Below are 57,671 nucleotides of genomic sequence, written 5' to 3'. Positions count from 1 at the left end.
GGACAGAAAAAACCTGAAAAAGCGAAGCGTTCGCCTTTATCACCGGATTTTCCCTTTATAGAAGGAAATCAAAAAAATCTGGGGATAACAGCGATTGGAAGGTTGTTCTGTCATCAAAGTGCTCGTATAAATATTTAGTTCAATTTATCTTAGATCAAAGGATGTCCTATATGAATCTATTCCATTAACATTCGCCTTATGTTCAATTGTTATCCTCTCACTTGTTCGGCACCTGGTGGTCGATCCGTGAAATACTCTCGTTCAATCCAGGACTGCCAGTCTGCCGAATCTTCAGGCATAATCCACTCCGGATACCGACTATGCTTTGCACGTTCAAAACCTTTGCCACCCAGTACAAAACGGATATGAGGAAACTCGTCCTGAATGCGGCCAATCAACTGGTCACAGGCTTCTACAAGCCCAGGGCTCGTAATCGATAGGCAGACCAGTTTGATTTTCTGCTCACGGAGAATTGGAAATACCCCTTCTTCCGGCGTATTGGCTCCGAGATACAGGACTTCCGCTCCATTTTTGCGCATAAATAAAGAGAACAACAATAAACCAACCTGATGATGCTCCCCTTCCGGACAGAGAGCAAGTACTTTGGGCAGATGCGGATAGATCGGGAACAGATGGAAAAACTGATAGAAGCGCTGTGAGATCAACTGAGTCATAAAATGCTCCTGCGCCACGGTTGCACGGCCCGCTTCCCATGCGTCTCCAACCCGAACCAGGATCGGTACGAGCACATGATAGAACATGCTGTCATATCCGTACATCGTAAAACCAAAGTCAATCAATCCATTGGCACGCTCGCCCTGAAAATGATAGAGGGAGTCATAGATCTGATCAGCCATCTGTGCAAAAGCCTCTTCCATCACAGGAACCGGAGGAACCATAGGTCCAGGTGAAGCAGGCTCAGGACTATTCGCCTTCCGAACCTTCAACATGCGTACAGCCTCGGAAATATTGGTCTGATGCTGATCGATCTGCTCCTTCAGCCAGCGCAAGTCTGCCACATTCTCTTCCGTGTACATGCGATAACCCGAATCTGTCCGCTCAGGGGTAACTGCATCATATCGATTTTCCCAAGCCCGGAGCGTGACCGCCTGAATGCCCAGCATGGCAGCGACTTGTTTGATGGAATACACGTGATTACCTACTTTCTTTCCATAAACGTTCTACAAAAATAATACGTTCATTATACACAACGGCCCTACGGCTGTCGATTCATCTGTAACCAATTCGCAGTATTCAACTGTAACAAACCATCAGGATTCTCACATAACATCCTAATCCTGTCTCCTGCGTCAACTGCGCTACACCTGTGGTAATAAACGTCAGCAAGCATAGAAAGACAGAAAGGGGGCGTCCAACCTTGTTCTCACTGAACCGTTATACCTCTGACCGCAAGTCTTCCCGCGGCAAATTCCCATACATACGTATAGCAATTGCACTACTTATCCTCTGGCTCATTGCCGTGATGCTCTACCAGACCTATAAACCGCTACCACCAGGCATCTCCTATGAAAGCCCGGAATATCGAGTGGAAAATGTGGAGTTCCTGCATGATCTCACGTATCCCACTCCTGATGGACAGATGCAGCATGAACAGCAGATTTTCCAGCGGATGCTTCAGGTAGTTGAGGATGCCGAGCAATTTGTTCTGGTGGATATGTTTCTGTTCAACAACTATCAACACAAAGGACAGAACTTTCCACCTGTCAGTCAGGAGTTTACCGATGCACTTATTGCCAAAAAAATGCAGCATCCCGATATGGACATCTGGTTCATTACGGATGAAGTGAACACCAACTATAACTCAGCTCCCAATCCGCTATTGGAACAGATGAAACAGGCCGATATTCATGTCGTCATCACAGATGTTGATCCACTGCGTGATTCTACCCCGGTGTATTCTGCTGTCTGGCGTACGTTTTTCCAGTGGTTTGGTCAGTCCGGGAAAGGCTGGGTTCCCAACCTGATGGCGACAGATGGCCCGGATGTTACACTGCGTTCCTATCTGAAATTGCTGAACGTAAAGGCCAATCACCGCAAGGTTGTTCTCAGCGAAAAAACCGCCATTGTATCATCAGGCAACATTCATGACCCTAGCGCGTACCACTCTAACATTGGTTTTGAGGTTACCGGCCCAATCATTGGGGACATCCTTCAATCGGAGCAAGCTGTTGTGGACATATCCGGAGGAGGTCAGCTCCCCGGCTATACTGAAACGTCCAAGGCCTCCCCATCCGGGAAATCGAGTGATGATGATGGGTCTATTCGTCTTCGTTATGTGACCGAAGGCAAAGTCAATGATGCCTTGCTGAATGAGTTAAGCCAGGTTGGGAAAGGGGATACCATTTGGATGGGGATGTTCTACATCGCCTCACCAAAAGTATTGGAAGCTCTACTGGATGCCTCGGAGCGGGGAACCGATATCCGGCTTGTGCTTGACCCTAACGAAAACGCCTTTGGTCAGGAGAAGATTGGCATCCCCAATCGTCCTGTAGCAGCCGAATTACATGATAAATCGAACGGCAAAATCCAGATTCGTTGGTATAACACCACCAAAGAGCAGTACCATACCAAGATGATGTATATTGCGAAGGCTAGCGGAGATCATATCGTGCTCGGTGGATCAACCAACTTCACTCCCCGGAATCTGAATGACTACAATCTGGAGAACGATGTGTGGATTGCAGCTCCGGCAGACGATCCATTTACGGTAGATGTAGCAAAGTATTTCGAGCGAATTTGGACAAACGAGGATGCCGAATTCACCTTGAATCTGGAAGAGTTTCAGGAGAAAACGACCTTCTTGAAAGGCATTTTGTATAAATTGCAGCTCATTCTCGGCTTTACTACCTTCTAACCGACGCATGTATATTCGATATTCCTTGAACTATGGCTTATCAACATGAATGTTCCGATGACAGAATAACTGGATAGCCATGCTTACTCACCAGATTTTTTGATTGCCTTATATCAAGAACAATCGGGTGATAAGCGCTAAGCCTGTGTTTCCAGCGTTGCTTCTTTCAGAAAGGTAATCTCTCTGTTTTTTTGTAAATGATTTGTTCCGCTCATACAGCAACTCCAGATCACAACATAATCCAATATATCCTTGTGACTAGATACATCCGTCTGCGCTCTTCATGTGCAGCGGGTGTATTTTCTGTTTTCTGTTTTTATGTTTTATGTACTGTCTTGACAGAGGATGTAATGTGTGAAAAGATGTTACCTAACGACCGTTAGGAAGGTGAATATAATGACCGCTTATACCATCCGGGACGCGGCCCTGTTTCATTTTGCCAGAGACGGCTATGAAGGGGCTTCCTTAAGAGCGATAGCTGATGAAGTGGGGATTAAGAAACCCTCGATATACGCGCATTTTAGCTGCAAAGAAGATTTGTTTATGCACACGCTGGGTCATGCTTTTGATGAAGTACGGCGACATACCTTGGAATATTTCCGTGATCACGCCCATATGCCGCTGGAAGAACGTTTGCGGGGGATGATGACGTGGTTTGAGCAGGAGTATCAGGATCATGCCTCTGCCAGGCTGATGCTTCGAAACTGTTATTATCCGCCGCCCGATCTGTACAGCCAAGTGATGGATCTGGTGTATCCATTTCTGGACGGCATGGAGCGTGCATTGTCCAGGCTGTTGCAGCGCGCGATTCGCGAAGGGGATCTTCCACCTATTCCAGCAGAGCAGGCCGCTATTACTTTTATGACCTTTCTCGATGGCATCACGGTTGAGATTATTTACGGAAGCTCACGCAGGTATAAGAGACGGCTCGATGCTTCATGGCCTGTCTTTTGGAATGGCATACACAGCTTGAATGAAAAGGCACGCCCTATCGTGCCAGAAGGAGATTGAACATCATGAACCGCAACTGGTTATATGTTTTTGTAGGAGGCATCATTGAAATTGTCTGGGTTAGCGGACTGAAACATGCCTCGAATGCTTGGGAATGGTCTTTAACGGGACTTGCGATTATTATCAGCTTCGGTCTGATTATTGCTGCTGCCAAAAGACTGCCCGTGGGTACGGTCTACGCCGTGTTTACGGGGATCGGTACAGCCGGTACGGTGTTGACCGAAATGCTGCTTTTTGGTGAGCCGTTCCGTTTGGCTAAAATGCTGTTGATTGGACTGCTGCTCTGCGGTGTCATTGGGCTGAAACTCGTCACGGATCAGCAAGAGAAGCAGGAACCACAGGTTAAAGGAGGTGCCGTCTAATGGCATGGCTCGCGATTGTAGGTGCAGGAATCTGTGAAATTTTTGGGGTCATCGGCATCAACGGGGCTTCCACACGCAAGGGATGGCCTTATATTGTCCTGATGTTGGTATCATTCGTATTCAGCTTTTCGCTGTTATCTTATGCCATGACATCTATTCCTATGGGTACGGCGTACGCGGTATGGACAGGAATTGGTACAGTGGGAAGTACCGTGACGGGCATGTTTCTGTTTGGTGAACGGAAAGAAGCGAAGCGGCTGTTATTTATTGCAATGATTTTGGTTGCAGCAGTAGGATTGAAAATCATTACGTAATGTAAGGATTACCAGCAATATAATGGATATGATATAACATAACATTCAGATAGGCGACTTCACTCAGGGAGTCGTCTTTTTTGTTGGTATGATTGTTGAGGTGCGTTCGTTGAGATCCGTTTGTGTAGATGCGTTTGTGTAGGTGCATTGTGTAGATACAAATTTCAGGCGAAATTTTTAAGTACAATAGGTGATTTTTGAGGGTATAATGTAATCTAAGAAAAACCTTGTCATCAGGCTAATGGGAATGAAGGAGGGTGGTACTTTTTATGAAAAAATGGTTGGTACGTATCGGTGCATATACCGGTTATTCGTTCCTGATTGCACTGGCACTCTTCTATCTCTTCTTCCTGGCAGTGATTATCATGCTCGCTATATACGATTTTCAGGGAGGAACATAAGTAAATGATCCACTTGACTTTTTTCTTTTTCTTTCTCTTTTTCTTTCTCTTACTTCACTTCACTTATCCTCTCTTGTCTTGCTTACTTTCTTGTTTTGCTTGCTTTTGCTTGCTCACTTCCCTTCATTCGATATTCCTTCTTTTTTTCTGTCTTTCCTTTTCCAAAGTAGCACGATTTATGCATTTTATTTCTAACGATCACCAGTAACGCTATTTGGGCTAAATTACAGGGATTATATTTCTAACGATCACAGGAGAGCTTATTTCAGGATTTTGATGCCACAATGGACGTATAGCTTGTGTTTTCAACAAAATAAGGTTTCTGGTGATCGTTAGAATTCCAAAAAGACTTATATTGCTCAAATAAGCTCCGCTGAGATCGTTAGAATACATGTTCGATTTGTTCTCGAGTCGTCCTTAAAGCATTGTTGATGTGTTGATGCGTTGATGTGTTTTTGAAGCGTTCTTGAAGCCCTCTTGTGTGTTGATGTGTTGATGTGTTTTTGAAGCGTTCTTAAGCCCTCTTGCGTGTTGATGTATTTCGTTATGTTTGCACCGCGTGCTTCTCCTGACGTGTGGTGCAATGAGTTTGGCGAATCAAGATGACCCAGCCGTGTGGCCAGGCCTACATACTTGTGGCCTTCTTAAAGCGCTCTTAAAGCGCTCTTAATACGTTCTTAATACGTACTTTATGCGTACTTTATGCGTACTTTATGCGTACTTTATGCGTACTTTATGAGTACTTTATGCGCACTTTATGCGTTCCTGATGCATTCTTGATGCCTTTTCTATGCGTCCTTTATGTATTCTTCCACCCCACCTCCAAAAGTGCAATGTGCAACTTTAAGGCTGGTGTAAGGTATTTTATTTTCTCAATTCTTATCTCAGTTCTTTCTCGATTTATATCACAATTCTTATCCCCGCTCTTCTTCAGCTCTTCTTCAATTCTTATCCCTGCTCTTCTCTCGATTCTTCTCTCAGTTCTTCTTCAATTCTTCTCCAACCTCCAATCTTTCTGAGTTCTTCTCTCGGTTCTTTCTGAGTTCTGTTCTTTCTGAGTTCTTTTTTCAGTGTTTTTCCCCGTTCTCTCCCACATACACCGTGCACATTTGTAATCCTTCATACAATTCGTTTATACTTAGTTTGACCACAAAGTCAATTCAAGAACTTTAGAGTTCCCAGTGAGGTGAACATACCCTTAATGAACCCGATCCATGGGATGAATGAAAAAAGAAAACTGGTCATCACCACAGCGCTCAAGCTGTTTTCGGCCAAGGGCAGCGCAGCAACCTCCATGCAGGAGATTGCCGAATTATGTGGGATGTCCAAAGGCAGCTTATATCTGATGTTCAAATCCAAAGAGGAACTGGAAGCCAGTACATTAGAGTGCTGTGTGTACATTCTTATGGACGAGATGTCCCAGATTGAACATGAAAGCAGCCTGACCTCCAGAGAACGGCTACATAAACAGATTGAGGTGCTGCTAACGCATGTCGCGGAATTGAAGGAATTTTTACGTGTCCAGCTACGCAGCATGATGATGGATGATGAACAACAACGCAAAGAGCACTGCACTCCTCAGCAAAGAGATATTGAGATCCGTACGTTGCATTGGTTCAAAAGCAAACTGGAAGATCTGTACGGCCCCGAGATTGAGCCTTATACGATTGATCTTATCCTGCTGACACATGGACTTTTCCTGTCGTACGTCAAAATCTGGTTTACCGAAATGCCTTCCCTTACGGTCAATAAGATGGCTACACATCTTTTGCAGATGATGGATTATGCAGCACAGGGTTGCCTCCAGCATCGGCCTGAACCTCTGATTCCACTGGATCAGTGGCCTGCCTGGATTGCTGAACCCCAAATGGATACAACCATGTTGCGGCATCCCGTCCATATTCTGAAACAGATGCAAGATATCGCATCAAGCGACCTGCCCAGCGGTCAATCAAAAAACGATGTTCTTGAGACCCTTGCCATACTCAGGCAGGAGATCATGGAATTTACGCCAAGGCGTGCCATCATTCTCGGTATGATGCGCAACCTGGAAGGTGTCACTATTCTTGAACCGATGCACTCCGAGCTTCAGCACATTATGGATACCATGTATAACCGGTTTATCCAGGCTGACTCGTCACACACATAAACAGGAGAAACAGAGAGGAGAAGAAACCAACGTATGAAAGGGATTATTAACTTTTCACTGAACAACAAGTTTGCGATCTGGATTCTGACCATCATCATCTCATTCGCAGGCTTATACAGCGGAATGACGATGAAGCAGGAGACCATCCCGAACATCAATGTACCGTTTCTGAATGTCACGGCGATTGATCCCGGCGCTGCTCCAGAAGGCATTGTAGAAGATGTCACGAAGCCGCTGGAACAGAAGCTACGCAACCTCGAGGGTGTGAAGACTGTCACTTCTACTTCCATGGAGAATGCGGCATCCATCACGCTGGAATTTGACTATGGAACGGACCTGACTAACGCGACCGCTACGGTTCGTGAAGCACTGAACGAGGTGCAATTGCCCGACAGTGTGCAGAAACCAACCATCTCCAAATTCAGCATTAACTCGTTCCCGGTTGTATCCCTCAGTTTGTCTGACAAAGACGGCGGGGATTTGGAAGAACTGACACGACTCGTAGAATCGGATATTAAACCTGCACTAGAAGATATTGATGGTGTAGCTCAGGTTCAAGTGTCCGGTCAGTACGTTAAAGAAGTGCAATTAACGTTTGATCAAGCCAAAATGGCTGAACTCGGACTAAGCGAAGATACGGTGAACGGCATCGTTAAAGGTTCATCCATTCGTGTTCCCCTCGGCCTCTTCGAACTGGATAAATCCCAGAAAGCCGTTGTTGTAGACGGCAACATCATCGGACTTGATGATCTGAAAAATCTGGCAATCCCAGTCGTACCAAGTGGAGCTAGTGCTGGTGCAAACCAAGGCGCTGGTGCAGGTCAGGGTGCTGCTGCACCAGGGGCTTCCCAAGGTACAGGCCCGGGTGCTGGAGCGGCTACAGAACAAGGTTCTGCTACGCCAGGAACTTCACAAGGTGGGGGTGCTCAAGCTGGTCAAGCTAGTGGTCAAACTGCGGATCCATCAGCTCAGGCTGGGCAACAAGGTGCATCTGGTGCTGCTCAAGGTTCCAACCCTGCGGCAGGGCAAGCGGGTAGCGGCAATGCTGCTGCAGCGAACCCATCAGGAACCGCTGGTGCCGCAAATGCGGCTGGTATCCCTACCGTTAAGCTGAGCGATATTGCCAAGATCGAGGTCATCGGTCAAGCTGAGTCCATTTCCCGTACCAACGGCAAGGAATCCATCGGTATTTCCGTAGTGAAATCCAATGATGCCAATACGGTGGATGTGGTTAACTCCGTCAAGAATAAAGCCGAAGAATTGCAAAAGCAATTCAAAAATGCCGAATTGACGATCCTGCTTGACCAAGGTCAACCTATCCAGGATTCCGTCAACACGATGCTGGGCAAAGCTGTATTTGGTGCCTTGTTCGCAATTCTGATAATCTTGCTCTTCCTACGTAACATCCGTTCAACGATTATCTCCATTATCTCGATTCCGCTCTCCTTGCTCATGGCATTGACGGCGCTCAATGTGATGGACATTACCTTGAACATGATGACACTGGGAGCTATGACGGTTGCGATCGGCCGGGTTGTCGATGACTCCATCGTTGTTATCGAGAACATCTATCGTAGGCTAACACTCAAAAATGAGAAGCTCCGCGGCCGGGATTTGGTTCGTGAAGCAACTCGCGAGATGTTTATTCCGATCCTCTCCTCGACGATTGTTACGATTGCAGTATTCTTGCCGCTGGCACTCGTTAGCGGTATGGTCGGAGAGTTGTTCATGCCATTCGCCTTGACGATGGTATTTGCCCTGCTCGCATCCCTGCTGGTTGCGATCACCATTGTTCCAATGCTGGCACACAGCCTGTTCCGCAAAGGAATCAAGAACAAACAAAACCATGAAGAGAAGCCGGGCAAACTGGCTGAAAGCTACAAACGTCTATTGAACTGGACGCTCTCTCATAAAATCATTACCGTTCTTATTGCGGTTCTACTATTGGTCGGCAGCTTGTTCCTGTACCCATTCATTGGCACAAGTTTCCTGCCTGAGCAAAAGGATAAATTCGTTACGATCACATATAGTCCGGAAACAGGATCACTCCGTGAAGATGTAGAAAAAGAAGCACTCGTTGCTGAGAAATGGTTACTGAAACAGCCTGGTTTGGAGAAGATGCAATACTCCATCGGCGGCGGTAGCCCGCTCGCTAGCATGGGTGGAGGCGGCGGTAACTCTGCACTCTTCTACATTCAATACAATAAAGACACCAAAGACTTTACCGATGTGAAGAAACAACTGGTTGAAGGTTTGCAAAAAGAAATGACTAAAGGCACATGGAGTGAACTCGACATGTCTGGCGGGTTCGGCGGCAGCAACTTGAGCCTGTCCATCTACGGCGACAGTGTAGAGCAGTTGAAACCTATAGCCGAAGAAGTCCTGAAACTGGTTCAGGCGGAAAAGGACTCTTTTGAAAAAGCAGATACTACCATCTCCGATACTTACGGTCAGTACACACTCGTTGCCGATCAGGAGAAGCTGAGCAAACTCGGTCTTACGGCGGGTCAACTCGCAATGGCACTGAGCCCTGTACGTGAACGTCCAGTTCTTACGGAAGTCGATATCGACAACAAAACGTACAAAGTCTATGTAGAAACGGACAACAAAACGTTCAGCAGCATCAAGGATATTGAAAATGAAAAGGTCACTTCACCGCTGGGCATCCAAGTTCCAATCAAAGATGTAGCCAAAGTGGAAGAAGGCACTTCACCCAACTCCATTATGCGCATTGATGGCAAAGTGGTTGTACAGGTGACAGCGAACATTCTGGCAGCCGATGTGACCAAAGCTTCACAGAACCTCAAAGCAAACATCGACAAGCTGGACTTGCCGGACGGCGTTGAAGTGAAGTTTGGCGGTACAACCGAACAGATTAATGACACCTTTACACAGCTCGGTCTGGCGATGCTGGCAGCCATTGCAATTGTATACTTTGTGCTCGTTGTAACGTTTGGCGGCGGACTTGCACCATTTGCAATTCTGTTCTCCCTGCCATTCACCGTGATTGGTATCATGGTCGGTTTGTTTATCGCAGGCGGCACTCTCGATGTATCCGCTATGATGGGTGCACTGATGCTGATCGGTATCGTTGTTACCAACGCCATTGTCTTGATCGACCGTGTTATTCATAAGGAAAATGAAGGACTCACGACGCGTGAAGCGCTGCTGGAAGCTGGAGCTACACGTCTGCGTCCAATCCTGATGACCGCTCTCGCAACGATCGGTGCCCTGCTGCCACTGGTAACAGGTCTCGAAGAAAGCGCAGGTATCATCTCAAAAGGACTCGGAATTACCGTTATCGGTGGTCTGATCAGTTCTACATTGCTCACACTGGTCATCGTGCCAATCGTGTACGAGTTCCTGATGAAATTCAAAAAGAAAAAAATCGTCGATTAACTTAATCTATCGTTATCACCACGATTCAGATGTGATCGCGAGCAAAGATTTGCCCTTGACGGGTACTGGAATCCGTWTGATTCCCGTGCCTGATCAAGGGCATTTTTTATCGTATCGATGGTAAAAAGCCGAACATATATCTGCTACCAATCTGATGCCATTTAAGATATATAACAAAAAGATCAATTATTTTTGTTATCTAGACTAAATGAACGTCCGGTTTAATCTCATTCAATCTAAATGCACGTATACTTATCCTTAAAAATCAAGCAAGTGAACACCCTGAATCCAGCATCCTTTGTATCAAATCTACAGGTGAGTCATGGGAAAGGGCGGTGATGGTGTGGGAGAGACTACGCTTCATATCCAAATTAGAGACATGCTGAAACGTCCTGTGTTTCGCAAGGCCGAGTACCTTGCCAGTCAGCGTGCATTGGAGCGTTATGTACGCTGGGTACATATTATGGAGGTTCCTGAGATTGGGGGCTTGCTGAGCGGCGGAGAATTGGTGCTGACAACAGGTATCGGCTGGCCTGAAGGCAAGCCGCATGGTCTGTCTTTTCTGCAACAATTGATTGCCTGTGGTGCCGCAGGGTTATGCATTGAACTCGGGGAACATACACGATCACAGCTTGAGGCGATGAAACAACTGGCGGAGGCGGAGGATTTCCCGCTGATCTGGTTTCATGAACAAGTCCGGTATATTGATATTACACAGGATTTGCATTTTGCCCTGATTCGCAGTCATCAGCGTATGGTCGCGGAACTGGATCAGCTCACCACCTCCTTTCATCAGCTTTTGCTGAATGGGGATGGTGTACAGCCGCTACTGCGTCTGCTGTCACGCAATACCGGGTATGCTGTCGCCTTATATCCGCTGGAAGGTGAAGCGACGGCCATTCCTCATGTCCCACGTGAGCAACTGGAGAAGCGGAGACAACAGTGGTGGGATCAGCGTGAATCGATGGATCACGATACCCGTGACCGTTATACATTGAACCCTGCGGCTGTCGAAGTAACAGACCCCTTTTCCGGGCAGCGATCAATGAATCCAATTAGCATCCCTGTCCAGGCATTGGAGTACACCTTTGCCGACCTCATCCTTTTCCCTCATAAACATACGGACCCTGATCCTTCCATTCCTGCTCTGCCGTACCCATCCGACGAATACGTTTTTCATGCGCTAGAGCGATGTGCCGCTGCCATAGCCCAGGATTGGATGCGTACCCAGTACATGGAGGAAAAACGGCGGTATAAGGAAGATATGTGGGTCATTGACTGGTTAAACGGACATCACTCCGCGAAAGAAATTCATGAATATCTTGCAGCCGTAAATCCGGCCCTCTGTGCAGGACAGGCCACAGTTGTGTTATTCGACAGCACCCCTGCGCAACACGACAGTCTCAGACTGCAAAAGATACTGATTCAGCGTAATATCGTTGCCCGTTCCGTATTTACCCGGGAAGGTTTCACCCTCTATAGCACTGTACTTAATCTCCAGATCATTCTCATTGTCATTGACCCGCAGGCTGCATCTCTGCGTAAATCTAATCTGTGGTCCTGCATTCAGCAACTTCGGCAACACGAGCAGGAGCAAACTCACCAGCTCTTCTCCGGTCTGTATGGTATCGGTCAGAACTATTCGGAATACCCACGCCTGCGAGAGAGTCTTGAATCCGCGAAGGAAACGTTACGTATTCAGAAAGATATCGGAGTAATGGAGCAGCCCTTTTACAGTAATCTCCACTGCTATCGTATCATCGCCAGTATGAAACAGAACGGTAACTTGAATGATTTTATTACGGAATACCTGGGCCCACTGATCCGGTATGATTCGGAGAAGGGAGGTCAACTGCTCCTTACACTGAAACAATACCTGGCGCTCTGCTGCTCCAAACAAGAGACGGCCAGTGCACTGTTTATCGTCAGACAAACGTTGTACCATCGGTTGGACAAAATCGAATCGCTTTTAGGGAAAGACTACCTTCTACCCGAGAAACGGGTTGCTATGGAACTTGCTCTCTATGCCTATGAATACGTGCATGGATCGCTTGTATAATGAGTGCACATCTGTACGTATTAGGGATATTAAGATGGGGAAATGGCAGTTAAGCCATTCCCATCACACAGTAACTATGCACTACGCTGTTCCTTTAACTGACGTATGAGAATGTAACTGAACCATTTTCGGCCCAAGGCTGTCCCCACATACTGCTCCACATCTTCTCCTGGAAGATCAGGGTGTGCCCATATCACATGAGCCCCCTCCAGATGTTCCCGGACCGAACAGATTCGATACCCCTGTGCGACCAATCGCTCAATGCCCAGCTTCTCCCGTTCAAATGCCTCGTGCTCCGACATCAGTCCCGCCCCCCATGAATAGTAGTCACCGGTTGCCTCGACGGAATCGGTGCTCCTGCATCATATTTATTACGTTTTACATATTGTCCCGCTCCTGGAGTACCAACATACTGCCGATTGCGTACCACATACTCCCCACGACAGAACACGGTCACCGGACACCCCTGCACCTGCATGCCTTCGAATGCACTATAATCCACGTTCATATGATGTGTTTCCGCCGAAATCATCCTAGTAACGGAAGGGTCAAAAATAACAATATCCGCATCCGTTCCCACCGCAAGGGTTCCCTTCTGTGGAAATAATCCGAATAATTTGCTGGCCCTGGTTGAGCACAAATCAACCCATTGATTGAGCGATATCCGCCCTTTGGCTACGCCCTCCGAATATAGAATACTTAGCCGATCCTCAATCACAGGCCCCCCGTTAGGAATTTTGCTGAAGTCATCTTTACCCAGATCCTTCTGCCCCTTGAAGTTAAACGAGCAATGATCCGAACCAATCGTCTGCAACTGCCCACTTTGCAGTGCATTCCACAGTGCTTCCTGATGCCCCTTCTCTCTCAGCGGAGGTGACCAAACATATTTGGCACCCTCAAAGTCCGGCTGATCCATTATGGACTGATCCAGCGTCAGATATTGCGGACATGTCTCTCCCCAGATTCGGCATCCCATCTCGCGCATACGCGCGATCTGCTCCACTGCTTCGGCACATGTAACATGCACCACATAAAGCTGCGAATCAGCCAGCGCGGCCAAACGGGCGGCACGTCCCGTTGCTTCTCCCTCCAGCATAGAAGGGCGGGTCAGTGCATGATGAATCGGTGCTGTGTGACCTTCAGCAAGCGCCTGCTTCACAAGCAGGTCAATAACATCTCCATTCTCGGCATGCACCATGACAAGTGCACCGTAGTCTCTCGCTTTTTGTAACGTCTGAAAGAGGATGCCATCATCAGCCTGAAACTGGTTTTTGTATGCCATGAACACTTTGAAGGACGATACGCCCTCCTCTTCAATCATCTGCGGCAGTTCTTCCAGCACCTGCTCGTTCATCTCGCCAATCATCAGGTGAAATCCATAGTCAATGACTGCTTTCCCCTCGGCTTTGCGATGCCATTCTTGTAGGGATTCGGATAAAGGACGACCTTTCTGGGTCAGACAAAAGTCAATGATGGTTGTGGTGCCACCAAAGGCCGCAGCCGTTGTGCCCGTTGCAAAATCATCCGCTGTGACAGTGCCGCCAAACGGCATATCGAGATGTGTATGCGGATCGATACCGCCAGGTATGATATAACAGCCTGTTGCATCAAGTACTTCTGTCTGATCATCAGGGATTAACCCGATGCCGATCTGTGCAATTTTTCCCGCTGTGATCAATAGATCGGCCTCAAAGGTATCCGATGCCGTCACCAAAATACCACCGCGAATCAGTGTACGTGTACTCATGAAATCGCCTCCTTGGCTGATGGATTATGAATGGACTGTAGCAGGGAAATCGCCGACTGACGTTCATTCCAGGTGACCGGCTCCTGTTCCGGTGCAAGCTCAATCATCTCGATCGCACCGTCCACCGGGCAGACGATGGAACACAGATTACAGCCGACACAATCCTCCTCTACCACTTCAAGATAAGCACCTGACGGGTCGGTCAACATATCAATACATTGATGTGATGTATCTTCACAGGCGATATGGCACTTATTGCAATTGATGCATACGTCACGATTGATGCGGGCAACCACCTTGTAATTGAGGTCCAGATTGCCCCAATCCGAGTATCTCGGCACGGTCTGACCGACCAGTTCGGCTACACTCTGAAGTCCTTTTTCATCCAAATAATCGTTCAGCCCTTCGATCATGTCCTCTACAATGCGGAATCCATGGTGCATCGCAGCTGTACATATCTGTACTCCCGTTGCGCCCATCAGCAGAAACTCTGCCGTATCGCGCCAGTCCGATATACCGCCGATACCCGAAATCGGCACACCCACTTCGGGATGACGGGCACACTCCGCTACCATGTTGAGCGCAATGGGTTTGACAGCCGGGCCACAGTATCCACCGTGTGCTCCCTTGCCGCCTACATGCGGCACCGTGTTCCATGAGTCCAGATCAACACCAGCAAGAGAATTAATTGTATTGATGAGTGAGATCGCATCTGCACCACCACGTACAGCCGCGCGGGCTGTTGCCGTAATATCTGTAATGTTGGGTGTCAGCTTTACGATGACCGGTGTGGTAGCCACTTCTTTTACCCACATCGTCTGCAGCTCGACAAGATCAGGCTGTTGGCCTGATGCAGCGCCCATACCTCGCTCTGCCATACCGTGCGGACATCCAAAGTTCAGCTCCAGACCATCGACGCCAACGTCCTCGACCTTTTTGACAATCTCATGCCACTTTTCCCGCTTCGGTTCCACCATTAGAGATGCCACGACGGCGCGGTCAGGGAAACGTTTCTTCGTCTCGGCAATCTCGCGCAGATTGACCTCCAGTGGACGATCGGAGATCAGCTCAATATTGTTAAAGCCTGCCACACGCTGACCGCCAAAATGTACTGCTGCAAAACGTGAGGAGGTGTTAATAATCGGCTCCCCAAGTGTCTTCCACACCGCGCCACCCCAGCCCGCTTCAAACGCACGCTGTACCTGGTACCCGGTATTGGTTGGTGGTGCCGAGGCAAGCCAGAATGGATTAGGTGACCGGATGCCCGCCAGATTAATGGATAAATCAGCCATATCGAACCCTCCTTGATGTGAGTTTGAGATGAATCTACGCTAACTAAAACTAAGATGAACGTAAACAAGGATAGCCCTCTAACGATCTCCACAGCGCTTATTCAACTGAAATTCAGCCTTTGGGAATTCTAACGATCCTTAGGAACGTTATTTTGCTTTTTTTGCCCATTTCCGGCCTGAATCCGCAGGTTTTGGGTGAAATAAGGTTTGTGGTGATCGTTAGAATTTCACATGCCTTGTTTTTGCAGAAATAGGGTGTCTGGTGATCGTTAGCCGATTAGGAGCCAGTATGAAGTCCCGTGGAGATGGGTTTCTGAGAAAGCGTACACACTCCCTTACGCGCTTTCTTCCGAGCGACCAGGCAGCATTTTCATGATCGTGGCAGCAACCAATTTACCCTGTTGTACCGCTGAAACGACCATGGCCTCTCCTTGGCCTTGGCCAAAAATGACGTCTCCTGCCGCGTACACCTGAGGATGAGAGGTACGATACGAATGCGCCTCGACTTCTACCACACCTCCATGATGTTTCAGCTCGAACGCCTCAATGAGTGGCAATAACCGATTTTGTCCAATGGCCCGAATCACCGTGTCACATTCGATAATAAAGGATGAATTTTCCACCGCCACAGGCATCGCACGTCCGCCGCCGGGTGGGGTTACAAGTTCCATTTTCACACATTCCACCGCTCGAACCCTGCCATTCTCGTCTCCAACAATACGCTTCGGCATCGTAAACCAACGAAACTCCACGCCCTCTTGCTTGGCAAACGTGTACTCAAATGCATAGGCCGTCATCTGCTGCTCTCCGCGCCGATACAACATCTGTACTCGCTCTGCACCCAGACGCACGGAACAAGTCGCTGCATCCACTGCCGTATTACCTGCGCCAATCACAGTTACATTCAGACCATGCAGTGCCGGGGGTACACCCTGCTTGGTCGATTCTACAAGTTCAATCGCATCATAGACGCCTTCCAGTGTCTCCCCTTCAATGCCCAGCATCGGGACCGCTCCCATCCCACATGCGAGAATGACAGCCTCATGTTGCTCCAGCAACTCGGGGGCCGCTATATCTACACCAACCCGTACACCGTATCGTATCTTTACCCCCAGTGCCTCCACCTGCTCGACTTCCCACAATGGGATCGACTCCGGAAGACGGAAGGATACGATGCCATAGGTATTCAGTCCGCCGCCTTTCGCCTTGGCTTCATAGATGGTGACGTCATACCCTGCCCGGCCCAATTCACGTGCTGCGGAGAGCCCTGCCGGTCCTGCCCCAACAATAGCGACATTTCTCCCGTTGGCAGGGGCTGCTTGAAACAGCGGTTCATGCTTCTCCCTTGCCCAGTCTGTGGCATAGCGCTGCAGATCACCGATGCGAATCGGTTTGGAGGACTCGTTCAGCACACAGGCCCCCTCACACAACTCTTCTGTAGGGCAGACACGTGCGCAACTCGCGCCAACCGGATTGGCATCCATGATGGTGCGAGCTGACCCTTTGAGATGTCCTGTTGCTATTTTTTTGATAAAAGAAGGAATATTGATATCCGTAGGACATGCCTTAATACATGGGGCATCATAACAATACAGACAGCGGTTGGACTCTTCCATCGCTTCCTTATTGGTCATGACCGGTTTCATCTCGCTAAAACGATTTTCCCAACCGTAATCCGACCATGCTGTTCCAGAACGGTTCATCAATGTCACGCACCTCCCGCGAAAGATTATTGCCGTACCATCCATTGATATGCCAGACACATGCCATGCCTATGCCTCCTGCAACAACGCCGTAAATCCGATCTACAAGCTCACCAGATGTTCATACGTCTCCGGCCTGCGATCCCGGTAAAACTGCCACACATTACGTACCTCACGGATCAACTCCGTATCCATCTCGCCAATGATCACTTCATCCTGATCCCTGCTGCCCATCGCAACCATGCGCCCTCGTGGGTCCACCAGATACGACTGTCCATAAAACTCACCCATGTTCCACGGCACCTCCATGCCCACACGGTTGATTGCCGCTACATAGTATCCGTTGGCTACCGCATGGGCTGGCTGTTCCAGCTTCCATAGATACTCCGAGGTGCCTGCCACTGTAGCCGATGGATTAAAAACAATTTCTGCCCCTGCCAGCCCAAGCAGACGTGCCCCTTCAGGAAAATGTCGATCATAACAGATATACACGCCCACTTTGGCGTAAGCCGTATTGAATACCGGATAACCGAGATTACCAGGTTTGAAATAATACTTTTCCCAAAAGCCGTTCGTGCCCTCTCCCGCCTCGACATGCGGAATATGATGTTTGCGGTATTTGCCCAGATACGTTCCATCCGCATCAATTACTGCCGCCGTATTGTAATAAGAAGCAATGCCCTCCACTTCGTACACGGGTAAAATCAGGACAACTGCAAGCTCCTTCGCCAGCTCTTGAAAACGCCTGGTCGTTGGCCCTTCGGGTACCTGCTCTGCGGATGCATACCATTTGGGCGTTTGTTCTGTGCAAAAGTAAGGCCCGTAAAACACTTCCTGCAGTCCGATGATCTTCGCCCCTCGTGCTGCTGCCTCGCGTACAAGTGTAATATGTTTCTGAATGGCTGCCTCCTTATGCACTTCAACCGGGGCCGACCCTTCAATCTCATGAGAAGCCTGAATCAAACCGATGCTGATTTTCGCCATAACGTTATCCCGCCTCCTTTGGTGGATTACCGGTGCACATCTTGCGAATGGTGCGATAGAGCACCTCCGTACCTAACGCAATATCCCCCAGGGAGGAATATTCACTGGGATGATGACTGATACCGTCCTTGCTGCGGACAAAAATCATGCCATAATCACACACATAAGATAATGCGAGCGCATCATGGAACGGGCCACTCATCAATTCAGGCATCACGATCCCCATCTCTTCCGCGGAAGAGCGAATGATAGACATGATCGACTCGGCACAATAACGCGGTTCACTGTTGGTATCCTCGGTGACGGTATAGGTCAGACCGTATCGGGAGCTGACTTCATCCAGCAATGTCATCAAACGGGCTTCCAGCCGATTACGCCGCTCCATCTCCATATCACGCAAATCCACGGTGAAGCTCACTTCTTCCGGAATAATATTCCTTGAATCCGGAAATACCCTCAGACTTCCTACCGTACCGACAGTGGGCGCTCCCGGATCTTCACGGACCATATCATCAAAGGCCGCAATCACTTTGGCACTGCCCACAAGTGCATCATGACGCATCCCCATCGGCACAGAGCCTGCATGCCCGGCCATCCCTTTCATGGTCACTGTGAGCCAGAGCGGACCCGAGATGCCTGTCACCAGACCGATCCGGGCATCCATAGCCTCAAGTACAGGTCCCTGCTCAATATGTAGCTCCAGATAACTGCCAATGGAACCGGGAGGGTACACCGCTGCTGCGAATTCTGAGGGCGAACACCCGAAGGATGCCAGCGCCTCCCGGCGAGTGACCCCGTTTTTATCCTGGCGTTCCAGCTCCCCCTCCTCCAACTGGTTTGTGATACCGCGGGAACCAAATAAACCTTTGTTAAACCGTGATCCCTCTTCATCGCAAAAAGCAATCACTTCGATCGGCATACGCGGCTGTACGCCTTGTTCGATCAGGCACTGTACGGCCTCCAGCGCACCGAGTACACCGATCGCACCGTCATAACGACCTCCATACGGCTGGGAGTCGATATGTGAACCGACCATCAGAATAGGTCTGGCTGCATCCGTCCCTTCCAGGCGGCCAATCAGATTACCGAAAGCATCCATTCGAGTCACAAGGCCTGCCTTTTCCATCCAGAACCTGACCTGATTGATGCCCTCCATGTCCTCTGGAGTAAGGGCAAGCCTGCATACCCCTGTATCTCCGATCTTGCCGATCTGAGCTAACTGTTCAATACGTTCATCCAGCCTCAGCTGATTAATGGATAACTCGGTTCTGGTCTGCATCCTTCCTCTCCTCCTTGTCACGCGTTAAATCAACTCATGCCTACCTTCATCCAGACTACGAAGTGCAGTAAACAAATGACTTACGATAAGGTCCAGTTCTTCCTCTGTGGTGACAAAGGGCGGCGATAGGGTCAAAATGTTCGCAAAGCCCGGCACCGTGTCTCCGTTCTTGCCGATCAGGATACCTTCCCGTTTACAATGAGCTAGCACCTTCATGACGTTCTCTGTTGTCGCCGGTGAACCGTCCTGTTCAATCATCTCGATGCCGCAGGCGAATCCGAATAGACGGATATCGCCTACGGAAGGAAGCTCAAGTAACGGTGATAATTTCTCTCCAAGTAGCTGACCTAGCTCTGCAGCCCGGCTGACCAGTTGCTCCCTTTCCAAAATCTCCAGATTCGCCAGCGCAACCTGGCAGGATACCGGATTCCCACCAAACGTGTTCACATGGCGAAAGTGGTTATCCGTACCAGGTTCACGAAAAGACTCATACAGGTCGGCTCTTATCGCTGTAGCGGATAACGGGGCGTAGGCACTCGTCATGCCTTTAGCCATTGTGACGATGTCCGGCTGTACACCATAATTCTGGTGACCGAACTTTTGTCCAGAGCGGCCAAAGCCGCAGATCACCTCATCGACAATGAACAGCACGCCATAGCGCTGGCAGATGTCCTGTACCCTGCGCATATAATCCGGCGGAGGAACAATCATACCGCCACCGGTAATCACCGGCTCAATAATTACGGCAGCCACCGTCTCCGGGCCCTCCCATTGAATGACTTCCTCATAGATGGCTGCACATTCAAGATTGCAGCTATCTTTACTTTTTCCAAACGGACAACGGTAACAGTACGGCGGAGGAACATGGGAGAAGCCTACACCGAGCGGCTCGTATTTGATCTTGCGTGCAGCTTGCCCTGTGGCGCCCAGTGCCCCCATAGAGTTACCGTGATAGGCACGGTGAAGAGAGATGAATTTGTGACGTGCGGGATCGCCATTCTGATGGTGGAACTGACGGGCTATTTTGAAAGCCACCTCATTAGCATCCGAACCTGAATTGGAGAAAAAGATTCGATACTCTCCCTCTAGCCATTCATTCAGCTTCTCAGCCAGTAAAATCGCCGGCTCATGGCTCTGTGTCATCGGGATATACGCGAGAGTTTTCATCTGTTCATAGGCACGTTTGGCAATCTCCTCACGTCCATGCCCTACATTGACGCACCATAAGCCCGACATGGCATCAAGGTAACGTTTACCCTCCTGATCCGTAATCCAGCTGCCCTCTCCGCTAATGGCAATCAACGGGTGATCGTTATGCGGTGAGATGTGGTGCCAGACATATTTGCGATCCTTCTCCAGCCATTCTTCCCTCGTACCGCCCAGACGTTGTGATTGCTGATCCACAGAACCCATCCACCGTGCTCCCTTCTCTTATGTGATGCGAGTAGCAACGTTCCAACGTCATGCCCATTCATGTGATGACGTGCATCCAAGAACTCGGTATTATGCGACAACGATTAATTCATCCATGGGTTTATGTTCCATGTCTCAGTCTCTTTCAAGACTCCTATACATCTTCCGTTCTGCCAAACCGCCCAGCCTCCGGGTTTATTTCACGGCCTCTTCATATATACTCTTCTCTAGTGTTTCATCCAGATTGGCTGCTTTCTTGATCAGTCCATATTTCAGTGCAATATCTGCCGTGCGGGTAAACGATTCCTCGACAAAACTTCCCACTTGTTTCTCGGTAAACCCTTCCGGACGAATCAGCTTGGCAATCTCTTCAAGCATCGTCACTTGATGTTCACGAGTCGTACTCCCCTCCGTCACATTATTCATCACGATGTCCACCGTCTCATCCTGATGATCAATGGCGTAGTTCCAGCCTTTCAGGATGGCCCGGGTTACTTTTACCGCCAATTCGTGATTGTTCTCCACCCAGTCCTTCTTGGCAATCAGCGTATCCTCCAGCATGCCGACTCCGGCATCCTCAATGTTGAACACGTTCAGATCCGATTCTTTTGTGCCGCTTTCCAGTACAACGTGATATTCGTTATAAATCGTGGCTGTAGCCACATCCACCTGATCATTGAAAAACTGATCCATCGTAAAGCCCTGCTTCACCAGCTCAATATCCTTTTTCGGATCGAGTCCATTCTTCTCCATAAAAGCAAGCACCTGAAATTGCTGACTTCCAAACCAGGTACTCACCTTCTTGCCCTTCATCTGTGCCGGATCGGTAATGCCTGCGGACTTCTTCGCAATCAGTCGATAACTACTCTTCTGTGAGATCTGGGCAAGAGAAACGAGGGGGAGACCGTTATCCCGGCTGACCAGTAGACTATCTACTCCGGTAATGCCCACATCGGCTGCTCCATTAACGACCTGCTGTTCGATGACGATATCCGGCCCCCCTGGAATAATCTCTGCATCAATACCTTCTTCTGCAAAAAAACCTTGTTCCTTCGCGGCATATATTCCGGCAAACTGTGCTTGCGGTACCCATTTAAGCTGAATCTTCACTTTGGTTAATGCCTGCTCTGCGGTTCCTGAACCACCCGAGCTTACGGCGGCTGGCTGCGCCGCCGGCTCGCTTTTTGCGGAACATGCTGCCAGCACCAGCACCACACACAAGATCAACATCCCTAAACCCGGCTTCAACGTTTTGTACATGTACAGAACAACCCCCTGTTTATATATCGATTTTGTTAACGGTACGAGAAACGGAGAACGAATCTTCTGCTAGAACACAGAGCATTCAGAATTGTATGGAGGGATAATCGAATCCTTATTCATGTGCATTCTTTTTCTGTACATGCCTGCCTACTTCGCTTCCGAGTGCACACGACTCCAGTGAAGCAGGCGCTTTTCAGCCAGAACAACCGTCTCATAGAGTACAATGCCGAGGATTGATGCGATGACGATACAGGACCAGGCCAGCGGCATGTTGGCAAGCCGAATCTGATCAGAGAGCAAGTAACCCAGCCCTTGGGATGCGATAAAAAACTCCCCAACAATCGCGCCGATAATACTGGTCGACATGTTGATTTTCAGACCCGCAAAGAGAGATGGCAGCGCATGGGGCATCCTCAGCTTCCAAAAGAACTGTTTCCTGCTCGCCGCCATGCTACTCAGCAGTTCTTCATACTGCGGCTGAATAGAGGTCAGCCCTTTGAACAGGCTGACGGCCATTGCAGCCATCGTGATGACCGACACGACGGCGATACGGGACCAGATCCCGTCTCCGAACCAGTTGTTCATGATCGGAGCCAGAGCCACAATCGGAACAGCATTAAGTGCAGACAAGACTGTAACGACAGCCCTGCCACTATTCGCGAAAAGTGACGCTCCCATCGCAGCCAGAGCCCCTAGCAGCGAGCCAATCAGAAAACCGCCCAGCATCTCCGTACTACTGTAGATGGCATAGCGGAAGAGCATCTCGGCGTTCTCCCGGATAGACGCAGCAATGGCAGAGGGTACGGGCAACTGATAATCTTCCAGTGACAGTAGCACATGAAAGAAGCGCAGTTGCCACAATGTTAGAAAGATCGCTCCTGCGAGCCAAGGCAACAGGTTGCGGAGCAGCATGCCGGCCTTCATGCCAATACGCGAAGTACTTGTGCGGAAATGACCAGCAGATGAGGAAGAATGTTCTGTTTGTTGTCTCTGTCCCCTATTGCCAGGAAGAGGATGCCCCGTAACTCCGCTTGCTGTTCCCTCATCACTTTTTCGCTGGAGTACACTGCTTTTGCTCACGGCTACTCCCCTCCTTTGGGTCTGAATTCGGGCTGCCATGGGGTAAGCCAGCGTTCAGCCAAGCTGATGAAAAGATAGAAGATGAGGCCAATGCCCATGCTGAGCATGATGGTTGCCCAGAACATACCCGCTTGTGCTGAACCATAATACAGTGAGCTGACCATCAGCACGCCAAGTCCATCAGGTGCGCCCATCAGTTCCACGACAATCGAGGAGGTCACTGCGAGCGGAGCCGCAATTTTCATGCCGGAGAATAGACCTGGAAGCGCCGAAGGCAGTAAACACTTTACGTAACGTGCTCTCCACGAAGTGCCGTAGGCGCGCATGAGTTCCAGATGCTGGGGAGAAGCACTTTTCAACCCTTTTAAGGTATGGATGATGACAGGGAAAAAGGTAACATATGCCGCCATGACAATTCGCGCCCACTCGGCGTTGTGAATAATGCCATATACAATCGGAGCTAGCCCGATGACCGGAACCATCTGAGAAGACACCACATAAGGAGATAACGTGCGTTCGATCCAGACCGCGGCGCTCATGAGCAGTGCCAGTAATGCCCCCAGCAATGTTCCTCCGGCGAAACCGATGGCAGCATTGCCAAAGGTAACCGAACCTTGCTCCGCCAGCGTGTTCCAGTGACGGAAAAATGACTCCATGACAACGTGAAGATATGGTAGACGAGAAGTGGCCTGCTGCGGAGACATAAACAGATGTAACGTCCAAGCTAGCCCTTCCCAAAGGACGAAAATCGATATGATCCAGATCATTACCCAGGCACGGTAACCCGGTTTAAGTAAACGAAGGAACATGGGCTTTATCACGCTCCTCATGAAAACAGTTACGAATCGTCGTTATCATCTGATAGAAAGGTTCGGTTTCCCTCAACTGGCTCACTCGCTCAGCTGGAAGGTTTACGGAATGGATCGAATGCACTTGGCCCGGATGGGCAGAGAGTACGATGATGCGGTCTGATAAAAAGACTGCTTCGGGGATGCTATGGGTAACAAAGAGGAAGGTTTTACCGGTAGAACGTTTGATCTCAAGCAGCTCCATCTGCAGTTTTTCTTTGGTGAATTCATCCAGCGCAGAGAACGGCTCATCCATTAACAGAAGGGGTGGATCAAGCGCCAGCGCACGTGCAATGGACACGCGTTGTTGCATCCCTCCGCTCAGCTGCCATGGATAATGATCTGCAAATCTAGTCAGTCCAACCATATCCAGCAGTTCACTGCTAATGCGTCGACACTCTTTTCGCCGGGTACCTAGTAGTTCCAGCGGCAGCTCTACATTGTGACGAACTGTACGCCAATCGAACAGGGCCGGAGTCTGAAAAACGATGCCAAATTGCCGTTGCAGTCTCGCCTGCTTTGGTTCCTGTCCAGCAATCTGGACACGGCCTGTTGTTGGCTGGAGAAGATCAGCGACAATTCGGAGTAATGTTGATTTGCCACAGCCGGAGGGACCGAGCAGGGAGACAAATTCATTGGGGGCAATATGAAACGTCACATCGGATAGGGCAGTTACTTGCTGAGGACCACTGCCAAAAATGACAGAAACATGATCCACATCAATAAGAAGCTGTTCAGCGGCACTTTTCGTAGATTGATGAAGTGATACAACATAGGGAGAGGTCATAGGCATTCTCCTTTTGAAGGATGGGGTGGTTGGAGACGACATCGGTTGATCGGTGGAAGGTTAACCTACACAAACGTAACGGGTTGACTTGTTAGATACTACTATATCGCTTTACGTGAAAATTACATTATACAAACTGTTTGGAGTATGGGCTTGAACATGTGACAAACTGTAAAATGAGATTGATTCTCAGCATATCTGTTACACATTTGTTGTGATATGAACTAACATGCAGCTACCATAAATGAAACGCCCTCTCCACTCCCTCTTCTGCAAACAGCGTATATTCATTTGTATTAATTGATGAAATATTCGGAAAATATGACATAACCCCTCGTAATCCTATGAGATTTCATGTATAACGATGGATATAGATAGAGAATGCAATGAAGCCATCGTCGGATACAGTTATATCACTTATAGCTTGAATTGAATTACCACAAAATCATGGAAAACGACATGTTTGAGGGCTGTTCAAATCTTTTTAAATCCAAAATTTGGGGTGGTCATCATGTTTGATTGGCTGGGATGGAAAAAAGGATTACCACTATGGTGGTCTTATCGGTTAAACGCACACCGTAAGGAAGATGTGGAGCACATTTTTGAAGGGATCGCGGAGACTAGAAGACAATTACTGATGGATTGGGCGAGTGATCAATGGAGCCATCTGGATCGATTGCTTCATCAGATCGAATCGGTTGACCTCCAAAGTGTGAAGCCCGGATCACCACAGACAGATAAGATCGATACCTGGTTTAAGGCGACCTACGCACGAACTCAGGATAGCACGGAGTGGTTCATGCTCAACGAGCAAAATGAGGTTGTATTTTCTACATATAAGAAACATATAGGTCAACATTATACCCCTAACGAGCATAGATCCTTTGGTCCCGGATTGAGCTATGCACAGGCAGGTATACAAGGCCGGAAGTGTCTGTACGGTCCGTATTCTGATCCGCTTACACTCGAGATGGGGCCACGCTCGTCCACATTTCATGATGCGGTTACCCTGATGTTCATTGCCCCTATCGTGCAGCAAGGTAGTTATGTCGGTGCTTTATGCAACCGTATTCCTGGCGACGTGCTTGGTGACCTCATTCAGCGTGAATCGGGACATATCTACCCGGACTCAGGTGATAACTATCTGTTTATGGCCGAGTCTGTCTTGCGACCTGAGCTACAGCTAGGTACCGCTCTATCTAGGAGCCGCTTTGAGGATCAAACGTTTACACATGGGGAAAACCTGAAAGATGGTGTGACCACCGATTGGGGCATCGTGTCTGTCCAGAAGCATACAGAGCTTGAGCTGATGTTTACCGATCCCTCTACAGACCAATTACATCCTGGAGTATCGAAAACGATTCAACATGGCTCTAATCTGTTTGTAGCCTATCCCGGTTATTCAGATTACCGCCATATTCCCGTCATCGGTAAAGGTATCACCTTTCAACTCCCGCACTGCCCGGATCGCTGGGGCATGATGTGCGAAGGTGATCTGGAAGAAGTGTACCGCATACGCAGTATCGGATGGCGACAATCCAAACAGCATAGCGTTTATATTATGCTCTCATCCGTTCTTGCTGCCGCCTTGATTTTTGCGCTGACAGGCAGCGGATGGAGCGCTGCTGCAATCGCTGGCTTTAATATCATCTTTGGATTCTTTGGTGCGTTCCAGCTTCATCGTAAACAATACAACCGCGTTCATACAGACTTGCGCAGTCTCAGTCAATTCATTCGAGTAAATGCAGAGGGTAAAGGTGATCTGACTCAGCGTCTGGACACGAATGCTTTCGCTCAAGATGAATCGGGTGAACTGGCCAAATGGATTAATAACATGATCGATTCTCTGGAGAGTATTATGCTCAAAGTTCAGCGGGCTACAGTGGACGTGATGGATAATCAGCATCTGATGCGTGCATCTACAGAGACCACTCAAGTGACTACTGACCGCGTTAACCTCAAGCTTGGTTCAATGATTCAAGCTACCCGTACGCAATTGCAAGACCTGGATCAAGCCAAGCTGGCCGCTGATCATATGCGTTTAACCCTAAAGCAGTTGGAGTCATCCGCCAATGAACAGATTGGTGTAGCAAGACAGGAAGTAGATCGCATCGGTGATAAAATGATTCAAATCTCCGGTGCCGTGTCGGATACAAACCAGACGATTCTCTCCTTTCTGGGCACAATGAAAGACATCTACCGTGCCTTGGCGGTCATTGAAGAAATTTCCGCACAGACCAACCTGCTTGCATTAAATGCGACAATCGAAGCCGCTCGTGTCGGAGAGCATGGACGCGGTTTCTCGGTTGTCGCGGAAGAGATTCGCAAGCTGGCCGATGTGTCCCGTTCCTCCACGGAGGACATTCATCAGATTTTGGATCGGATCTCGACGGCCGCAAGCGCAGCTTCCAAACAAATCACCGAAGGAGATCAGGTGCTTGCAGAAGGAACAACGCTGGTTCAAGCAGCCTCAGAGCTTCTCCAAAAAGCCACTGCCGAAGAAGCCGAGCGTACCCAAGTTGTTGATCAGGTCGTCTTTTTGATGGAAAATATCGCTGCCATCAGCCACCAAAATCGGGTGACCTCTACCGAGGTGGAAGCCGAGATGATGGCGTTGATCCGGGATATGTTGAAGGTTCAGCAATCCTCCCATGATGTGGAGGCCATTACCCTTTTCCTACAGCAAGTCGTCAGCCAATTCCAGCTGAATCAGCCTGCCTAAATTGCTGTCACGGGACGTCATCATTGACGCGGATTGGAGAAATAGCTAAAATTTGATGCAACTGTTGCTTTTACAATTGTCGTATCATTTATTATAGAAGGTTTCCAATCTGAACCGTTGAAAGGGTGGTCTGCATGGAACTGCTTCAGGATTCATTTGGCCGCATACATGACTACATCCGTATTTCCGTTACGGACCGCTGCAATCTGCGCTGTGTCTACTGTATGCCCGCGGAAGGCATGGAGTTTGCTCCGCATGATGAGATAATGAGTTATGAAGAAATTACGGAAGTCCTAAAAGTGCTCGCCCCGATGGGCATGCGCAAGGTTCGGCTCACGGGGGGAGAACCGCTGGTACGAAAGGATTTGCATAAACTTGTGGGCATGATCTCTGCCATTGATGGCATTGAAGACATTGCACTGACCACGAATGCCTTGTTGCTGGACAAACAGGCACAGGCTTTGAAAGATGCTGGACTGAACCGCATTAATATTAGCCTGGACTCCCTGCATGCTGACCGCTTCTCTATGATCACACGCGGTGGAGATGTCAATAAGGTGCTGAAGGGCATCGAGGCAGCCACTGCTGTCGGTCTTGCACCGATTAAGCTAAATGTAGTGCTCATGAAAGGCATCAATGATGATGAAATTAAAGATTTCATTGCCATGACGATGGATCAGCCGCTACATGTGCGATTTATTGAATACATGCCCATTGGGCAGGCTTCCGACTCCTGGCGCAAATCGTATTTGCCGCTGGAGGCCGTAACGGATGTATGTGCCGAGGCTGGCTGGACGGTTGAGAATACCGAAGGCCCTGCCGGGAACGGCCCGTCACGTAATATGAAAATTGCAGGCTCCCAAGGCACATTTGGTCTTATTCATCCGGTCAGTGACCACTTCTGTGATAACTGTAATCGGCTACGACTTACAGCGGACGGACATATCAAGGCTTGTCTGTACTGGTCAGATGAATACAATGTTCGCCGCTATGTAGATGATCCCGATGCGATGGCCGCACTTTTCTTGAAAGCACTCGGTACCAAACCGAAAAATCATGAAATGGCGCTAGCGCTGGAGAAAAAAATGCAATCCCACACCCCGACGGTACGACGCATGTCGCAAATCGGTGGATAGAACGAAGCAGTACAGCTTTACGGCACGACAGAAATATTTCAAGCGCCTAACGGAAAACACATCGTTTGTTGCACATTCCGTCATTTGAAAAAGTCATAATAAATACTGTTTTATGTATGATCAAAACAGACGAGAACATGATGTTCCCGTCTGTTTTTTTGCGCTTATGCATATATCTAATGAAAAATACAACATCCCCTGATTCAAATGCTTCAAAAAAATGTAATAGACGTTATGCCCTTTTCAGGCCTAAATTTCGCTAATCGATCTGACGATGTATAATATACACCCAGATGATATATACACACACTATAGGAGCTGACCTTATTGAACATCGTAGAAGCACTCGTTGCAGCAAGTCCTTATTTTAAAATTATGTTGAAGGAACACGATATCATGATCGCCGTTACCGATACCGAGAAGTTCTGGTATTACGTTCCCAGCAACGAGCTTGATCTTGGCATCAGAGCAGGAGATCCCATCTCTCTTGAAGACCCTACGCTGCGCCGTGCGCTTGTGCATGGGGAGACTTCAGCCAATCGCATTGACGCCAAATTTTACGGCACCGCTATTATATCGGCTGCCACTCCGCTTCATGACGATGAAGGAAAGATTGCGGGCACGCTTGCTATAGGTTTTTCACTTCAAAACGAAGAAAGGCTAGAGCACTTTACCGACCTAATTACTGGCATCAGTAGCAGGCTATCAGAGATGGTGCAGACCGTTGCTGCACAGTCCGAGCAACTAACTGCTTCGTCTACGCAAATTTTGGACAATACACGCCTGGCTGTGAAGAACTCCGGTGAGGTCAACAAAGTTGCCGTATTTATTCGTGAAGTATCGGAGCAGACGAATTTGCTTGGCCTGAATGCAGCCATTGAAGCCGCTCGTGCGGGCGCGGCAGGTGCCGGGTTCGGTGTAGTTGCATCTGAGGTGCGTAAACTGTCCACCGGAACCAAAGAGGCGACGGTGAATATTGAACGTTCCCTCAAGGATGTGCAGTCCTCCATTCAGCAGATGGAGCAGGAGATTACCTCTATTGCTCAGTCAAGCAATGCACAGTCTGAACTTGTAACGGAGTTCAGTGAGATTATTGACCATTTGAACGCAACAAGCCAGGATCTTAAAGTGTTCATTGAATCGATGCTGCTCAAAGCAGAATAAACGAATACATCAGGCTTCCCGTGATTCTACGACGGGGAGCTTTTTTTGGTACGAAGTGTTAGCTAGCAGGTGCAAGGTTGTCCCCTTTTTACATCCATCCAAACTCTACGATTCCTCTAGTTTTCATTGATTCACCCTGTACATGGACTTTGAACATCTGATCTAGGAGTTAAAAAGCCTCCAGCACATCATCAGTGCAATTCCAACCATAATCAAAGCGGATACGCGGCTCAGCATAACTCGTAGATGCCCTGTGCGATCATGATTGCCAACTACGCTGCCTGCAGCGGCAAGCCCCAGAAACCAAATCCAGGATACAGCCATTGTTGTGATCGTAAAATACATACGCTCCGCCCCTGCATACTGAATAGAACTGGTACCAATTACAGCTACGGTATCCAGTAAGGCATGCGGGTTGAGCAGGGACACAGATGCAGCAAAAGCAATCTGCCGTCCTGCAGACATAGCCACTGGAACTTCTTGGGAGGAATCGGATGATTTCCACAGCCCCCAGGCCATATAGAGCAAAAACAGGCTGCCTGCTCCGTATAGGATATTCGTCAATAATGGCCATTGAACCAAAATGAGAGACATTCCCCCCACAGCGACTGCAATCAGTAACGTATCACTGATTCCCGCTGTTATTACAGAGGGCAGTGCATGTCGAACTTTCTTTTGCGTTAACCCTTGATTGAATATAAATACATTCTGAACACCCAGCGGTAAGATCAGGCCAAATGCCAGCACCACTGCATGAATAAAAACGTCCATTGTCCATCCCCCTTATCTCTATCTACAGCGTAGATGAAATCAAGGTAGACGTAACCAGCCACTTGGATGGCTTTGAACCCAACCAAATGGTATAGTGAACGGTACGATTACTATAACGTACATCTTAGAACCATCTGCCTTTGCACATCTTAACAACTGTCATAGGCACACGAATAGCAGCGGCTACGCAACAACTTTATCTTTACGAGTACAGGAGGTGAAACCACCTGATGGGACGTGAACATTCCGATATTTCTTCTAATCGCAGCTGGCAACCAAACCCTGCGCTTGACGTACCTCTGTATCGCCAGATCGAAGCCTATATCCGGCAAAAAATCATAACCGGTGAGTGGTCTGCCGGAACCCGTCTTCCTTCGCAGCGAACACTCGCCGCATCCATGAGTGTAAACCGTAGTACACTGGTCACCGCTCTGGATAACCTGACTGCAGCAGGTATGATCGAAGGGCGCCATGGCGGCGGAACTTATGTCTCCGGTACGGGGTGGCACAGCATGGCTCACGCTTCTGTGCCCAACTGGAGTGAAGCTGCCGAGGAAGGCTGGTACTATCCGAACCTGCCCGAGATTCAGCAGATTAATCAGGCTGAATTCCGCCCTGGCATTATTCGGCTCGGAACAGGTGAACTTGCGCCGGAACAGATGCCTAACGAAGCGTTCAATGAAATTCTCAGGAACATGTCGAGCCGTACACATCCCCTTAATTATATCGAACCTCAAGGTAGTTTGGAGCTTCGTGAAGCGTTATCCGTTCACTTACAGTCCAGCGGCATTCAGGCTTCACCTGATTCGATCCTTATTGTATCCGGCTCTCTTCAGGCACTGCATCTGATTTCCGTAGGATTGCTGCCTCGCGGATCGGCTGTGTTGCTGGAAAAACCATCGTATCTCTATTCCATTCATGCGTTCCAATCAGCCGGTTTGAAGCTGAGCGGGATTACCATGGATGAAGAGGGCATACTACTGGGGCATTTGAAACGAGCAATACAATCGGCAAAAATGGCGAAAAGTGAACTGGACAGCGAATCCTTCCCGCTACTGTACACCATCCCAAGCTTTCATAACCCTACAGGCAGTGTCATGAGCTGTCAGCGCCGGGAAGAATTGATGTCCCTTGCGCGCAATTCCGGTATTTCCATCTTGGAGGATGCCGCTTATCAGGAACTTTGGCTGGATCACCCTCCCCCTCCTCCACTTAAGGCAAGTGATCAGGAAGGTCGAGTGCTGCATATGGGCACACTCTCCAAAGCTGTCAGTCCTGGACTTCGTCTCGGCTGGCTTGTGGGTCCTGTGCCCRTGATTCGCCGTCTTGCTGATATTAAAATGCAGACTGATTACGGCACTAGTTCACTCGCTCAGGAAGCAGCAGCACTATGGTTTGCGGAAGGCCATCATACAAGCCATATGGAGCGGCTACGCCCAGAACTCCGAAGACGCCGAGACCTCATGCTGGGGCTACTACATCGTTATTTTCATGACATTGCAGAATGGGCAAAGCCTGAAGGCGGTTTCTATATATGGATTCGATTTACAGCAGATTCATTATCTATACGCCGATTATTCCATGCTTGTCTGGAAAAAGACGTACTGATTCATCCAGGTTACCTGTATGATCGGCTAGATGCGAGTCATATCCGGCTCTCTTATGCCTATGCTTCGCAAGATGAGATGGAGCGCGGACTGATTGTCCTTGCACAAGAAGCATGCAGGCTAATGAAGCCGAGCGTGTGAGCAGCATCTATTTGCAATGCAAAATTGTAAAATACATGGTTGTCCCCTATTGCACCTCTGATACTCAACCGTGCTTATTCGGGATGCTCACCTTGGTTTCCCTGTCTTTCCATAAATGAGAATAGCCTTGAACTAACGGAGGATATCCGCAGTTCAAGGCTAAAAGCATGAGCTTTTACACACTTAAGTGTGAAGAGTTGGATTGCAGGAACAGGAACAAGCCTCTACTGTTATCCTTTAACCGCACCCTCTGCAATACCCTCCATAATAAACTTTTGGAAGAATGCATAGATCAGGATAACCGGAATTGCAGTCAAAACCAGAGATGAGAGAATTAACGGCCATTCCTTGTTATACTCACCAAACAGCATATTTGTGGACAGAATGAGCGTATATTTGTTCACATCCGTCAACATCAATAGCGGTAACAGGAAGTCATTCCAGATCCACAGGAAGTCCAGAATCGCTATTGTCACTGTGATTGGCAACAGCAGCGGGAAGATGATCTGGAAGAACGTCTGGAACTCGTTACATCCATCCATCTGTGCTGACTCTTCCAGTTCACGAGGGATGGACTTTACAAACCCGTGATAGAGGAAGATTGCCATGTTTACACCAAGTCCGATATAGATCAGAGCCAGTCCGTAAGTACTTCCTTGTACCCCCATGCCCTTCGCAACACGCGTCAGCGGAATCATGATGGAATGGAAAGGCACCAGCATCGAAGCAACAAACATGAAGAAAATCAGATTGCTGAGTCGACCGGAAGTCCGCGACAGTTTGTATCCTGCAAGCGAAGCGCAGAACACAATTCCCCCGATACCCAGTATGGATACAATCGCAGAGTTCAGCGAGCTGCCGAGCAGATTGATTTTGTTAAACGCATCCGTGTAATTCTCCCAATGCAGTGTGGTTGGCAGTGCGATAAACGATTGGAACATCTCGCCCTGTGTTTTGAACGAGTTCACCACAGCCATGTAGATCGGCAGCATCGCCACCAGGGAGCCGAGAATCAATAACAGCCGAATCAAATAGTTATTCAGTCGCTGCATCCTCATGCCTCCACCTCTTTTCTCTTCATGACGGTGATCTGGATGAGTGTAAATATCAATACAATGACGAACAGGACAACGGATTTGGCACTGGCATAACCATATCTGAAGTTGTTGGAGAAAGCTTCTTCATAAATATTCATGGTGATGACCTGTGTAGCACGGCCCGGGCCGCCGCCTGTCAATCCATAGACCACCTCGAACACTTTGAATGCACCATTCAATGTCAGGAAGAAACAGATCGTAACAGCGTGTGTAATCATCGGCAGTACGACGTTACGCAGCACCTGAAAAGCATTAGCTCCGTCAATGACAGCCGCTTCTTTAAGACTCTTCGGTACACCTTGCAATGCAGCCAGGTAGATGATCATCATATAACCCACACCGTTCCATAATGATACGATCAGAATCGAGTAGAAGGAGAACTTCGGATCACCGAGCCATTGTTGGTCGAGAAAAGAAACCGCCAGTTTCTCAGCCAGCTGCGGCAGCACCTGGGAAAAGATGAACGTCCACATGAATGCACTGATGATGGTACTGATCATGTTTGGCATGAAGAATAACGTCCGGAATAGTCCTTTGCTGCGTGTACGTGATTCAATCAACACCGCGAGCAGCAAAGCGATTCCATTTTGCAGAATGAGCATAAAGATCACATATTTCAGCGTAAACCACAGGGAATTCAGGAAATCAGGATCTTCCTTGAACAATTCCACAAAGTTACCCAGACCAATGAAGCTGTAGTCACGGTTTAATCCGTTCCAATCCGTCAAGCTGTAGAACATCCCGCTAAATGTCGGGTATAGCAGGAAAATCGCATAGATTACAAAGGCTGGCGCTGTGAACGCGAGCAGTGAAAGATACTTTTTGAACACATTCGTAGCCATAACTTCTCCCCCTTTTTGCACAGCGGATGAAGGTTAACGGGGGAACGAAGATCGTTCAGCCAGCCGTTTCATCTGCTTCGAGACTGTGACGAAATAAAGTACCGCTCATTTGTTGACAAAACCCCGAGATTACTACGTACATGAACGAGATTTTGTCAACAAACGCGGATACCGCTTTCCTACAGCTCAACCTTGTTGATCGTTCAGACGCTTACTTGTGAAGCATCCAGCTCTTATTTGTTGACTTTATTGTAGGACTTCCACGCCTTGTCGAGCGCATCAATAACCTGTTGTTGATTCAACTGTCCGGAGTAGTATCCTTGCAGAGCTTTACCAGACTCATCCTTCACAGCTTGCGGAATCGTTGGGTCTTGATAAGCTTTGCCTTCGTTTACATATTTCAGAGCATCGTCTACCCACGGGAAGCTCTTGAAGGTATGCACTTTGGCAACCGGATTGAATTTGAGTGCTTCATAGAATGCACTTGAATCTTTGTCATCGAGAATGTAGTTTACAAAGTCGAGTGCCACTTCTTTATTTTTACTTGATGACGATACAGCCAGTGACGTGGATGTACTCAGGTTGATTTTGGTATCATCCGGATTGTCGTTCAGCGGCATTGGCGCTACACCAAAATTAATGTCGGGATTGGACTTCAGAATCGTTTCCGCGTACCAAGGTCCTTGAATCCACATCGCTGCTTTGCCTGTAGCATAAGCCGCTGCGCCGTCATCGGCTCCAACTTCAAGCGCTTTATCCGTTCCGTTCGCATTAACGAGATCGAACACATCAAACAGGGCTTTCATATCCGAGAAGGAAGCTTCATCCTTGTTCATTTTTTCCACGAAATCTTTATGCTCCGTCTGTGTTAGTGCTCCTACAGTGAGTGGCAGGAATAATTGTGGAACCCAAGTTTCTTTGTAGGAAAGCTCAAACGGGGTGATGCCAGCTGCTTTCAGCTTCTCTACAACCGCTTTCATTTCTGTCAACGTTGTTGGAACCTCCAGCCCTTGTTCCTTGAAGATATCTTTGTTGTACAGATAACCCCATGACAAGGTTTCCAGCGGAACCGCAACCACTTTGCCGCTTGCATCCGTTACCGAAGGTTTAACCGAATCCAGAAGTTTATCTACAAAAGGTTGATTGGACAAGTCTTCGAGATATCCAGCTTTGCTGAAAGGTGGTATTTCATTCACCGCGTGCAGAGCGAATACGTCTGGTGCGTCATTGGAAGCAAGTCTTGTTTTCAAAATCTGAGGTGCATTATCTGCTGGCGGCATCTCCAGCTGCACATTCACTTCGATGTTTTTATCTGCTTTTTCCTTGGCTTTGAACTGTTCTATATATTTATCGTAATGTTCTTTCAGCCTTGGTTGAGCAATGAATACTTTGAGGTTTACTGTGCTGCCAGCTTTGACTTCGTTCTGTTCATTATCCGTGCCTGCATTCGAGCCGCAGCCTGCGAGCAGAACGCTGACCAGTGCCGCACTTACAACGCTTTTCCATACTTTCATCTCTTATGACCTCCCGGTGTGACTGGTTTGTCTTTCATAGGCTTATTATATATCGCAAAATGTAAGCGCTTCATTGGACAAAATTAGACTCTTCCATTGGATTATTTTAAACCTTAATCCAAGCAACAATCCCCGAACGAATCATTCGGGGAATGGGTTAGACAACTTATGTTGGCCCTTACGCATCTCTCCGGGCGACAAACCAAAGTGCTTTTTAAATACCCGGTAGAAGTAGGACACATCTTCATATCCCGTCATCTCGGCGATATGTTTGAACGGAATCTGATCATCCATCACCCATTCTTTTGCTTTGGTCATCCGAAGCTGAACCACATAATCAGTCACGTTCACGTCATATTCCTTCTTGAAAGCTTTGCTCAAATATTCCTTACTGACAAAAAAGATCTGGGCAAGCTGCTCCAGTGTAATCATCTCCATACAGTGCTGTTCCATATATTGCTTCACATCTTCAAGGTTCAGCTTATTCTTATACTTGCGCTGTGCAATGAGCTGCTCCAATGCCTGAACATACGAAACAGAGATCCACTCCACCGATGCGGAGATGGATGCTAGAGCTGTTACAGGCGGCAACGTCCCTTCATCCGAGCGATCAGACAACCCATTGGAGACACACAACTCGTCCAGCAAGTTCTGCAACTCGTATACAACGCGTCCAAGCTGGCGGGGTCTGCGAATTTCACTCCGTTCTAGCTTCTGCTCCAATTGCTGGAACCATTCCCGCAGGCTCGGCAGGTTCAGGTTGTTGAAGCGTAGACGTGCTTGCTGCTGGAACGAAGAGAACTCACCCGCGAATGAAGCCGGATAAGCTTCCCATGCTTCTGGTGCCGTAGCAGCTTTATCCAGTTCACGACTACATTTCGCCAGTGTAGCATTTAGTTCATCCGGGTTCACTGGCTTCAGCAGGTAGTCCGCTGCACGATACCGCAGAGCATGTTTGGCATAATTAAAATCATCATAACCACTCACCACAACGACCTTAATCTCGGGGTACTGACTGCTCAGTGTCTGCATCAGCTCCACGCCGTCCGATCCGGGCATACGCATATCCGTAATGATAATATGAGGTTGCAACGCCTTGACCATCTGTATCGCCTGTTCTCCATCCTCTGCTTCGCCGCAGACGACTAAACCGAGCTCATTCCATTCACCAAGATTGCGGATAATATCCCGATTCCAAGGTTCATCATCCACCAGCAGCACTTTGTAGTTTTCCTTACTCATAAGGATTCGCCTCCAGTTGCGCAGGGATCGTTACGATCACTTTTGTTCCCTGCCCAAGTTTACTTTCCATACGCATACCGTAATCGGGTCCAAAATGCATCACCATTCGTGATGCGGCATTAAGCAGTCCAATACTCGTGCCTGAACTCCATACCCGATCGGTATGGCGCGTAATGCGTTCCAGTTTCGATTGCATCTCTTCGAGCCTATCCGGCTCCATACCCATGCCATTATCACAAATTTGAATGGTCACCCTACCCTGCTGTGGATCACAGAACACTTCGATGTTTAGCTTCCACTCCCCAGGCTTTTTCTCTAACCCATGCAAAAATGCATTTTCTACAAGGGGCTGCAATGATAACTTCGGAATGTAACATTCTCGGAGTTCTCCCTTCATTTCCAGCTTATATTCAAGCCTGCTCGCAAAACGCTGCTTCTGTATCAACATATAGTGCTCCAGTTGATCAAGTTCAGATTGCAAGGAGACAAGGCCGTCCGGCGCTCGCACAATATAACGGAACATCTCACTTAATGCCCGGATCACTTTGTAACTATCTGCCGGTTTTTGTGAATAGACCATGCCGCCGATCATCTGTAGGGTGTTTTGCAGAAAATGGGGATGGATCTGAGATTGCAGCGCTTTGAGCTCGGCTGTCCGCTTCTCCAGATTCATTAAATAGTTGTCCCGGATATGCTCTCGGATTCGGCTAGCCATCCCATGCAGATTTTTCTCCAGCAGGCCGATCTCATCCACTCGTCCGCTGCGCTCGACTTTACGATCCTTGATCAACTGGATACCCTTCATGGAATTCGCCAGTTTGACAATAGGTTTCGAGGTTCGCCAAGCGACCAGTGCTGCGAGAGCAACAGACACGACCGTTGCCACTCCGCCTACCACTAGTCCATACTTCATCGTTTCCAGCGCACTCTCATTAATGACATGATCCGGTACGATTTTGATCACACGTAGTCCTGTCGACTCTATATCATGATAGAAAATATATTCCTGTGCTGTACGAATAAAACCGGCGTTATCCTTCGTTTCACTCAGCTGCTTCAACGCTTCATCCGATGGCTGGATGGAAGAGTTCGGCTGATATACCGGATGACCTAAACTATCCCCGATATAGGCGGTATAATCTCCCCTGCTGTCGAGCAGTTCAAGCGTCTGGTTAAACTCGGCCCACTTGATCTCCAGACTGATCGCCCCGATCTGAGCCTGATCCTCAAAGCGGTTCATGCTGCGGGTCATATGGAACTTTTGCGGATCTTTCGGGTCATTCATAATGGTAAAGTCTTTATGCTCTGCAAAAAGCTCAAAGTACCCTTCAGGGATATCTGCAACCGTCTTAATTCGGGATTCCATCGAATTGAAGGTGAACAAAGTATCCTGCTCTTTCAAATACAACTCCACGCCGAACACATAATTGCCGGCAGAATAGTAGACGCTATTGAGCATATTAAATACAGCCTTCTGTTCGTCAAAGCGAGTAGCAGCAGGTGCTTCCCGATTCAATGCCAAATACTGATGCAGCTCATCACTGATCTGAATGGAATAAATAATATTATTCATGCGGGTAAACTGTTCTGCCAGATAGACTGAAGCCCAATTCATATTGACCCGATTCGTATCCATAATCTCGGCTTCCATGGAGGAACGTGCATTTTCGGCAGCAACAGCGGTCATCACAATGACTGGCAGTACCGCAACCAGAGTCATCGTCAGAATCAATTTATTACGAATGCTGCGCTTGAAAGGGTCAATCAACCGGCGATAGAGTTCGGTAAACACAGCGCATCCACTCCTGAACTAAAATAAGACAAACGCCCCAGCATCAGAGCTGAAGGCGCCATGGTCTTGTTATTTTTTTCGGAAAATAGAAGTAAATATTGAACTGAAGATTTTACACAGGCCACTCTGATGACAGAATAACCCTCCAATCACTGTTATCCCCAGATTTTTTGATTCCTTTTTCTATTTTCCTTGGTACGTATGAATTTGCCCTATTATTTCCTAGTTTTGTTCGATAATGCGGATACCCCACCGTTCCAACTCGATCTCTTGCCCAGTAGCAATCGAATCTCCTGATAATAACTCTGTCCCTTCGCCATGCGGATTGTGGAAAGAAGCCGGCTCATCTGAATAGTTGAAGTAATAGCGAATCGTCTGGCCTTGATCGTTCACGCCGCTCTTCACAATGAGTGGAAAAGCAAGCTCCTGATCCGCTCCCCACACACCTGCGTCCTTCATCACACGTTCCAGCACCTTGCGAATGACGGCAGCACTCGTATAACAACCAACATATGTTGCTTTGCCTTTGCCATAGTTGTTTTGCGTGATTGCTGCATATTCTCCCCAGTGTGGATGATCGTACCAAGCAAGCACCTCCGCAGTCGTCGGTGTAATCAGCTCCATCCAAGTGTGTACCTGATTATGCTCCTCACCTACACCAAACGGATCATCCCGTAGCACAACATTCTTCGGCTCAACAAACAGGTTGTAGCTAATACCACACGCTTCACTGATCATTCCCGGCTGACGCGTAGAGCGCACTTTAATGTGCTCATTGGCAAAACCGCTTTTGAACGAGTACACGATATGTCCGCCATCCTGCACAAATTGATTCAATTTTTCCAGCAATGCATCCGAAGCCGCATACAGGGCAGGCACCATAAGCACATCATAATCTGCATAACTCTCCACGGAAGGATCGATAAGGTCGCAGCCAATGTTCATTTTATACAATTCATCGTACATCCAGCGCACAACGTCATTGTAATTCTTGTCACTCGTAAAGTTAAAGCCGAACCACTTAATGGAGGTCAACGCCTCGTTACTGAAAAGTACAGCCACCCGATTCGTTTTCTTCAGATTCACCAGCTTAGGACTCAGGCGAGCAAAATCGCTACCAATTGTCTTCGCTTCGTTATACACCGGATTCGGTTCAAAATCATGGCTCAGCAGACCTTTCCAATAGGTCTCAAACGAATTGTGCAGCGAGTGCCAATGCCAATAGGCAACCATGTTTGCACCTGAAGCCAAATGGCTGAATGCCTGTAATCGCAGCTGCCCCGGATAAGGAACCCAGTGCCAGAATGCCTGTGCTTCGGTCTCCAGGACAAGATAGTTGGATTGTTTCGTGGAACGCGCCACATCTCCTCCGAACGAAATCTCAATGCCCGTCAGCTCGTCTTGGGAAGGATGATAAATATCTACACTGGTGATGTCAAAAGGTTGGGATGCCGCAAAATGATCCACATCCCCCTGAATGCCGTAGGAATATCCGCGCCATTCAAAGTCAAAGTTCTGGGTAACAAACTGACCTTCCTGTTTGTACTCATTCACAATCCCCACCTGCCACGCCAAGAAATCCGTGACCAGTTGCCGCTGGAACTTGGCAAACTCTGCTCCAAGACTGCCGTTAATCGTACCCACAACCGAAGGGAAGTCTTCCCAGCTGTTGATGCGATTACTCCAGTAATCAAGTCCAAATTCTTGGTTCAACTCATCCAGCGAGCTAAACTTGTTGCGCATATATTTAACAAACTGAAGCTGTACATTGTCTCCAGCTGTGTTGTAGTGCTTCGTTTCATTGTCTGTCTGATATCCGATAACAGCCGGATGGTTACTTACGCGTGAGATCAGCTTGCGAATGATGCGCTCTGCGTAAAACAGATAGGTCGGATGGGTAATGTCCATAATCTGTCTTGCCCCATATTTTCCTGGGCCTTGTGCTGTTGTTGCCAGAACATCCGGGTGCTCCTTGACCATCCACGTAGGAACAGCATACGTGGGTGTGCCTACAATGACATGAATCCCTGCCGCATGCATGGCATCCAGCACTCGATCTACGGAAGTGAAATCAAACACACCATTTTGCGGTTCATGGGTACTCCAGGTCGATTCGGCTATACGTACTACATTGATTCCGGCATCTTTCATCATCTGAATATCCTTGTCCAGTCTCTCGTAAGGCATATATTCATCGTAATAGGCTACGCCGTATAATAATTTGTCCATAATCAATTCTCCTTTGAGTGGGTTTATATAAGAGAAACCCGTCCTATTTGCACGTCCACTACAATGACAGAATAACCTTCCATTCGCCCTTATCCCCAGATTTTTTTATTCCACTTTCTGCAAGGGTAAAATCCGGTGATAGCGTATGCTTTCGAAGTAGCTTTCTTTCAGAAAGCTTTTAAGCGACCGCTTCGCTTCTCCAGGTTTTTTCTGTCCTCTCCGTTTCTGTGCAAATGAGTTGTTTAACTTATATAACGTTGTTGGTATTTGGGTAGTTGACATGTTCCCGCTCTTAATGGTAGCGTTTACATTAAAACTTTTATAGAAGGTATCCTTGTACAGTATCTGTTGAATTCACCTGGATATCCCGTGATATTAGGATGCCTGCGTTAAACTGATTATAATGAAGTACATGCATAGTGCCGATGGCACAAGGCGAGTATTTTTTACCCTTTTCCGAGGTGAATGTCATGGATATCCGTTCGCAGCTTAGAGAGATGCCGTTTCATACGCTCGCTCACTGGCTTCCGATTATCGATTGTAACATCAAGTTTTATGGTGCTCACAGCCAACAAGTTCCGTATGGGTGGGCTATGCCTGAAGAAACACATCCCGGCTTTGAGATCATTCTGATCATTCAGGGTACACAGGAGAGTGTGATTCATGGATACACATATACGGTAGACGAAGGCTCGATCCTGCTCATTCCGCCAGGATTTAAGCATACTAATGAATGTATCTCAGCAGAAGGCATGACCTATTTTAGCGCTCATTTTAATGTGGATGATCCGGTCTTTACCTTAAAGCTAATATCCCAGCGCAGCAGAATCTATGCCGCAGGCACAGGAGATAATATGAGAATAAGGGCTGTGCTGGAAAGTTGGATGGGCATGATTAAAACGGTCGAAGCGTATACTTCAACGGATAAATTGCTCATGCAAGCGCGTATGTTCGAACTGTTTGCATTGTTATCCCAAGCAGCAGATCATGCACCGGAGTCTACCATTTCGGTTGCTGCTGCGCAAGCCCCTGCCCCAACAGCCATGCATTACGCAGGAGCGATAGCCGAGGCGATCAAACAGGCCTTTCATGCCCAGCTTCGATCACGGGACGGCAATGTATCTTCAGTGAAAGTCGAACAGATTATTGCAACATTTGGCATCAGTCCAGGATACGGTTTACAGGTTTTCCGTAAGGTGTTTGGTCATTCTCCGCGCGCCTACCTGTCCAATCTGAAACTGCAGGAAGCCAAAATGCTGATCGAGCAGCCCGATCTTTCGCTTGGGGAGATTGCTATAAAACTTGGTTACACCCACTTGTCTCATTTCAGCAGGCAATTCAAACGCTGGACAGGCCAAAGTCCACTTCAGTATCGGAGACAGCACGCTGAGAACGGCCGGAATTCCGTTAATCAGCCTTCAGAAGAAAGCTCAGAATGCTGAAGACGAATCCGTATTTTTTCGAATTCCTCGGGGGTATTCATGTTGCTTAATTGTAGTTCGGCATGCCCAATTCCCACTTGCTCCAGTTCGTTTGTTTCGACAAATTGGCAGCCGATCTCTTCCAGCCAGCCAATGACACGTAACCGGTCATGAATCAGGCACTGCTCTAGCAAGGGAAGCACGCGCCTATGGTAAACCCCTGCTAGGGGATGAATCCGTCCTTCTACTCGCGGAACGATAACGCTACATGTTGGATATTGTGCTGCGAGCCTCTTCATCCCATTGAAAAAAGAGGTTTGCAGAAGCGGCATATCGCAAGCACTGACCAGATTCCATTCAGTATGGGATACTGTCAGCGCTGCGTGAAGCCCAGCAAGTGGCCCCTTTCCGGGATAAGCATCCTTTACGCATTCGAAGTCTTCATCCCCTAGTGCGGTGTAGATTGCTTCGCTCGGCCCTGCTGCAACAACAATTCGGGATACGGCGGGTCTGATCGCATTGTTCATATGAGTTAACACGGCTGAACCATTCAGTTTAAGCAATGCTTTGTTCGTTCCCATCCGGCTGGATAATCCACCTGCCAATATAATGCCCGTCCATTTTTCAGCATCCATAGTACAGTACTCTCCTCTTCCCGTAAGAACCTGAGTTTCTATTCGTAAAATATATTAATGAAACTCCAAATCACATATCAGCAGTCGAGCGATACGGATGCACGTCATATCTCATACCCTAAATTTATACCGAACTTATAAAGCACACATCCATATCATACATATCGTTACATCCGTTTTGGGATGAAGACATACCTTAGGGCATACCTTTAATTCATATACTATACATTGAATCCCCTTTCAACAAATGATACATTGAACAATATGATTTTGATTCGGAAAGGAATGGCTCAATTGGACAGATCTGCACCTGTGAGAGGCACAACCTCGCTGACCTCTCTGAAACTATATAACTTTTTCATCTATGGAGCCATTTCGATCTTTGCCGGATTCCTGCAGCTCTATCTTCAAGAGATTGGTATGACCAAACTGGAGATCGGGAGCCTGATGGCCATCGGTCCTTTTGTATCTCTGTTTGCCAATCCGTTCTGGGGGTTCTGGAGCGATAAATCGCGCAATATTCGCATCGTGCTGATGATGATGATGGGAGGCACCTTTGTGCTTGCACAGGGTGTATTTTATGCGCCCTCATATGCCTGGATATATGTAGCCATGATTTTCTTTTATTTTTTCCAAAGTCCGTTATTTGCTCAGACCAACAGTCTGATTCTCGGTTATATCGACGGTACAGGTCAGAAGTTCGGGTCATTTCGGCTCTGGGGCTCTCTGGGTTGGGCGCTGACTGCAGTTGCTGCCGGGCCGGTTATTGACCGTTTTGGCGTGAGCAGTGTATCCATTATTTTTGCATGTATGATTGCTGTAGCATTTGTATTCTCTGTACTCTTGCCAAGGCAGCCCATTGCTTCCGATACCCCGATTGTGACGTTTCGGCGGTTCGGCAAAGTGATGTTTAATCCGTATTTTATGATTTTTATCGGCCTTGGTGTGCTCGTATCGGTACCCAATGCTATGAACAGTACATTTATGTCGCTCTATATTGTCGAAATGGGCGGCGACAAACAGATGGTCGGCTGGGCCATCTTCACATCTTCTATTCTTGAAGTAGGTGTGTTCCTGTTACTCGATCGGCTGCTGAAACGAAAAATGAGTATACTGCTGGGTTCTCTGATTCTGGTCAGCCTGTTGTTTGCTCTACGCTGGCAGCTCATGGCACTGGCTAACAACCCGATGGAGGTTGTCTTTATTCAGCTTATGCATTCGGTCACCTTTGGCGGTTATTTCTATGTGGGTACTCAGCTAACGATGCTGTTTATCCCAAGACCATATCGCTCCTCCGGACAGGCGGTGTACACAATGGCTTGGGGCGGTCTTTCCGGTGTCATTGCCGGTCTGTTTGGCGGATGGCTGTTCCAAAGTTTTGGCGCAGAAGTGATGTACAGCATCGGTGTGTTCTTTTCACTCATCGGCGCAACGGGCTTTGCTATTATGTGGCTATGGAACCGTCGTAATGGATACCAGCCGACGGTGCTGACCGAGATGGGTAATATGGATGAAGACAAGTAGATAAACTGACTCTGCGGCAGACCACCCTCGTCATGAAGCAGGGCACCGCTTGCTGGGAGCTGCACGCAGTGCGAGCTAGATGAGGTTCAGTAGATGAGGAATAGCTGAGAAGGCATTAAAAAAAACGAGGCTTCCAGTTCTAGCGTAATGGTAGGTAGCCATGAACTAGATGGACAGGTTCGTTGTATCCACTGTGCCTTTAGCGTAGTGATTCCTACAGAAAACCGAGCATTCCTGTGAAAAATTAGTGGTAACTCTCGCGGCTAACGGCTAACGATCACCACGAAGCTTATTTGTACGATTTTTAGTCATTTCATATTCTAACGATCACCAGAAACCTTATTTCCATTCAAACCGGGGAAAACAGGGTGAAAAGACTACATTTTCAAGAAATAAGCTCCGTACGGATCGTTAGAATTCAGAAGTGCCGAAAAGTAGGTAAATAGCGTTTCCTGTGATCGTTAGAACGGTTCGCATGTTATAAGGGAAGATGGCTCCTCTATATCAAAAAAATCACAAAGAAGGGGTGTCCCGTCATCTTAAAGATAGATGATGGGACACCCCTTTTTAACGTATGCAGCTTGTTAGTCTCAAGACTTCGTGCTCTAATCCAAACCCTTCAAGCATTCGACGAGTGAATTAATGTCATGGAACGTTGGTTCACACACCAGCTCTGTCTCATGCTACTATTTCCGTCTATCTCATGCTTTTGTGCGTCTCTCACACTCTTGTACGTCTACCTTAACCTTATCCTCGTACCCTCTTGTATCTAACTTATGCCTTTGGCAATTGGAAAGAGCTTTTCAGCGATACAACCCGGTTGAATACCGGACGGCCTGGCTCGGAGTGCTTCGGATCAACACTGAAGTAACCGTGACGGAAAAATTGGAACTTGTCCTGTGATTTCGCTTCTTTCATCTCTTGCTCCACGAATCCGTGAACGATTTCCAGTGAGTTCGGGTTCAACTGATCCAGGAACGTTTTTTCCGGTTGCTCGACCGTTTCTGCTCCAGCATCCGTAACATCTGCCTCAATCTCAGCCCCTGCTACAGCAGCTTCCACTTCTACCTCAGCTTCCGCTTCGGGTGCGTCTGCCGAAATCAGCGGCTCGTACAAACGGAATTCTGCTGGTACCGCTTGAGTTGCCTCTACCCAGTGAATCGTACCTTTCACTTTACGTCCCGTAAAGCCGCTTCCACTCTTCGTTTCCACATCATACGTGCAATGAATCTCAACGACATTACCGTCCGCATCCTTGATCACGTCATTACATTTAATGAAATAAGCATGTTTCAGACGAACTTCATTGCCAGGGAACAAACGGAAGTATTTGTTCGGTGGATTTTCCATAAAGTCGTCTTGCTCGATATAAATTTCACGGGAGAACGGAATTTGGCGATTGCCCATCTCAGGGTTCTCTACGTTATTCTCAGCTTCCAGCCATTCCACTTGTCCCTCAGGATAGTTGGTGATGACTACTTTGAGCGGGTGCAGCACAGCCATCGTGCGCGGTGCTTTCAGTTTCAGATCCTCGCGAACAAAGTGCTCCAGCGTTTGCAGATCAATCACGCCATAGTTTTTGGAAATGCCTGTTTCGTAAACAAAATCACGAATGGCTTCCGGTGTGTAACCCCGGCGACGCAGACCCGAGATCGTTGGCATCCGCGGATCATCCCAGCCATCGACATGGCCTTCGTCCACAAGCAGCTTCAGCTTACGTTTGCTCGTTACCATCTGGGACAGGTTCAGACGGCCAAATTCATACTGACGTGGCTGACTCTCCATCTCACATTCTGCGATAACCCAATCATAGAATGGACGTTGATCCTCAAACTCCAGGGAACACAAAGAGTGAGTGACGCCTTCAATGGCATCTTCCAGCGGGTGTGCGAATGCATACATCGGGTAGATACACCATTTGTCGCCCGTGTTATGGTGGTGTGCATGAGAGATACGGTAGATGACCGGATCACGCAGGTTGATGTTAGGCGAAGCCATATCAATCTTGGCACGCAGCACTCTCTCTCCGTTTTTGAATTCGCCTGCACGCATGCGTGTGAACAGATCGAGATTCTCTTCCACCGAACGCTCGCGGTACGGGCTGTTTTTGCCCGGCTCGGTCAGCGTTCCGCGCATTTGACGGATTTCGTCGGCGCTTTGGTCGTCGACATAGGCTTTACCTTTTTGAATAAGCAAGACCGCACGGTTGTACATCTCATCGAAATAATCCGAGGCAAAACGTTTCTCGTTCCACTCGTATCCGAGCCATTTCACGTCTTCCTGGATGGAGTTCACGTACTCCACGTCTTCCTTCACAGGGTTCGTATCATCAAAGCGCAGGTTTGTCTTACCGCCGAACTCGCCGCCCAGCGTAAAGTTAATCCAGATCGCCTTCGCATGACCAATATGCAAATAACCGTTCGGTTCCGGTGGAAAACGGGTAATAACTTCCTGGACTTTGCCCGACCGGAGGTCTTCGGTAATGATATTTTTAATAAAGTTAGGTGGGGTTGTGAATCGGTTGTCCACAGTTATCAAACCTTTCATGAATGGATTGGAGCTTGCAAATAGAAAAGCAATTCCGGGTAAAATTCCTTAATGACGAAACCATTTCCTGAAAATATCTTCTTTCATGGAAAGTTTCGTACGCGTTTCATTTAAATATACCTTTAACGGGGAAGGAGTTCAATAAATAACAACATGAAAATCGGGATCAAACGCATATGTCACCCGATTCAAGTTAGGCCCAATACCATTTTGACGAGTTCGCACGAATCATGTAGCATATGAGTAAAACTAAATTTAAGGGAGGGTTTCCCAAGTGAACGCGCTAAAACTGACCAAAGAACAGCAGGAAGAAGCCATTCGCACGATCCAGTCGTATTTTGAAGAGGAACGCGGCGAAGAGTTGGGTGATCTGGCAGCATGGGGCGTCCTCGACCTGTTTATGACACAGCTTGCTCCCTACATATATAATCAGGCACTCAGTGACGCTCGCACAACGGTAAACCAGCGCATGGCCTCCATGGAAGAAGATCTGTTTGCCCTGGAGCGCAAATTACCCCGACCTCCCCGCTAATCTACCTATTATATAAAGAAAGAAGGTTGCAATCATGTTTACCTATTCATTGGATGAATATACGGAGCTTCGCCCGCTTTTGATGGAGCACACCAAACCGCTGTTTGAACTGACGGATCGTTCCCGGGATCAACTGAGACATTGGCTGCCTTGGGTAGATCAGGTGACTGAGATTGAACATACATCCAGCTTTATTACAAACGCGTTAAAACAAGCTGCGGAGAATGGCGGCTTCACTGCCGGCATCTGGTTAAAAGGAGACCTTGCAGGTATTATCGGTTTCCACGAAATTAACTGGGCGAGCCGCTCGGTGAGCATTGGATACTGGCTTGGCAAAGGTTTCGAAGGACAAGGCCTGATGACTAGTGCCTGCCGTGTCTTGGTCGATTATGCTCTCGTGACGCTGGATCTGAACCGGGTCGAGATTCGCTGTGCCACCAACAACAAACGCAGCCGTGCCATTCCGGAACGTCTTGGCTTTGTGCTTGAAGGTGTCATCCGTCAGGCGGAGAAGTTGCCGAAAGGTTACGTCAATCATGCGGTATACGGCATGTTACAGCATGAATGGGAACTTTTGCGATAAAATAGCTTTACATAATGGACATAAATGGACTTGTATCATATTTTCATAAATTAAAGTACATCGACATCCACCGAAATATATACGTAAATCGAAATACACTCGATCACACTGCACTGCATCACATCATAATGCATTGCTCATAACCGCTTGCCCTTCGTCTGTGACAGCACATTTCCCACAGATGAGGGGGTATTTGTGGTTATAACACCATTTTTTACTTCCCCTTAAGGTTGAACTCATCTCTGCTTCATGCTCGGTGCCTAAGATAGCGTTGTGGCTGTATAACCACAAACTCTATTCAAGAAAGAAGGATGATCACGGATGAAGAAAACCACGACATCAAAGGCAGTCAAAGTAACCAGCGCTTTAGCTTTAACGTTTGCACTGGGCGGGGGCTTGCTGGCAACAACTGCGGTTCATGCAGACCCTGCGGCGAAAGCATCCGATGCACTCCAAAACAAACGAACTGCCCCGATGGGGTCCCATATATTGAAACCACCTGGCGAAGCAGAACGAGGACTCGGACCTTGGTTCGGGCCTCATGCTGAAAAAGTTCTCTCTGTGCTGGGCATCACCAAAGATGAATTAAAAGAAGCTCTAAAAGAAGACCAGTCCCTTGCTGAAATTGCCGCCGCAAAGAATGTTGAAGCACAAACCATTATTGATAAGCTGGTAGCCACGGAAAAGAAAGAGTTGCAACAACAGCTCACTGACTCCAAGATCACACAAACCCAGTATAATGAGCGTTTGGCTGCTCTGACGGAGCGCGTGAGTGAACTGGTCAAAGAAAAACCATCCGCATTACGCGCGAAAAAACCAGAACATCCTGCGCCTGGAATGGGTTTGTCTGGACGGGATTTTGGACCTGAAGTCGATCGCAACCTGGTCAAGCTAGCATCTCTGCTCGGTGTGACAACCAGTGATCTAACTTCATCCCTTAAAAAAGGAGATACCCTTGCCGAGATTGCATCTGCCCAAAAGGTAAACGTGCAAACCCTTATTCAGCAATTGGTAACCGATAGAACAGCCGATCTGAAGCAAGAGTTGGAAGACGGGAAAATTACACAAACTCAGTATGATGAGCGGGTTGCTGACCTAACCGTGCGCATCACTGAGCTTGTTAATGGGACACGTCCATCTGCTCGGCCTGAGCATCATCATGGCTCTCGTTTGAAAGACGAGTCCGGCGCTCCAGTTAAACCTTTGCCTGAGAACGATAAAACAGGCAAGGCGGGTAAGACAGATCAGGCAGGAACGAGCACTTCTGATCTTAGCAAAGATCCTGCGTAACCAACCTACAGGATTATTTGCATGCCAAGCCCCTCCTTTCCACGCTGTCGGCAGCGGTGAAGGAGGGGCTTTAATGTTTATCAGGTACATCGTCTTTTAGAGCGCACGCACCATACCACCATCGACAATTAATGACGTTCCGGTAATATAGGTGTTGGCACCGGATAACAGAAATACGACGGCTTTGGCGAATTCCTCAGGCTGTCCATAACGCCCCAGCGGAATCTCCTTGCGAAATTGGTCAGCAATCTCATCTTCACTGACTCCGCTCTGTTCTGCCCGCGCCGTATCCAGCTCACGAATCCGATCTGTTGCGATGCGTCCAGGGGATACGGTATTAATCAGAATACCGTAAGGTGCAAGCTCCTGAGAGAGCGTCTTGGCAAGACCAAACACACCCGTACGGAACGTATTGGATAAAATCAGACCCGGAATGGGTTGCTTCACCGATGTGGAGGCAATGTTGACGATATGTCCTCCGCTTACCTTCATATGTGGAAGCACACCTCGAATCAGCCGGACATAACTAAGCATGTTTAGCTCAAATGCACGCTCCCAGTCCTCGTCGGTCAGTGACTCGAACGTACCGGAAGGCGGGCCGCCGGAATTGTTAACCAGAATGTCGATCTGCCCAAACTGTTCTGCTGTAGCCTGAATAAGTGCCGCGATGTCCTCCTTGCGTGTTACATCCGTTGCGACATATTCGACACGTCCACCGCCGCCAAGGGAGATTAACTCTTCCTTCACTGCGGCAAGCTTGTCTTCGCTCCGGCTGGCCAGCATCACATCCGCACCTTCCAGTACCAGCTGTGCCGCCACTGCTTTGCCCAAGCCTCGACTGGAGGCCAGCACCAGTGCTTTTTTACCGCGAAGTCCCATATCCATTGTTTATTCCTCCTCAGCCAAGTTCATTTGCCCATTCCATCAACTAACCGTTCGAACAACCTATGCATTAATAAAATAAGCCATCAAAATATCGTCCACATCCCTGCCACCGATTCGAAACTCGGATACGAGCCTGCCCTCGGTTACAAACCCACATCGCTCATAGAAAGCAACCGCTCCCGGATTGCTCGATAATACACGCAACCTGAGCTTACGAATGCCCTGCTCCAGTGCGTACTGCTTCATTGCTTTCATTAAACTTGTTGCTACACCCGAGCGACGAAATTCAGGGTGAACTGCAATATGTATCTCGTATACATGACGGTTCACCGGCATTCCTGTGGGGGGATGGAAGCCCACGTATCCGCATACCTGATCTTCTTGTACCGCAATGAGCTGACTGCCTGGCGGGCAATATTGCAAATACTGCTGTCTGGATCTCCACTGCATCGGTGCAGGTGAGGTGGATGCATTCCAGACCAGCATATCCAGCTCCATTAGCTGGTTTGCATCCTTCATCTCGGAAGCACGGATTTGATACGTATGACTGGTGAGCATGCTGATTCAACCTTTCGTATATCTTCATTCAAATATTTTCTGATTCGTCTCATTTGGCTATCTTTATCGTGCGCCTTATTCTGTTATCTATTGTAGCATAGCCGCCGGGCGGACTAAAATTCCGCCTTCGTTTGACAAAATGATGAAAATTAGAGCACAAATAAAACTTACCTAATGCTCACAGATGGCACCCACCAGAAACCGTAGATAGAAGAGGAGCTGCCAGTGTATTGTAAAAAACGCTTAACCTTGCCGTAACGTCATACTTTATACTGATTCCATGGTAATAATTATAGATACGGTTCAATAAGGTAAGGAGGTATATTAGATTGAATATCAAAGAAGCCGCATCCCGACTGGGAATATCGGCAAGAGCCATTCGCTTTTACGAGGAAAAAGGGTTAATCCAGCCTGCCAAGCAGTCCGGCAACGGATACCGTACTTATACGGAGAATGACATTTGGCGTTTGCAGACAATAGCAGCGTTGCGCGAGATTGGCATGTCCTTGCAGGACATTACTCACGCGCTTGCCGAGATAGATCAAGGTAACCAGCAGGGGTTAGAGGAATACTTGGAACTGCAACAAGCAGTCATATATGCCCAGTGGATAGAGTTGAAACGAATGATGGATACGACCCAGCGTATGATCGACCTGAACCGTCAGGATGGTTCACTGGATGTCAGTCATTTGCATGATCTGGCTGGCAGTGCACGCCGTCTGCGGGAAGCAAGACAGAACTGGCATGACCGCTGGAATTATGATCAGCAAGCGGCTATCCATGATCAGCGTGTGCAAACGGATAGAACCAAAGCGGACAAGCCATTTAGCCTGTACCACAATTACGATGAAGCACTGGAACAGAGCGTGCAGTGGATCTCTCCTGTACCCGGAGAAACTGGCTTGGATATCGGGACTGGAACAGGCAATCTGGCAGGCAAAATGCTGGATCGGGGTGCCATCATGACCGGAATTGATCAGTCACGGGAAATGCTGCGAACGTGCCGCTGGAAATATCCGCAGATGCACGTGAAGCTTGGTAATTTTCTGGCGCTTCCTTTTGCCGATCAGTCCTTTGACTTTGTCGTATCCAGCTTTGCCTTTCATCATCTGGGCCCGGATCAGCAGGAACTCGCTTTGGGAGAAATCCAGCGGGTGCTCAAACCTACCACCACGAGCAGAATCTGTCTCACCGACCTTATGTTCACGGATTCCGCCCATCGTAACACTTACAGCAAGCATGCTGCCACATCTGGAGATGCAGAACAGCAGCGGGCACTTCGCGAGCGCCATTTCCCATTGCTAGGTGAATTGTGCAGCCGGCTGACTCACCTGGGCTACGAGACCAAATATATGCGGCATAATGAGCTGTTACACACGGTGCTTGCGGTGCCACAGCCTTAAGCGGTAATTTGGTTTGCATATGCAGCATAACACGTGAGGTAAACCAAAGAGCCAACCCTCTGAATGAAGGTTGGCCCTGATTGTTACATAATTGCTAGCTTACATATAAATATCAACAATCGTGCGCTCTGCTGAGCCGCTTGCCTGTTTGAACGCATCCAGCGAGATGCGTACCCCGCCTTGACGATAACGGTTCACTGTGCGCTCACCAGCCACGTCTTTTCCATTGACCGTTACACGGCTGACAGCTTTCTCATTCAGGTGGTAGATAAATGTCACCGGCTCACCTGCATATTCAAATTCGAATTGCATGCCGTCCAGCTCAGCTGGCAGTACCGGGTCGATCACCAGATTGCCGCCTTCCTGACGAATACCGAGCGCATTCGAGATCAACTGGTTCATGTAGATTCCAGGACCGCTGGAGTAGATTCTCCATCCGCCCTTCACCTCTACCGTCCCTTTGCGAAGCTGGTCAAAATGCTCCTGCGCCTCGTAACGGGTGTTGAACTTGCCGTCCGAACTACTGAAGTACGCATTCGCTTGGCGAATCTCTGCGTTAGGTACAACCTCGCGGATACCCACCGGGTTGATCATCGCCAGACCGTTCCACACTTGATCCGTTTTACCCAGCTTCGCCATCGCTTCCACGTAACGGATGTGGGCATGCACGTATTGCAAACCGATCTCACGGCCGAAGTTGGACGCTTGCTCTGCACGTTTGAAGTGTGTGCTCACGCCGCCCGCATATTGTGCTGGACGATTCATCAGACGTACGCCATCCGGGCAGAGGAACTGTTCACGAATGAGTGCATAGTGTGCTTCAGCCTGTTCTGCGTTCAGAAGTTCACCGATCATACTGCGGGTCATTGGCAACAGGCGGTATTGAATACCTGTCTCCGTGTCTGTCGGATGCAGCATCAGCTTCGCCTGATCCGCCTCTTCCATGTACACGAAGCCTGGAATCACATCTGTGCCCAGCATGTAACGGTTGAAGTCCTCGCGGATACCCTCTGCCAATTGAGCAAGCTCCTGTGCAAAGGCTTTATCTCTGGATTCCAATGCCTGCGAGAGCACATTTACGGACTGATACGTCAGAGCTACCGTCCAGCTGCTCACCATGTATTGCTTGAGCTGTGCATTGGCTGGCTGGAGTGTATCATCCCAGTCTCCATCTCCGTAGGAGGACAGGAACGTATCGTGCAGGAAGTGCGCACGGATGTATTCGATCTCTTTTTTCGCGTGATCCAGTACCGTTGCTGTCTCTTCTGTGAATCCAAAGCTATGTTTAACCGTGTAAGGCACTTTCTCGTCCAGAATCGCATAGTCGCGAGTTGCAGTCAGGTAGTCTGCCAGCACTTTCAGCGGCCATACGATGATATCGCCATGGCTCTCTTCTTGTTGGATCGCAAAGTATTTATCAAACATAAACCATTGCGGCCAGTTGCCATCATCTTCGTATTGGTGTGTATACACCATTTTGATGATATCGCGAACCTGCTCATATTTCTGAGTGGCCATGAAGTACTCCACCGGACCCTGACACACATCACGTGTACCCCAGGCTGCGCCGCCGTACTGCTCCAGACCGTGAGGCACAGAGTAGTGAACCAGCATATTGTGGGTGTACCACCAAGCAAGCGCATTGACTTTGAACAAATCCTCCGCATCCTGGCTCTCACCACGGGACAAACGGAAACCATTCATGACACCTGCAAAGAACTCACGGTACGCCTGCACTTCTTCTTCAAAAGAAAGAGCCGAAGTTGCTGCGTCAGCACCTGCAGACGCCTGATCTTCCAGTACACCCTGAACCTTCAGCGTCCATTCCGCACTTGCTTCCAAACTTAATGTCACGAGTGAAGCAACACCACTGCGAACACCGCTCGCGAGCAGTGTTTCGTCCCCAGCTTGTACAGAGGCACCTTCAACCGTCATGCGGTACTCCAGCTCTGGATACGTTCCTGCACTGAGGGACTTCGAATCTGCTTTGAATATCAGTCTATCGCCATCCTGTGTCATGTGCAGTGGATATTCGTACTCATTCACGTTCATTGTAATCTGGTTGGTTACCAGGTAACGATAAGCTTTTCCACTTGTAGAGCGCACATTCATGCGTACTTCTGTCGAATTCGTCGTTGTGTAGTTTGTTACGATGAGCGTATCGGACTCCAATTTGTATATCCAACGAGCATAGTTAAAACCAATCTCGAACAGAGACGGCATCGTCAGCAGGCGATATTGTCCCTCCATCTCCACATAGATGCGTTGTCCAGCCGTCTTCGGCACGTTCAAGGCATTGCGGGCATTGCTGATCATTTTATTAAAATTGGTGTTGCCGATGACGAGCTGTGCATTAAACATCCCGTACATATACGATGTGGTTGTGATAACCTGTGCTCCAAGTTCTACATTACCGCCACTCATCAGAATGTGTCCGTGTGGACGTTCTACCAGCAGTTCTTTAGCTTTCATTACGATATGCTCGTAAGATTCCGTAAAGAAAGACAATAGTTGATCCCCACTACGTTCTTCTTGATGACGGTCAGGGTAAAGCTCATGAATCTCTTCCTGTGTGAGATCAAGTGCGGCCAGTGGCTCACCCAGAGACGAGGAGAGTTTTACTTGTTCAAGCACATCTCCCTGCTCGGCAGCCATAGTCTGAACTTCGTTCCATGCTGCTGCAACTTCATCTCCGAACTCCAGCGCGGTAATACCGGATGCATGGTTAGGCTTCGCCAGTCCATAGAAAACTACCTGTGCCTCACCGTTCAATTCCAACAGCTCGGATTGCAATGCAGTATAAGCGAACTCATACTGGTAAGTTTCGTTTGCCAGAGACGGACGACTCAGACTTTCAGGTTGATTGGTTTCTTTGTAAGACAGTCCGAAGAACTGGAATCCATCCGTGGAGTAACCCACTGCTTTGGTGAGAGCGCCTTGTTGCATGTAAGGGAAAACGCCGCCCTGTGGCTGGTTTTGACGTGAGCATACCACATAGCCTTTTGCCTCATCTTCAAATACCGTATGGTCAATATATTGAGACAAATATGCTTCATTACTACGTACTGCGCCCGGATCAGCAAGTCCCACATCTTGTCCATAGACCACATCGACACGCTGCTGTTGTCCTGTAATCTTCACATCCCAGAACCAGATTCCTTGCGGTGCAAGCGTAAATACAACTTTATACTGGATCGCCTGTCCTGCATGCTTCGGTTGAACACTGCCTGTCCAGATCAGCTGACGGTCTGCATGTGATTTGCTTGTGGATACTTGGCTGCCAGAATGCACGCCGAGGAGCGGGAACGATTGAATCTCCCCATTTTCCCCGTATACACGCAGGTACAGATTATTCAAAGACCCATCGATCGGGTTGCTAAGTAGTTGATTCAGCATTGTTGAACCGGAAGTGGCCTGGTACAAGTCTCCACTGTTTAAAAAAGTAAATGTGACTTCGCCTGCTGCCAGACGAATCGTTTCATTCGTAGTTGTTGCCATCTCTCTATCACTCCTTAAATTAGTTTACCGCTTAAAATCGAAACGTTTCGATATTTTTGAAAAAGAATAGGGCTCCCTTTGAACCGGTCGTTTCTGACCCGTTCCAACGATAACCCTCATGCTGTAATTCATCACCTTCACATGCAAGTCATTCTTCTCGTCATTATGTAGTCCTGTCTTAAGAAGAACCCACAGAACCACGCTCCACCAGATCAATCGTTAACGTATAGGATGGATTAACGCTCTCTCCATTCAACATCTGGAACAGCAGATGTCCAGCCAGTGATCCTGCCTCATGCTTCGGCTGACGAATCGTTGTCAGCGGCGGATGAACATATTCGGATAGCTGAATGTCATCGAAGCCGATGACCGAAATTTCTCCCGGCACGGAGATGCCACTCTCTTCAAAAGCCTTCAACCCGCCAATGGCCATCTCATCGTTTCCGTAAAATACGGCTGATGGAAGCTCTCCCTGTATAATCATCATCTTGGTTGCACTAAAGCCGCCCTCGCGAACGAAATTACCGTTCAAACGCCACTTTGACTTCTCTTCGAGCCCAGCTTCCCGCATCGCTCGCAGGAATCCTTGATAACGCAGTGCATTGTCATAGGAGTTGGATGGACCGCTGATATATGCAATGTTCCTATGACCACCTCTTATCAAACGACGGGTTGCAAGATACCCCCCCTGTTCACCATCTACCAGCACATTGGTCAGATGATCACCGGACAGCTGACGATCCATGACAATAATCGGGAAGCGTGATCCAGCTGATTCAACCAAAATGTCATCATGGATGTTGTGAGCCAGTATAATGGCCCCATCCACCCTCTTTTCACGCAAAAAACGAACCGCTGTTGAATCCCGGCCACCCATGGAGCTGCAGGCAATAAGATCATACCCGTTCGCGAGTGCTACATCCTGTACACTACGAATCAGCTCGGAGTAATACGGTCCCGACAGGTCTGTCAGGATCAGCGCAATGGTATTGGTCCGACTCCGTTTCAAATCCATGGCAAAGCCGTTCTTTCGGTAATTCAATTCTCTTGCTGCCTCAAGCACCTTCGCTTTGGTCTTCGCACTAACTTTACTGTCCCCGTTCAGTGCATAGGAAGCAGTTGAGAGCGCTACACCCGCAAGCTTTGCCACATCCTTGATCGTTGCCATTCCTCGTTCGTCCCTTCTTACTTAACTCTTCCATTACTATTTTATCTTATCAGACAGCAGATATTGAATAAAAACCAACACCTTGCAGTCCCGTTCACTGCTCCAGTCGTGGTTATCATTCATAATGATGCATATGCCATACCGCTCATGGCACTTCTAGCTATGCTTCCTAAAGTTCGCTTAATCATTTTACCTTGCCGCTCATAATCGAAACGTTTCGAGGTGTTTACAAAAAAATAATTCAGGCTTACTTTTCCTGGCTCCCTACTTGTTTAAAGGCGAAAATATGGTAGTAAAACACTCCTTCTTAGAAGCGGACTTTGCATCCTTTGCAACAAAAAAATCAGTCAATCTGCCGTAAACGCTAGATTGAAACGTTTCGACATTATCATTATAGTCGCTGG

Annotated in this window: 43 protein-coding genes; 18 read left to right on the top strand and 25 right to left on the bottom strand. The window is 48.3% G+C overall.

Annotated features, from left to right (window positions below; translation table 11 throughout):
* Positions 1-209 precede the first annotated feature (209 nt).
* Positions 210-1,151: a MerR family transcriptional regulator gene (locus AB4Z30_RS16475; RefSeq protein WP_441928250.1), complete on the bottom strand. Its 942-nt coding sequence runs from the start codon at positions 1,149-1,151 to the stop codon at positions 210-212.
* 227 nt (positions 1,152-1,378) lie between these two features.
* Between AB4Z30_RS16475 and AB4Z30_RS16470 the strand changes: the two genes are divergently transcribed.
* The 8 genes from AB4Z30_RS16470 to AB4Z30_RS16435 all read left to right on the top strand — a co-directional run bounded on the left by AB4Z30_RS16470 (position 1,379) and on the right by AB4Z30_RS16435 (position 12,570).
* On the top strand, positions 1,379-2,875 hold the full coding sequence (locus AB4Z30_RS16470; protein WP_441928248.1) for a phospholipase D family protein: 1,497 nt from the start codon (positions 1,379-1,381) through the stop codon (positions 2,873-2,875).
* Between the two features lie 396 nt (positions 2,876-3,271).
* The gene (locus AB4Z30_RS16465) at positions 3,272-3,886 is read left to right on the top strand and encodes a TetR/AcrR family transcriptional regulator (protein ID WP_441928246.1); all 615 of its coding nucleotides are present in this window, start codon (positions 3,272-3,274) and stop codon (positions 3,884-3,886) included.
* Between the two features lie 5 nt (positions 3,887-3,891).
* Positions 3,892-4,248, top strand: a complete 357-nt coding sequence (locus tag AB4Z30_RS16460) for a DMT family transporter (protein WP_441928244.1) — start codon at positions 3,892-3,894, stop codon at positions 4,246-4,248.
* The gene (locus AB4Z30_RS16455; RefSeq protein WP_441928242.1) at positions 4,248-4,562 is read left to right on the top strand and encodes a DMT family transporter; all 315 of its coding nucleotides are present in this window, start codon (positions 4,248-4,250) and stop codon (positions 4,560-4,562) included. Before AB4Z30_RS16460 ends, AB4Z30_RS16455 begins: the two co-directional genes overlap by 1 nt.
* A gap of 269 nt (positions 4,563-4,831) precedes the next feature.
* On the top strand, positions 4,832-4,963 hold the full coding sequence (locus AB4Z30_RS16450) for a hypothetical protein (protein WP_275670044.1): 132 nt from the start codon (positions 4,832-4,834) through the stop codon (positions 4,961-4,963).
* Positions 4,964-6,164: 1,201 nt separating this feature from the next.
* Complete coding sequence (locus AB4Z30_RS16445) at positions 6,165-7,112, top strand: TetR/AcrR family transcriptional regulator (RefSeq protein ID WP_441928239.1); 948 nt, start codon at positions 6,165-6,167, stop codon at positions 7,110-7,112.
* 33 nt (positions 7,113-7,145) lie between these two features.
* Complete coding sequence (locus AB4Z30_RS16440) at positions 7,146-10,511, top strand: efflux RND transporter permease subunit (protein WP_441928237.1); 3,366 nt, start codon at positions 7,146-7,148, stop codon at positions 10,509-10,511.
* A gap of 343 nt (positions 10,512-10,854) precedes the next feature.
* On the top strand, positions 10,855-12,570 hold the full coding sequence (locus AB4Z30_RS16435; protein ID WP_441928235.1) for a PucR family transcriptional regulator: 1,716 nt from the start codon (positions 10,855-10,857) through the stop codon (positions 12,568-12,570).
* A 74-nt stretch (positions 12,571-12,644) separates the two neighbouring features.
* On the opposite strand, the gene AB4Z30_RS16430 is transcribed toward AB4Z30_RS16435, so the two are convergent.
* The 11 genes from AB4Z30_RS16430 to AB4Z30_RS16380 all read right to left on the bottom strand — a co-directional run bounded on the left by AB4Z30_RS16430 (position 12,645) and on the right by AB4Z30_RS16380 (position 24,966).
* Complete coding sequence (locus AB4Z30_RS16430; RefSeq protein WP_441928233.1) at positions 12,645-12,872, bottom strand: hypothetical protein; 228 nt, start codon at positions 12,870-12,872, stop codon at positions 12,645-12,647.
* Entirely contained in the window at positions 12,872-14,317 is a 1,446-nt protein-coding gene (gene hydA, locus AB4Z30_RS16425; RefSeq protein ID WP_441928231.1) for a dihydropyrimidinase, read from the bottom strand. Before hydA ends, AB4Z30_RS16430 begins: the two co-directional genes overlap by 1 nt.
* Positions 14,314-15,609: an NAD-dependent dihydropyrimidine dehydrogenase subunit PreA gene (preA, locus tag AB4Z30_RS16420; protein WP_441928229.1), complete on the bottom strand. Its 1,296-nt coding sequence runs from the start codon at positions 15,607-15,609 to the stop codon at positions 14,314-14,316. The genes hydA and preA overlap by 4 nt, the downstream gene beginning before the upstream one ends.
* A gap of 335 nt (positions 15,610-15,944) precedes the next feature.
* Positions 15,945-17,312, bottom strand: a complete 1,368-nt coding sequence (locus tag AB4Z30_RS16415) for an NAD(P)-dependent oxidoreductase (RefSeq protein WP_441928487.1) — start codon at positions 17,310-17,312, stop codon at positions 15,945-15,947.
* Positions 17,313-17,414: 102 nt separating this feature from the next.
* Positions 17,415-18,296, bottom strand: a complete 882-nt coding sequence (locus tag AB4Z30_RS16410; protein WP_441928227.1) for a nitrilase-related carbon-nitrogen hydrolase — start codon at positions 18,294-18,296, stop codon at positions 17,415-17,417.
* A 4-nt stretch (positions 18,297-18,300) separates the two neighbouring features.
* Entirely contained in the window at positions 18,301-19,575 is a 1,275-nt protein-coding gene (locus AB4Z30_RS16405) for a M20 family metallo-hydrolase (RefSeq protein ID WP_441928225.1), read from the bottom strand.
* Between the two features lie 24 nt (positions 19,576-19,599).
* Positions 19,600-20,988 (bottom strand): aspartate aminotransferase family protein, encoded by a 1,389-nt coding sequence (locus tag AB4Z30_RS16400; protein WP_441928223.1) that lies wholly within the window; start codon positions 20,986-20,988, stop codon positions 19,600-19,602.
* Between the two features lie 195 nt (positions 20,989-21,183).
* Positions 21,184-22,248: an ABC transporter substrate-binding protein gene (locus AB4Z30_RS16395; protein WP_441928221.1), complete on the bottom strand. Its 1,065-nt coding sequence runs from the start codon at positions 22,246-22,248 to the stop codon at positions 21,184-21,186.
* Between the two features lie 150 nt (positions 22,249-22,398).
* Positions 22,399-23,331, bottom strand: a complete 933-nt coding sequence (locus AB4Z30_RS16390; RefSeq protein ID WP_441928219.1) for an ABC transporter permease — start codon at positions 23,329-23,331, stop codon at positions 22,399-22,401.
* Positions 23,332-23,333: 2 nt separating this feature from the next.
* Positions 23,334-24,140, bottom strand: a complete 807-nt coding sequence (locus AB4Z30_RS16385; protein WP_441928217.1) for an ABC transporter permease — start codon at positions 24,138-24,140, stop codon at positions 23,334-23,336.
* Positions 24,121-24,966 carry an ABC transporter ATP-binding protein gene (locus AB4Z30_RS16380; protein ID WP_441928215.1) on the bottom strand — a complete coding sequence of 282 codons (846 nt, stop codon included), beginning with the start codon at positions 24,964-24,966 and terminating at the stop codon, positions 24,121-24,123. The genes AB4Z30_RS16385 and AB4Z30_RS16380 overlap by 20 nt, the downstream gene beginning before the upstream one ends.
* 511 nt (positions 24,967-25,477) lie before the next feature.
* Here AB4Z30_RS16380 and AB4Z30_RS16375 point away from each other — a divergent pair.
* The 3 genes from AB4Z30_RS16375 (at position 25,478) to AB4Z30_RS16365 (ending at position 29,988) form a co-directional block, all read left to right on the top strand.
* Positions 25,478-27,688 (top strand): methyl-accepting chemotaxis protein, encoded by a 2,211-nt coding sequence (locus tag AB4Z30_RS16375; protein ID WP_441928213.1) that lies wholly within the window; start codon positions 25,478-25,480, stop codon positions 27,686-27,688.
* A gap of 134 nt (positions 27,689-27,822) precedes the next feature.
* Positions 27,823-28,824 (top strand): GTP 3',8-cyclase MoaA, encoded by a 1,002-nt coding sequence (moaA, locus tag AB4Z30_RS16370; RefSeq protein ID WP_441928211.1) that lies wholly within the window; start codon positions 27,823-27,825, stop codon positions 28,822-28,824.
* Between the two features lie 327 nt (positions 28,825-29,151).
* The gene (locus tag AB4Z30_RS16365) at positions 29,152-29,988 is read left to right on the top strand and encodes a methyl-accepting chemotaxis protein (RefSeq protein ID WP_441928209.1); all 837 of its coding nucleotides are present in this window, start codon (positions 29,152-29,154) and stop codon (positions 29,986-29,988) included.
* A 162-nt stretch (positions 29,989-30,150) separates the two neighbouring features.
* Here the strand turns inward: AB4Z30_RS16365 and AB4Z30_RS16360 are convergent, their stop codons facing one another.
* On the bottom strand, positions 30,151-30,759 hold the full coding sequence (locus tag AB4Z30_RS16360) for a LysE/ArgO family amino acid transporter (RefSeq protein ID WP_441928207.1): 609 nt from the start codon (positions 30,757-30,759) through the stop codon (positions 30,151-30,153).
* Between the two features lie 230 nt (positions 30,760-30,989).
* Here AB4Z30_RS16360 and AB4Z30_RS16355 point away from each other — a divergent pair, with 230 nt between their 5' ends.
* A complete protein-coding gene (locus AB4Z30_RS16355) occupies positions 30,990-32,507 on the top strand; it encodes an aminotransferase-like domain-containing protein (protein WP_441928205.1) in 1,518 nt (505 codons plus the stop codon).
* 230 nt (positions 32,508-32,737) lie between these two features.
* Here the strand turns inward: AB4Z30_RS16355 and AB4Z30_RS16350 are convergent, their stop codons facing one another.
* From AB4Z30_RS16350 to AB4Z30_RS16325, 6 genes are all read right to left on the bottom strand, one after another.
* Complete coding sequence (locus AB4Z30_RS16350) at positions 32,738-33,565, bottom strand: carbohydrate ABC transporter permease (protein WP_434749109.1); 828 nt, start codon at positions 33,563-33,565, stop codon at positions 32,738-32,740.
* The gene (locus AB4Z30_RS16345; protein WP_441928203.1) at positions 33,562-34,446 is read right to left on the bottom strand and encodes a carbohydrate ABC transporter permease; all 885 of its coding nucleotides are present in this window, start codon (positions 34,444-34,446) and stop codon (positions 33,562-33,564) included. Before AB4Z30_RS16345 ends, AB4Z30_RS16350 begins: the two co-directional genes overlap by 4 nt.
* Positions 34,447-34,679: 233 nt before the next feature.
* Entirely contained in the window at positions 34,680-35,960 is a 1,281-nt protein-coding gene (locus AB4Z30_RS16340) for an ABC transporter substrate-binding protein (RefSeq protein WP_441928201.1), read from the bottom strand.
* Positions 35,961-36,101: 141 nt separating this feature from the next.
* Positions 36,102-37,202 carry a response regulator transcription factor gene (locus AB4Z30_RS16335; RefSeq protein WP_441928198.1) on the bottom strand — a complete coding sequence of 367 codons (1,101 nt, stop codon included), beginning with the start codon at positions 37,200-37,202 and terminating at the stop codon, positions 36,102-36,104.
* Positions 37,195-38,994, bottom strand: coding sequence for a sensor histidine kinase (locus AB4Z30_RS16330; RefSeq protein ID WP_441928196.1), 1,800 nt, complete (start codon positions 38,992-38,994; stop codon positions 37,195-37,197). The genes AB4Z30_RS16335 and AB4Z30_RS16330 overlap by 8 nt, the downstream gene beginning before the upstream one ends.
* A 222-nt stretch (positions 38,995-39,216) precedes the next feature.
* A complete protein-coding gene (locus AB4Z30_RS16325; RefSeq protein ID WP_441928194.1) occupies positions 39,217-41,223 on the bottom strand; it encodes a beta-galactosidase in 2,007 nt (668 codons plus the stop codon).
* A gap of 470 nt (positions 41,224-41,693) precedes the next feature.
* On the opposite strand from AB4Z30_RS16325, the gene AB4Z30_RS16320 reads away from it, so the two are divergent.
* Positions 41,694-42,665, top strand: coding sequence for an AraC family transcriptional regulator (locus AB4Z30_RS16320; protein WP_441928192.1), 972 nt, complete (start codon positions 41,694-41,696; stop codon positions 42,663-42,665).
* Here AB4Z30_RS16320 and AB4Z30_RS16315 read toward each other — a convergent pair.
* On the bottom strand, positions 42,635-43,279 hold the full coding sequence (locus AB4Z30_RS16315; RefSeq protein ID WP_441928190.1) for a molybdenum cofactor guanylyltransferase: 645 nt from the start codon (positions 43,277-43,279) through the stop codon (positions 42,635-42,637). The genes AB4Z30_RS16320 and AB4Z30_RS16315 overlap by 31 nt on opposite strands.
* A 285-nt stretch (positions 43,280-43,564) precedes the next feature.
* Here AB4Z30_RS16315 and AB4Z30_RS16310 point away from each other — a divergent pair, with 285 nt between their 5' ends.
* The gene (locus AB4Z30_RS16310) at positions 43,565-44,803 is read left to right on the top strand and encodes an MFS transporter (RefSeq protein WP_441928485.1); all 1,239 of its coding nucleotides are present in this window, start codon (positions 43,565-43,567) and stop codon (positions 44,801-44,803) included.
* Positions 44,804-45,577: 774 nt separating this feature from the next.
* On the opposite strand, the gene AB4Z30_RS16305 is transcribed toward AB4Z30_RS16310, so the two are convergent.
* Positions 45,578-47,350 carry a glutamine--tRNA ligase/YqeY domain fusion protein gene (locus tag AB4Z30_RS16305; RefSeq protein ID WP_441928188.1) on the bottom strand — a complete coding sequence of 591 codons (1,773 nt, stop codon included), beginning with the start codon at positions 47,348-47,350 and terminating at the stop codon, positions 45,578-45,580.
* A gap of 274 nt (positions 47,351-47,624) precedes the next feature.
* Here AB4Z30_RS16305 and AB4Z30_RS16300 point away from each other — a divergent pair, with 274 nt between their 5' ends.
* From AB4Z30_RS16300 to AB4Z30_RS16290, 3 genes are all read left to right on the top strand, one after another.
* A complete protein-coding gene (locus tag AB4Z30_RS16300) occupies positions 47,625-47,882 on the top strand; it encodes a DUF2164 domain-containing protein (protein ID WP_441928186.1) in 258 nt (85 codons plus the stop codon).
* A gap of 34 nt (positions 47,883-47,916) precedes the next feature.
* Positions 47,917-48,465, top strand: coding sequence for a GNAT family N-acetyltransferase (locus AB4Z30_RS16295; RefSeq protein ID WP_441928184.1), 549 nt, complete (start codon positions 47,917-47,919; stop codon positions 48,463-48,465).
* A 321-nt stretch (positions 48,466-48,786) separates the two neighbouring features.
* Positions 48,787-49,755, top strand: coding sequence for a LysM peptidoglycan-binding domain-containing protein (locus tag AB4Z30_RS16290; RefSeq protein WP_441928182.1), 969 nt, complete (start codon positions 48,787-48,789; stop codon positions 49,753-49,755).
* A gap of 96 nt (positions 49,756-49,851) precedes the next feature.
* Here the strand turns inward: AB4Z30_RS16290 and AB4Z30_RS16285 are convergent, their stop codons facing one another.
* Positions 49,852-50,640 (bottom strand): SDR family oxidoreductase, encoded by a 789-nt coding sequence (locus tag AB4Z30_RS16285; protein ID WP_441928180.1) that lies wholly within the window; start codon positions 50,638-50,640, stop codon positions 49,852-49,854.
* A 60-nt stretch (positions 50,641-50,700) separates the two neighbouring features.
* Positions 50,701-51,198: a GNAT family N-acetyltransferase gene (locus AB4Z30_RS16280; RefSeq protein WP_441928178.1), complete on the bottom strand. Its 498-nt coding sequence runs from the start codon at positions 51,196-51,198 to the stop codon at positions 50,701-50,703.
* A 329-nt stretch (positions 51,199-51,527) separates the two neighbouring features.
* Between AB4Z30_RS16280 and AB4Z30_RS16275 the strand changes: the two genes are divergently transcribed.
* The gene (locus AB4Z30_RS16275; RefSeq protein ID WP_441928176.1) at positions 51,528-52,601 is read left to right on the top strand and encodes a methyltransferase domain-containing protein; all 1,074 of its coding nucleotides are present in this window, start codon (positions 51,528-51,530) and stop codon (positions 52,599-52,601) included.
* 99 nt (positions 52,602-52,700) lie between these two features.
* Here the strand turns inward: AB4Z30_RS16275 and AB4Z30_RS16270 are convergent, their stop codons facing one another.
* Entirely contained in the window at positions 52,701-56,099 is a 3,399-nt protein-coding gene (locus AB4Z30_RS16270; RefSeq protein ID WP_441928174.1) for a GH36-type glycosyl hydrolase domain-containing protein, read from the bottom strand.
* 178 nt (positions 56,100-56,277) lie between these two features.
* On the bottom strand, positions 56,278-57,267 hold the full coding sequence (locus tag AB4Z30_RS16265; RefSeq protein ID WP_441928172.1) for a LacI family DNA-binding transcriptional regulator: 990 nt from the start codon (positions 57,265-57,267) through the stop codon (positions 56,278-56,280).
* Positions 57,268-57,671 lie beyond the last annotated feature (404 nt).

Source organism: Paenibacillus sp. 2TAF8, assembly GCF_052114825.1.
Taxonomy (GTDB): domain Bacteria; phylum Bacillota; class Bacilli; order Paenibacillales; family Paenibacillaceae; genus Paenibacillus.
This window is presented reverse-complemented; position numbering and strand designations above follow the sequence as displayed.

Excerpts from the sequence above, each read along its gene's own strand:
- AB4Z30_RS16455 (WP_441928242.1), top strand. The coding sequence starts at position 4,248 with ATGGCATGGCTCGCGATTGTAGGTGCAGGAATCTGTGAAATTTTTGGG.
- hydA (WP_441928231.1), bottom strand. The coding sequence starts at position 14,317 with ATGAGTACACGTACACTGATTCGCGGTGGTATTTTGGTGACGGCATCG.
- AB4Z30_RS16410 (WP_441928227.1), bottom strand. The coding sequence starts at position 18,296 with ATGGCGAAAATCAGCATCGGTTTGATTCAGGCTTCTCATGAGATTGAA.
- AB4Z30_RS16430 (WP_441928233.1), bottom strand. The coding sequence starts at position 12,872 with ATGTCGGAGCACGAGGCATTTGAACGGGAGAAGCTGGGCATTGAGCGA.
- AB4Z30_RS16340 (WP_441928201.1), bottom strand. The coding sequence starts at position 35,960 with ATGAAAGTATGGAAAAGCGTTGTAAGTGCGGCACTGGTCAGCGTTCTG.
- AB4Z30_RS16400 (WP_441928223.1), bottom strand. The coding sequence starts at position 20,988 with ATGGGTTCTGTGGATCAGCAATCACAACGTCTGGGCGGTACGAGGGAA.
- AB4Z30_RS16395 (WP_441928221.1), bottom strand. The coding sequence starts at position 22,248 with ATGTACAAAACGTTGAAGCCGGGTTTAGGGATGTTGATCTTGTGTGTG.
- AB4Z30_RS16265 (WP_441928172.1), bottom strand. The coding sequence starts at position 57,267 with ATGGCAACGATCAAGGATGTGGCAAAGCTTGCGGGTGTAGCGCTCTCA.
- AB4Z30_RS16335 (WP_441928198.1), bottom strand. The coding sequence starts at position 37,202 with ATGAGTAAGGAAAACTACAAAGTGCTGCTGGTGGATGATGAACCTTGG.
- AB4Z30_RS16290 (WP_441928182.1), top strand. The coding sequence starts at position 48,787 with ATGAAGAAAACCACGACATCAAAGGCAGTCAAAGTAACCAGCGCTTTA.
- AB4Z30_RS16380 (WP_441928215.1), bottom strand. The coding sequence starts at position 24,966 with ATGACCTCTCCCTATGTTGTATCACTTCATCAATCTACGAAAAGTGCC.
- moaA (WP_441928211.1), top strand. The coding sequence starts at position 27,823 with ATGGAACTGCTTCAGGATTCATTTGGCCGCATACATGACTACATCCGT.
- AB4Z30_RS16465 (WP_441928246.1), top strand. The coding sequence starts at position 3,272 with ATGACCGCTTATACCATCCGGGACGCGGCCCTGTTTCATTTTGCCAGA.
- AB4Z30_RS16445 (WP_441928239.1), top strand. The coding sequence starts at position 6,165 with ATGAACCCGATCCATGGGATGAATGAAAAAAGAAAACTGGTCATCACC.
- AB4Z30_RS16270 (WP_441928174.1), bottom strand. The coding sequence starts at position 56,099 with ATGGCAACAACTACGAATGAAACGATTCGTCTGGCAGCAGGCGAAGTC.
- AB4Z30_RS16385 (WP_441928217.1), bottom strand. The coding sequence starts at position 24,140 with ATGTTCCTTCGTTTACTTAAACCGGGTTACCGTGCCTGGGTAATGATC.
- AB4Z30_RS16325 (WP_441928194.1), bottom strand. The coding sequence starts at position 41,223 with ATGGACAAATTATTATACGGCGTAGCCTATTACGATGAATATATGCCT.
- AB4Z30_RS16460 (WP_441928244.1), top strand. The coding sequence starts at position 3,892 with ATGAACCGCAACTGGTTATATGTTTTTGTAGGAGGCATCATTGAAATT.
- AB4Z30_RS16310 (WP_441928485.1), top strand. The coding sequence starts at position 43,565 with ATGGCTCAATTGGACAGATCTGCACCTGTGAGAGGCACAACCTCGCTG.
- AB4Z30_RS16305 (WP_441928188.1), bottom strand. The coding sequence starts at position 47,350 with ATGAAAGGTTTGATAACTGTGGACAACCGATTCACAACCCCACCTAAC.
- AB4Z30_RS16345 (WP_441928203.1), bottom strand. The coding sequence starts at position 34,446 with ATGGCTACGAATGTGTTCAAAAAGTATCTTTCACTGCTCGCGTTCACA.
- AB4Z30_RS16415 (WP_441928487.1), bottom strand. The coding sequence starts at position 17,312 with ATGAACCGTTCTGGAACAGCATGGTCGGATTACGGTTGGGAAAATCGT.
- AB4Z30_RS16295 (WP_441928184.1), top strand. The coding sequence starts at position 47,917 with ATGTTTACCTATTCATTGGATGAATATACGGAGCTTCGCCCGCTTTTG.
- AB4Z30_RS16315 (WP_441928190.1), bottom strand. The coding sequence starts at position 43,279 with ATGGATGCTGAAAAATGGACGGGCATTATATTGGCAGGTGGATTATCC.
- AB4Z30_RS16320 (WP_441928192.1), top strand. The coding sequence starts at position 41,694 with ATGGATATCCGTTCGCAGCTTAGAGAGATGCCGTTTCATACGCTCGCT.
- AB4Z30_RS16280 (WP_441928178.1), bottom strand. The coding sequence starts at position 51,198 with ATGCTCACCAGTCATACGTATCAAATCCGTGCTTCCGAGATGAAGGAT.
- AB4Z30_RS16350 (WP_434749109.1), bottom strand. The coding sequence starts at position 33,565 with ATGAGGATGCAGCGACTGAATAACTATTTGATTCGGCTGTTATTGATT.
- preA (WP_441928229.1), bottom strand. The coding sequence starts at position 15,609 with ATGGCTGATTTATCCATTAATCTGGCGGGCATCCGGTCACCTAATCCA.
- AB4Z30_RS16285 (WP_441928180.1), bottom strand. The coding sequence starts at position 50,640 with ATGGATATGGGACTTCGCGGTAAAAAAGCACTGGTGCTGGCCTCCAGT.
- AB4Z30_RS16440 (WP_441928237.1), top strand. The coding sequence starts at position 7,146 with ATGAAAGGGATTATTAACTTTTCACTGAACAACAAGTTTGCGATCTGG.
- AB4Z30_RS16360 (WP_441928207.1), bottom strand. The coding sequence starts at position 30,759 with ATGGACGTTTTTATTCATGCAGTGGTGCTGGCATTTGGCCTGATCTTA.
- AB4Z30_RS16375 (WP_441928213.1), top strand. The coding sequence starts at position 25,478 with ATGTTTGATTGGCTGGGATGGAAAAAAGGATTACCACTATGGTGGTCT.
- AB4Z30_RS16450 (WP_275670044.1), top strand. The coding sequence starts at position 4,832 with ATGAAAAAATGGTTGGTACGTATCGGTGCATATACCGGTTATTCGTTC.
- AB4Z30_RS16405 (WP_441928225.1), bottom strand. The coding sequence starts at position 19,575 with ATGCAGACCAGAACCGAGTTATCCATTAATCAGCTGAGGCTGGATGAA.